A 56551-nucleotide genomic window follows, 5' to 3' on the forward strand; every position below is an offset into this window, starting at 1 on the left:
CTGAGCGGGAAAGCAGGTATTGAAGGCGCGATGTCGGGCGACTATAGCGCTATGATTCTGGATATCATGCTACCGGATATGAGCGGCATTGATGTCCTGCGTCAGGTACGACAAATCAGCCGTCTGCCGGTCATTATGCTGACGGCGAAAGGCGATAACATCGATCGCGTTATCGGTCTGGAAATGGGCGCCGATGACTATATGCCTAAACCATGCTACCCGCGCGAGCTGGTGGCCAGGCTGCGTGCCGTGCTGCGCCGCGTTGAGGAGCAGCCAGTGATTGTGGAAAGCAAAGAGGTGGTCAGCTGGGGCGAACTGACGCTCAATCCTGCCACGCGCATCAGCGAATGGCAGAGAAAGCCCTTCGATCTCACCGCTTCAGAATTTAACCTGTTGGATCTTCTGCTGCGCTCGCCCGATCGCGTCGTGTCTAAAGATGAGCTTTCGGAAAAGGGGCTCGGTCGCCCGCGCGAGGCTTACGATCGCAGCGTGGACGTGCATATCAGCAATATTCGCCAGAAGCTTTCAGCCTTAACTGACGATGCCGTTACCATCGAGACCGTGCGCAGCATAGGCTATCGTATCCGATGAAAGGGGGCTTTCGCGGTCTTCTTTTCTGGAAAATCCTGCTCGGCTTCTGGTTAACGTTTCTGATCATGAGCCAGCTACTGTGGCTAAGCTTTTCGCTCTACGGCAGCAAGCATCACGAACCTCCCGAGAACCAGGTGGCCCGCCGCATCGTTAACCTGCAAATGACCTCGGCCGTTTCGGTTTTGCAGCGCGGCGGCATGGAAGCGCTTGACGATATGATGGCGGACTGGTCCGCCAGCGATCGCCGCTTTTTTTCCGTGCAGCTAATGAAAAAACCACCCCAGGAGCTGCCGCGCGGCGATCTTAGTCGCGATCTACGGCCAGGCGAGTTCCCGAAAGAGGTTATTGAATGGGTAACCGGGGCCGACGGTCAACAGTATCAGCTGCGCTATGATGTGCAGGCACTGCGCGAAGATACCAACATGCAGGCCGGGCACCGTAGTTTCCTTAACGTACCGGAACCCATGCTGTTTATTGCCGGCGGCGGCGGTTTGCTGTTCAGCCTTTTCCTGGCATGGAACCTGACCAGACCGATGCGCCAGCTGCGGCAGGGCTTTGACCGCGTATCAAAAGGCGATCTGTCAGTGCGGTTATTCCCTCAAATGCGTCGCCGCCACGATGAACTATCGACCGTGGCACAGGATTTTGACTCGATGGTCGAGCGTCTTTCGGTGCTGGTTAAAGCGCGCGAAGAGCTGCTGCATGACGTTTCTCACGAACTGCGGTCACCGCTTGCCCGACTACAGCTGGCGACCGGTCTGGCACGCCAGACGCCGGAGTCGGTAGGGCAGTCGCTGGACCGAATCGATGAAGAGGCGCGGCGGCTGGATAAAATGATCGGCGAGCTGCTGACGCTTTCCCGCACCGAGTATCAGAGTATACCGGATGAGCAATATTTCGATCTGCTTGGCCTGCTGGAGGCGGTCGCGAACGATGCCCGCTACGAGGCGCAGGTGCCTGGCGTAGATATTTTGCTGGAGGCTGACGAAAGCAATGACTACACGGTTAAGGGCGATGCCAAGCTAATCCGTTCAGCGGTAGAAAACGTCGTACGTAACGCGCTGCGCTTTTCCGCGCATGGGCAGCAGGTAAAAATCGCGCTCTCTCAGGCGGATGGCTGGCTAACTATTAACGTTAGCGATCAGGGACCGGGCGTGGACGCCGACAAGCTTTCCAGTATCTTTGATCCTTTTGTACGGGTAAATTCACCGCTTTCCGGCAAGGGCTACGGGCTGGGACTCTCTATTGTGCGCAAGGTGCTGCTGGCGCATCAGGGTGAAGTCAGTGCAGTAAACGGCAAAAATGGCGGTCTGGAACTGACGCTGAAATTACCCCACTGGGTGTCCTGACGGCAAGGTATTTCGCCGCGTTGTTTAAGAAGCCATAAGGCAAATTTGAGCCAATAAAAAAGCCTCCTGACAGGCAGGAGGCTTTTATGGACGCTTAGCCGATTACTTTCTGATACGGATAACCGGCGTTTCACCTACGGTGACGCTACCGGTCAGCTTAACCAGCTCTTTGATCTCGTCCATGTTGGAGATAACGACCGGCGTCAGCGTTGACTTCGCTTTTTCTTCCAGCAAAGGCAAATCGAATTCGATGACGACGTCACCTTTCTTCACCTTCTGGCCTTCTTCAGCAATACGCTTAAAACCTTCGCCTTTTAACTCAACGGTATCAATTCCGAAGTGCACGAACAGTTCAATGCCGCTGTCCGACTCGATGGAAAATGCATGATTGGTTTCGAAGATTTTACCGATGGTGCCATCAACCGGCGCAACCATTTTATTGCCAGCAGGTTTGATGGCGATACCGTCGCCAACAATTTTCTCCGCAAACACCACATCCGGTACGTCTTCGATATTAACGATTTCCCCGGACAGCGGTGCTACGATCTCAATGGCGCCAGATGCGGTATCTGACTTATCGCCAAAAAGTTTTGAAAACAAACCCATGATCTTCTCCTAAGCAGTAATATTTGGCCAGCGTCTTTGGGTTTCAGCAGAGTGTTTTTTCTTCAATGAACTTGTTGACCAGGTTCATTAACTCTTCCGCTGTCGGTTGAGCCAGAGCCTGCTCTGCTAATGCCTTCGCATCTTCAAAATTCGTATTACGAATAATTTTTTTGATGCGCGGGATAGAAATGGCACTCATGCTGAATTCGTCCAGCCCCATTCCCAGTAACAGTAGTGTAGCACGTTCATCGCCTGCCAGCTCACCACACATCCCTGTCCATTTTCCTTCAGCGTGAGATGCGTCAATAACTTGCTTAATTAACGTCAGCACGGAAGGCGTCATTGGGTTGTACAAATGAGAAATCAGATCGTTACCGCGGTCGACCGCCAGCGTGTACTGAGTAAGATCGTTGGTGCCGATACTGAAGAAATCGACTTCTTTTGCCAGATGATGCGCGATTGCGGCCGAAGCTGGCGTTTCCACCATAATGCCCGCCTCAATCTTCTCGTCAAAGGCTTTACCTTCGGCGCGCAGCTGCGCTTTCAGCGTTTCCAGCTCGGCTTTCAGCGTGCGGACTTCCTCAACGGAAATCACCATTGGGAACATGATACGCAGCTTGCCAAAGGCGGAAGCGCGCAGGATGGCGCGCAGCTGGGCATGCAGGATCTCCGGACGATCCATAGCGATACGAATTGCACGCCAGCCCAGGAAAGGGTTGTCTTCTTTTGGCAGGTTCATGTATGGCAGGTCTTTATCGCCGCCAATGTCCATAGTACGCACGATAACGGCCTGCGAACCTACTGCTTCAGCCACGGCTTTATAAGCCTGGAACTGCTCTTCTTCTGTCGGCAGCGAGTCGCGGTCCATAAACAGGAATTCCGTGCGGTAAAGGCCAACGCCTTCCGCGCCGTTGCGCTCTGCACCCGCCACGTCACGTACCGTACCGATGTTGGCGCAAACCTCAACCTGGTGTCCATCCAGCGTGATAGCAGGCAGGTCTTTCAGCTTGGCCAGATCGTTTTTCTCGGTCACGTACTGGTTATGAATGGCTTTCAGCTCGTCGATCTGTTCCGGCGTTGGGTTAACGTAAATATGGTTATTTACGCCATCCAGAATCAGGTAATCGCCGTTTTTAACCTGTGAGGTCACGTCGCCCGTACCCACAATGGCAGGCAGCTCCAGCGAGCGCGCCATAATGGAAGTGTGAGAGGTACGGCCGCCCAGATCGGTAATAAAGCCCAGCACCTTGTTCAGGTTCAGCTGCGCCGTTTCTGAAGGCGTTAAATCTTTAGCAACCAGCAGCACTTCTTCCGCGATAGCGCTAAGATCGACAATGTGCAGGCCAAGGATGTTTTGCAGCAGTCGTTTGCCGATATCGCGCACGTCGGCCGCACGCTCTTTCAGGTATTCGTCATCCAGCTCTTCCAGCGCTTTCGCCTGGCCTTCGATAACCGAATACGCCGCCGCGTCCGCAGAGGCCAGCTCGTCTTTAATCAGGGCTATGATTTCCTGCTCAAGCTCTTCATCTTCGAGCAGCATGATATGGCCTTCAAAAATGGCCTCTTTCTCTTCACCAAACGTTTCTCCGGCTTTGGTTTTGATCGTCTCCAGCTGCGAGGCAGCCTGAGCACGACCGTCGAGAAAACGCTGAACTTCTTGCTCAACCTGATCGGCAGTAATTTTTTTCCGGTTGATGACTATTTCATCTTCTTTCAGCAGAAGCGCTTTGCCAAAAGCGATACCCGGTGATGCTAAAATGCCTGAAATCATAACCCTACCTTTTTAATAACTGATAATCGCGAGCGGAAAACTGCGGCGACTCTGACAGCGAGCGGGTGCAAAACCCGGCGGCTGGCTGCGTTTAACCAGCGCTCTACTTTACGAAAACAACAACGCGGACATGCTGTCCGCGATCAATGTTTATAACGAGAGGCTGGTCGCAAAAAAGCGAACGCTTATTCGAGTTCAGCCATCAGCTTAACCAGATGCTCAACGGCTTTCTGCTCGTCTTCGCCTTCTGCCGACAGCGTGACCACGGTGCCCTGAGTCAGGCCCAGCGTCTGCAGCTTAAACAGGCTTTTGGCGCTGGCGGATTTGCCGTTAGAGGTGACGGTGATTTCAGAGGCAAAAGCTTTCGCTTCTTTAACAAACTGAGCGGCTGGACGAGTATGCAGGCCGTTAGGTGCGGTAATGGTGACTTCTTGCTGGAACATTCTGTTTCCCCAACTTAATTTGATTTGGTGTTATCCCAAAGCTTAGCCTGGCGGCGGCGCTTTGGCCTGGATCTCTTGCGCAAATCAGCGCCTGGTCGCGCCAGCAAATGCGCCAAATAATGAAGTGAAAAGCGAACGGCTTTAGAACACAACTATTCGCTTCGCTTTTCCTGTTCCATTATGCCGCGCTTTCTGTCGTCACGCCAAACCGGTAAATCGATTCAGCTTCGGTCATTTCGCGCGGCGATTAATTTTGCGGTTCGAAATAATTGGTTGCTTAGATACCAGACCCGCGCAGGTAAAAGCAATCGGGTGGGTAGCAAAAGTTTGACGCACTCCACAAAAAAGCACCCAAATGGGTGCTTTTTCCGTCAGTTTTGTGCGCGTAAGACCATTACTGCAGCTCTTTCTCGGTAAAGAGATCGGCAAACAGCGCGGTACTGAGATAGCGCTCGCCGGAAGAGGGCAGGATCACCACGATAGTTTTATTCGCGAAAGCTTCATCTTCCTGTAGCTTCAGCGCGGCAGCGACCGCTGCGCCAGAAGAGATCCCGGCCAGAATGCCTTCTTCTTCCATCAGTCGGCGCGCCGTAGAGATAGACTCTTCGTTAGTGATAGCAACCACGCGGTCAACCAGATCTAAATCCAGGTTGCCGGGAATGAAGCCCGCGCCAATCCCCTGAATTTTATGTGGGCCTGGTTTGATCTCTTCACCAGCCAGGGCCTGAGCGATAACGGGTGAATCGGTTGGCTCAACGGCAACGGAAATCAGATCTTTCTTGCCTTTGGTATTTTTGATGTAACGACTGACGCCGGTCAGCGTACCGCCCGTACCTACACCAGCGATAAAGACATCGACTTCGCCATCCGTATCTTCCCAGATTTCCGGGCCGGTGGTTTTTTCATGAATTTCCGGGTTAGCCGGGTTGCTAAACTGCTGTAGCAGCACAAACTTGTCCGGATCGCTGGCAACAATCTCTTCTGCCTTAGCGATAGCGCCTTTCATGCCTTTTGCGCCTTCGGTCAATACCAGATTGGCACCAAGTGCTTTCAGCAGCTTACGACGCTCGACGCTCATGGTTTCCGGCATGGTCAGCGTCAGTTTATAGCCGCGTGCGGCCGCCACATAAGCCAGGGCAATACCCGTGTTACCACTGGTCGGTTCGACCAGCTCGATGCCAGGTTTCAGAATGCCTCTCTTCTCTGCATCCCAAATCATATTGGCGCCGATACGGCATTTAACGCTAAAGCTCGGGTTACGGGACTCGACTTTTGCCAGAATGCGTCCGTTACCAATACGGTTCAGGCGAACCAGTGGCGTGTGGCCGATTGTTAACGAATTGTCTTCATAAATCTTACTCATAACCCGTCCTTAACTGTATGAAAAATGGGAACAGCTAAAAGCATACCCGCTTCCTTTTTTCAAGGAAGTGAAGAAATAGTATATGTTATGTCCTGTCGAAATAAGGGTGACGGAAAAAGCATAAGCCTTATTTTACCGCCCCCAGCTTGCTGCGATAGCGATCGACCCACATCGCCGTCGCGCCGCAAACGGCCACCGGCATAATGGCCAGGTTCAGCACCGGGATCATCGTAAACAGGCTCACCAGCGCGCCAAACTGCATCACGTCCGTCTTGTTCTGCTTCAGCGCTGCCCGCATCTGCCGAAAACTCACTTTATGATTGTCGAAAGGGTAGTCGCAATACTGGATGGAGAGCATCCACGCGCTGAATAAAAACCACAGCACGGGCGCCACAGTCTGACCAAAGCCCGGCACAAAGTAGAGCAGCAGCAGAACCAGCGCGCGCGGCAGGTACCAGGCAAACTTCTGCCACTCGCGCTTCATGATGCGTGGAATATCTTTAACCAGCCCAGCCCAGCCGCTATCCGGCATGGGTTTGCCGGTCAGCTTCGCTTCCAGCTGTTCCGCCAGCAACCCGCAAAAAGGTGCCGCTATCCAGTTAGCAATGGTAGAAAAGAAATAGCTGAAAACCAGCACCACGAAAATGACCGTGAGCGGCCAGAGTAAATAGCTCAACCACTGTAGCCAGCCAGGGACGTGAGACATCAGGGCAGGCAGCCAGTGACCTAACTGAAAAAAGAGCCAGATGAAGGCGCCGCCCATTAACAGAAAATTGAGCACCAGCGGCACGATGACAAAACGTCGGATGCCGGGCAGGCGAATCAGCTGCCATCCCTGTGCAAAATAGTGAATTCCGGTGCCGGAAGCGCCGGTGTTAGTTAGAGCCATTGCGTACTTTCCTTAAGATAACGGGCTGAACGCGCCTATCATAACCCAGCCGTTTACGCTGGGGAGAAGAGTTTTGCGCGAAAAAACAGCAAATAAGCATGTCGTTTAGCGCTTATTTGTCAGAAAATACTGCACGGACTTGCACTTGTGCAGCGGGGCAAATACAGTTAGGGGATAAAGTTTGCCGCGGTGGCAAGGTATTGGAACAACAGAGAATACAATGATGCAGGATTTGCGTCTGATATTAATCGTTGTTGGCGCGATCGCTATAATAGCGCTTCTGCTTCACGGCTTCTGGACCAGCCGTAAAGAGCGCTCGTCCGTTTTTCGCGATCGTCCTCACAAACGTTTAAAACAGGATAGAGAAGAAGCTTTTGACGACGTCGACGATGGCGCTGCACCCGCACGCGGCAAAAGCGCCCGTCCCCGCCCTACGGAAGATGACGAACCGGCACCCGCCAGCTTTGAGGAGCAGGCACCGGCCCGTCCGCCACAGCCGCGCGCTCAGCCGGAACCTGTCCGCCATCAGCCGCCTGTTGATGAAGCGCCAGAGCTTGATCCCCTGTTTGGCGGTGAACTGCCGCATGAAGACGACTACGACGACGAGCCGGTAATCCGCAGGCAGCCGGAAGCGGCACGCGTATCGCCGCAGCCACAATCGCAGCCAGCGCAACAGCCGCAGCCACAAATTCAGCCGTCTCCAGCGCCGCAGCCACAGCGCTCACCCGTGCCGGAACGGCAGGAGCCTGCGGTGCCAGAGCCCGCTCCGCAGCCAGAAGCCGTCGCTGTTCCGCAGCCCGCTGCGCCCGCTGCGGCAAAAGAGAAGCCTAAGGAAACCGTGCTGGTGCTGCACGTCAGCGCCCATGCTGGCGGCGTCCTTAATGGTGAAGCGTTGCTGCAGGGCGTCCTGCAGGCCGGTTTCCAGTTTGGCGAGATGAATATTTTCCATCGCCATCTCAGCCCGGCCGGCAGCGGCCCGGTATTGTTTAGCCTGGCGAATATGGTAAAACCCGGCTCGTTCAACCCTGACGAAATGGGTGATTTCTCAACGCCGGGCGTCTCCATCTTTATGATGGTGCCTTCTTATGGCGATGCGAACCAGAACTTCAAACTGATGCTGCAGTCTGCTCAGCGTATCGCTGACGACGTGGGCGGTGTGGTGCTGGATGATGAACGCCGCATGATGACGCCGCAGAAGCTGGAAACGTATAAAAACCGTATCCGCGACGTGATTGAGGCGAACGCCTGATTCTGACGTCCGCATGACGAACCTTTCTAAAACCCCCGCCAGCCGGGGGTTTTTTATCGCTATGGTGCCGCTATGGAATCCGTACAAAATCAAATTATTGCTCTACAAACCACGCTTCGCCATTACGAATATCAGTATCACGTGCTGGACGAACCGGTGGTGCCGGACGCCGAATACGACCGCCTGATGGGCGAACTGCGCAAGCTGGAGCAGGCCCATCCGGATTTAGTTACCCCCGATTCGCCAACGCAACGCGTGGGCGCTGCGCCGCTCAGCGCTTTTGAGCAGGTGCGTCATGAAATACCCATGTTGTCGCTGGATAATGTCTTTGATGAAGAGAGCTATCTGGCCTTCAACAAGCGCGTACAGGATCGATTAAAAAGCCCGGACGACATTACCTTTTGCTGTGAGCTGAAGCTGGATGGCCTGGCGGTTAGCCTGCTGTATGAAAACGGATTGCTGGTGCGGGCAGCGACGCGAGGTGACGGCACAACGGGTGAAAATATCACGACTAACGTGCGAACTATCCGCGCCATCCCTCTGCGTTTGCATGGCGACAATATCCCGGCACGCGTAGAAATTCGTGGCGAAGTTTTTATGCCGCAAAATGGTTTTGAAGCACTGAACGAAGAAGCTCGCCGTACGGGCAGCAAAGTCTTCGCTAACCCGCGCAATGCAGCAGCAGGTTCGCTGCGCCAGTTGGATCCCCGCATTACCGCTAAGCGCCCGCTGACCTTTTTCTGCTACGGCTTAGGGCTGCTGGAAGGGGGCGAAATGCCGCGTAGCCATCTGGCTCGCCTGCAGCAGTTTAAAGCCTGGGGATTGCCCGTCAGCGACCGCGTTCGTCTTTGCCATACGCCCGAAGAGGTGCTGTCGTTTTACCGCAAGGTAGAAGAAGATCGCACCACGCTGGGTTTTGATATTGATGGCGTAGTGATCAAAGTAGACTCGCTGGATTTGCAGGAACAGCTGGGTTTTGTTGCTCGCGCGCCTCGCTGGGCGATCGCCTTCAAATTCCCGGCGCAGGAACAGATGACCCACGTGCGCGACGTCGAGTTTCAGGTTGGACGGACGGGCGCGATAACGCCGGTTGCCAGGCTGGAACCTGTGCAGGTGGCGGGCGTGATGGTCAGCAACGCCACGCTGCATAATGCGGATGAGATTGAACGTCTGGGACTGCGCATCGGCGACCGAGTGATTATTCGGCGCGCGGGAGATGTTATTCCTCAGGTCGTTGGCGTTATTGAGGCTGAACGGCCGGAAGATGCCAAAGCCGTGGTGTTTCCCGCCCACTGCCCGGTCTGCGGTTCAGATGTGGAGCGAGTCGAAGGCGAGGTGGTCGCTCGCTGCACCGGTGGCCTGATTTGCGGCGCGCAGCGCAAGGGCGCGCTCAAGCACTTCGTTTCGCGGCGTGCAATGGACGTTGACGGTATGGGCGATAAAATCATCGACCAGCTGGTAGAAAAAGAGTACGTAAAAACGCCTGCGGATCTTTATCGGCTGACGGCGGGCAAGCTAACTGGCCTGGATCGAATGGGGCCAAAATCGGCGCAAAACGTGGTGGACGCGCTGGAAAAATCAAAGCAGACCACGCTGGCTCGCTTTCTCTATTCTCTGGGTATCTCGGAAGTCGGCGAGGCGACAGCGGCAAACCTGGCCGCGCACTTTGGTTCGCTGGAGCGGATTATCGCCGCCGATCTGGATGCGTTAATTGCGGTACAGGATGTTGGTAAAGTGGTAGCGGCACACGTACGCAACTTTATGGACGAGGAGAGCAACCGCGAGGTTATTCGCCAGCTGGTAGAGGAAGCCGGAATTCACTGGCCGGCGGTTGCCGTAGTCAATGCGGAAGAGATCGACAGTCCTTTTGCAGGCAAAACCGTGGTGCTGACCGGCTCGCTAACGCAGCTGTCGCGTGATGAAGCCAAAGATCGGCTAACCGCGCTGGGTGCAAAAGTCAGCGGTAGCGTATCGAAAAAAACCGATTTGGTTATCGCCGGAGAAGCAGCAGGTTCGAAGCTGGCTAAAGCGCAGGAGCTGGGGATTGCGGTTATCGACGAAGCGGAGATGATTCGACTTCTGGGTGAATAAATGGAAAAAGAGCACCTGACAGAAATTGCCAATACCGAAATGCCCTTTGGTAAATACAAAGGGCGTTTGCTGATTGACCTGCCTGAGCCTTATCTGCTGTGGTTCGCCCGCAAGGACGAGTTTCCGGCAGGCCATCTGGGCGAATTGATGCGCCTGACGCTGACGATAAAAATTGAGGGTCTGGAAGGGCTGATCAAACCGCTACGAAAGGACTAGACGTACAGGGGGAACAGGTTCCCCCTGTGGATTACTTCTGCGATTCAACCATCGCTTTCCCCGTTTGCTGCTGCTTAGCCGCCAGCTTTTCCCCCGCTTTTTTATAGCGCTGCGCCAGCATGGAGCAGACCATCAGCTGTACCTGGTGAAAAATCATCAGCGGCAGCACGATGATCCCTACCGAGGCGGAAGGAAACAGAATGTTTGCCATCGGCACGCCGTTCGCCAGGCTTTTCTTGGAGCCGCAAAACAGAATGGTAATCTCATCCGGACGATTAAAGCCAAACAGGCGAGCGGCCAGTAAGTTAATAGCCAGGGCGACAAACAAAATGCCCAAACTGCCGATCAGAATATAAAGCAGCGTCATGGCGCCCACACGATGCCAGATACCGTTTACTACGGCTTCGCTAAAGGCGGAATAGACAACCAGCAGAATAGACGCCTGATCCGTTTTACCAATCAGCCCTCGATGTTTTTCAACCCATTCAGCAATCCAGCGCCGCGAAATATGTCCCAGCACGAAAGGCACCAGCAGCTGCAGCATGATTTTGCCAATTTGTTCCAGGTTGCCGCTGGCGGCGTCGTTATGCACGTTCATCACCAGGCCAACCAGCAGCGGCGAAATGAATACGCCCAGCAGGCTTGAGGCCGAAGCGCTACAAACCGCTGCAGCCACGTTACCGCCAGCGAGCGACGTTAGCGCGATAGCGGACTGAACGGTGGCAGGGAGGATACACAGATAAAGGAAGCCGGTATAAATTTCTGTGCTGACCGGCAGCGGATGCCACCAGACAAACAGCAGTCCGAGAAGGGGAAAGAGCACAAAAGTGCTGAACATCACCCATAAATGCAGCCGCCAGTGGCCGCCGCCGGCAATAATTTTTTCACGCGACAGCTTGGCACCGTGCATAAAAAACAGCAGGGCGATAGCGGCCGTCGTCAGCCATTCAAAAAAGGTGACAAAGTGGCCGCGAGCGGGCAGGAAGGTGGCCAGCAGAACGGTGATAATCAGCTTTACCATCAGCGGATCGAGTCGGAAAAAACGCATTGTTAACGCCTCGTTAATAAATCAATGGCCGCTATTGTGCGTCAGAAGGGTTTAGAAATAAAATTGATTTATTGAATTCATATATGAGCAAAATCGATGAATTGTACGCTCAGGCAGTTACGGGTATTTGTCGCGGTGGCACAGCAGGGCAGCTTTAGCCAGGCGGGCCAGACGATCGGCCTTAGCCAGTCGGCGGTGAGCCATAGCGTAAAAGAGCTGGAAAGCGAAATGGGTATCCGTTTGCTCGACAGAACTACGCGTGAAGTCATGTTGACCGAGGCGGGCGAGCAGTTAGCCAGCCGTCTGGAGAGGCTGCTGGAGGAGCTGAACACAACATTGCTGGATGTTCGCAGCTATGGCCAGCAGCGTAGCGGCACCGTTCGCGTAGCGGCCAGCCAGACCATTTCCGCGCATCTGATGCCGCAGTGTCTGGCCGCCAGCCAGGTCAACTTCCCCGAGATTAAAATTATGCTGCGCGACAGGCCACAGCAGTGGGTGTTGCAAAGCATTCGGAATGCGGAAGTGGATTTTGGCATCGTCATTGGCCCGCTTCAGGTTGACGATCTGGAATGCGAAGTGATTCTGGATGAGCCGTTTCTGCTGCTGTGCCGCCAGGACGATCCGCTGGCTTCGATGCAGGTCATACACTGGCAGATGCTGAATAATCGGCAGCTGGTATTGCAGGATTATGCCTCGGGAAGTCGTTTGCTGATTGATGAAGCGCTACGTTTGCAGAAGGTACAGGCGGAAATCGTGCAGGAGATAGGCCATCCGGCAACGCTTTATCCGATGGTGGAAGCAGGCATCGGCATCAGTGTATTACCTGCGCTGGCGCTGCCCTTACCGCAGGGGCGGCCGCTGTTGGTCAGGAGAATGACGCCGGAGATTAACCGTTCAATTATGTTAGTAAGGCGTAAGAACCGTTCGCTGACGCCCGCAGCGGAAGCCATCTGGCAGGAAGTGCGTCAGCAGGCACTCCTGCTGACGCAACAAAGGAAACTCATGCCGGCGTTTTAGATGTAAACGTTTACAGAGTTGCTGGCGGTCGGGCGGTTAACGCCGTCTGCCACTTTACTGTAGGCAGAGGTGGTGTCCTGCTGGCTATCCTTCTTATCCTGCGCTTTCTGCTGCTGGGCCTGCTGAAGCTGGGCAATCTGTGCTTCAATCATCTGGATCTGGCTTTTGATGACCTGTTCCTGCTCCGTTTTTTGCTCATCAGTCAGCGTCGTGTCCTTATCCAGCGTTTTCAGCTGGGTTTGTAACGTCGTTATCTGTTTATTTAACGCAGCAATTTTAGAAGTGGAACCGCCGCCTGAGCTGCCGGAACCGATAGAGGTATTGGTAGTGGTCGTAATAGTTGTCATCGCTGTCTCCTTGGTAATAGATCAATACGGTTATCGGTAAGTGAGGCCGGAGACTTGAAGCGAAAAAGCGTAAAATAAACGTTAAGAATTCGAAAGCGAAGCGGGTGTAGGGAGCGATAAGCTGCTGGAATGGTTATTAATGTTGCTAACGGGAAAGGGAGCGCTGTAAGTGTTGCTGCCAGGGGAGCACCAGAGTGCAGGTTCAACCCTGACGAATGACGCATAGCAAAAAGGCGCCTTTAGGGCGCCTTTCTACACTGGTGGGTCGTGCAGGATGACTCGGCTAAAGCCTCGCCCTTCGGGTCGTTGCTTTCAGCAACGCTGTCTCCCTTTGGTCGACTCGACCTGCTGCAGGTTCGAACCCTGACGAATAACGCATAGCAAAAAGGCGCCTTTAGGGCGCCTTTCTACATTGGTGGGTCGTGCAGGATGACTCGGCTAAAGCCTCGCCCTTCGGGTCGTTGCTTTCAGCAACGCTGTCTCCCTCTGGTCGACTCGACCTGCTGCAGGTTCGAACCCTGACGAATAACGCATAGCAAAAAGGCGCCTTTAGGGCGCCTTTCTACATTGGTGGGTCGTGCAGGATTCGAACCTGCGACCAATTGATTAAAAGTCAACTGCTCTACCAACTGAGCTAACGACCCGAAGTGGTGGGTGATGACGGGCTCGAACCGCCGACCCCCTCCGTGTAAAGGAGATGCTCTACCAACTGAGCTAATCACCCACTTCGGTACTTCTGACCAGACTTGTAAGAGATGGTGGGTGATGACGGGCTCGAACCGCCGACCCCCTCCGTGTAAAGGAGATGCTCTACCAACTGAGCTAATCACCCATTTCTTACACTCTGGGAACTGCTACACTGCGGAGCCACCGTTTAGAGTGGTGGGTGATGACGGGCTCGAACCGCCGACCCCCTCCGTGTAAAGGAGATGCTCTACCAACTGAGCTAATCACCCCCGCTGTGTGGAGTCGCATTATAGGGATCGCGCGAAATGAGTCAACGCTTTTTACAGCGAAAATGCGCGTTCGTCTTAAATTTAAACAAGATGTTGCGATTTCAGCCGAAAGCAGTAAAGCACCGCTGGCTTTTCCGGCGAAGACGGCGTTAAAGCCGGGGTTTGCCGTTGAGGATTCGTCTTCTGATGATAGAATGTTGCCCACTTTCTTCTGGTCTTTATCAGACCTCCCCGGCGATGGCCGAATCTGATAGCGTAAAAAGGCAGCTGTTAATGAAAATCAAAACCCGCTTTGCTCCAAGTCCGACAGGCTATCTGCACGTCGGTGGCGCTCGCACCGCACTCTATTCCTGGCTGTTTGCCCGCAATCAAGGCGGTGAATTCGTACTGCGTATTGAAGACACAGATTTGGAACGCTCTACCCAGCAGGCTATCGACGCGATTATGGATGGCATGAACTGGCTGAACCTGGACTGGGATGAAGGCCCGTATTATCAGACCAAACGTTTCGATCGCTACAACGCGGTTATCGACCAGATGCTGGAAGCGGGCACCGCTTATAAATGTTACTGCTCGAAAGAGCGTCTGGAAGCGCTGCGCGAAACGCAGATGGCTAACAATGAAAAGCCACGCTACGACGGTCGCTGCCGCGACAGCCATGAACATCACGCTGATGATGAACCTTGCGTGGTGCGTTTTCGCAATCCGCAGGAAGGCTCGGTCATTTTTGACGATCAAATTCGTGGCCCGATCGAGTTCAGCAATCAGGAGCTGGATGACCTGATCATTCGTCGTACCGATGGTGCACCAACCTATAACTTCTGCGTGGTGATTGACGACTGGGATATGGAAATTACCCATGTTATTCGCGGTGAAGACCATATCAACAACACGCCGCGCCAGATCAACATCCTGAAAGCGATTGGCGCGCAGGTTCCTGTTTACGCTCACGTCTCTATGATTTTGGGCGATGACGGGAAAAAACTTTCTAAACGCCACGGTGCAGTAGGCGTTATGCAGTACCGCGATGACGGCTATCTGCCGGAAGCACTGCTCAACTACCTGGTTCGCCTGGGCTGGTCACACGGCGATCAGGAGATTTTCAGCGTTGATGAAATGAAGCAGATGTTCAGCCTGGACGCGGTCAGCAAATCGGCCAGCGCCTTTAATACTGAAAAACTGCAGTGGCTGAACCATCATTACATCACCACGCTGCCGCCGGAATACGTTGCTACCCATCTGCAATGGCATATCGAGCAGGAAAATATCGATACCCGCACCGGACCGGAGCTGGCTCAGCTTGTGCGTTTGCTGGGCGAACGTTGCAAGACGCTGAAAGAAATCGCCGCATCCTGTCGCTATTTCTACGAAGATTTTGACGCTTTCGATGCGGACGCTGCGAAAAAACATCTTCGCCCCGTTGCCCGTCAGCCTCTGGAAGTCGTGCGCGATAAGCTGGCCGCTATTGGCGAGTGGAATGCGGAAAATGTTCATCATGCTATCCAGGCTGCTGCGGATGAGCTGGAAGTCGGAATGGGTAAAGTAGGGATGCCGCTGCGCGTGGCCGTTACCGGTGCCGGTCAATCGCCAGCGCTGGACGTTACCGTGCAGGCGATTGGTCAGTCTCGTAGCGTGGCGCGTATTGAGAAAGCGCTGGCTTATATTGCCGAGCGCGAAGCGCAAGCTTAAAACCGATAGTCAGACAGAAAAAACCGGCCCTGTGGCCGGTTTTTTTACTGTTCCGTATGGCTGATATCCAGTCGGAGCAGCATGCCCTGAATCCCTTCACGTAACAGCAACGCATAAAGCTTTTCCTGCTCTTCGCTGTTCATCTGTTGGATAGACGTCATCAAAAGCGCGGGAAGAGAGTTCTGCGTGACGCGATAGGTAGCGGTAGGCTCGGCAACATGTCGGGTAGACTTCAGGAAGTTTCTTACGTTCTCATCAATATGGATCATTCGAGCTTTGCCGCCCTGCACGCCGGGTTTCGGCACCGTCGTCCACTGCTCTTTTTTAACCCATTTATTGATGGTCTGACGACTAAAACCTGTTTCCTGCGCCAGTTCTTCCGGAGTTAACCATTCCTTTTTCATTATGCAATATCCTTTTTGCGTTGATAGGTAACGGACATATATTACAGGAATTTATTGTTCGAACAACTAACAGGCAAGACTAATCTGATTGAATAATTGATAAAACAAGAAAACGAAGTTCCCCTCGGCCGGGTGGCAGAGGGGAGGAAACTTAGCGCGAGGCGGTTGCAGACTGCTCTTGCGGACGATACGCCAGGTAGTAAGCCAGGCCGACAAATACCGCGCCGCCTACTGTATTACCCAAAAAGACCGCGGCAAAGTTAGGCAGGTAGTCTACCCAGCTCAGCTGGCCAGCAAAGATAGCGGCCGGGATGATGAACATGTTCGCCACGACGTGCTGGAAACCGATAGCCACAAACGCCATGACCGGGAACCACATGCCAAAAATCTTGCCAACCATATCTTTACTGGCGAAAGCCATCCAGGTTGCCAGGCAAACCAGCCAGTTACAGCCGATACCAGAGATAAAAGAGTGCATGAAGTCGGCGTGGACTTTAGCAGAGGCGATAGCCACGGTTTTCTTCAGGTAGTCGCCTTCTGTCATACCCAGCACGTGGCCAAAGAACCACGCTACGGCGATACTGCCGATAAAGTTAGCAATCGTTACCCAGAACCAGTTACGCAATACGCTAAAACCGCTGACCTGACGAGCAAACCAGGCAATTGGCATCGTCATCATATTACCGGTCAGAAGTTCACCGCCGGCCAGCACGGTCAGGATAATACCAACAGGGAATACCGCCGCGCCCAGCAGGCCGCCAAATGAACCCCAGTCGGCAGGAAGTTGGTTAATGACGTGCAAATCCAGCAGAAAGCCCGTGGCAATAAAGGCACCGGCAATAAAGCCAAGGATCAGCAGGGTAGGAACAGAAGAACGACTTTTGGCGATACCAGCCTGAACAGCGACTGCCGCGATTTCTTTAGGTGAGTACAAGGACATAGTGGCTCTGATTCTGGTGTAGTGAAAGAAATAAAGGCCGAAGCCGTTGCGTTGTATAAGCGCATATCCAGCGCTGGCAAGGGTTCAGCCTTCGAAACGAGAGGAGTTTTGCACGAGATTTTAACAAAAACAAGCATGATTAAGCGGGTGATTAACGCTCTGTTTACACGATTGAAGCCCTAAAGATTCTGAGAGTGACGCTAATCCCGTCTGATTGCGCCCAGGGCGTCATTTAATTGTTTCCTGAGGCGTAATAGCAGCAATTTATGCTGCACTCATTGCAGTCAATGTGAATTGTTTTCCAGCAGGCTGGGCGCTTTTTCAGCGATCGCACGCGGAATGGCATTTTGCCGTTGACACCCTCGGCCGTGTTTCATATTATGCCCGCCGTCAAGACGACAAAGGTTTTTCGGCTCGGGGGTATAGCTCAGCTGGGAGAGCGCTTGCATGGCATGCAAGAGGTCAGCGGTTCGATCCCGCTTATCTCCACCAAATCTTCACCAGACGATTTGGCGCGAAAAACCGGTTTTTTGTTGTGGGGGTATAGCTCAGCTGGGAGAGCGCTTGCATGGCATGCAAGAGGTCAGCGGTTCGATCCCGCTTATCTCCACCAAATTTTTATTTTTCTCCTGTTGTTCATCCTTCCTTTTAAATATCTTTGCTATTTTCTATAGCAGCACCAGTCATTGCACTTAACCCTTATTTGTTTTCATATCTTCCTGACTTCCTGACTTCCTGCATTTTATTATTTTGCATGGCGCTTTTTGGTTGTTCAAATTTTGCTCAGGTTAGCCGTTTTCAAGGCATGTCCAGTGCACAGACAACATAATTGTATCTTCAGATGATTAAACTCGTTAAAAAAGTACAGGAGTAGTAGAACATGCCAAGCTTTAATAGTTCTTTAGTTTTAAATCGCAATTGCATATTCATATAACGGATAAGCGCTATAAAAAGACAGAAATGTTTGGCCCTGATATTTATCCCATTCAATAATTTTTATGATATTTTTTGTTTAAAATTAAGTTGATAAGTAAAATTTATAACCCAGTAACGGCGCGGTTTGCCAGCCTGGTAGCGAATAAAAAAGCGCTAAATATGAAATTAATCTTATATTTCCTGTTGCTTAAAAAATGCGTTAATGTTAAAAAAAATTAACTTTTTTAACATTGTAGGGTGGCGGCATCATGGCAAGTGTTGAAAGCATAATCGACTCTTCTTCAAGTAATGTGGGTGATGGCATAGATTCTTTGAATGCGGCCTGGACGTTTGGAGGAAGTACCCCGCAATATTTTGACTCCCACGTTTCAAAGTCTGTCCCAAAGTATCAGGATGGTCATGATATTGTTCTGGCACTGAGCGATTTCTTTATTAATAAACAGTCGATAGTTTATGAGCTGGGAAGTTCAACCGGTGCACTAACGCGTAAATTAGCCGGGCGCCATAATAAAGGCGCAAAGTTTATTGGTATTGATATTGAAGATGCAATGACCCGTCAGGCAAATCTTCTCCTGGAGTCGCAAAAAAATCAGAATGTTACTTTTTTGACGGAAGATATTCTAACTTTCCCCTATGAGAAAAGCGACTTTATCGTAGCTTATTATACCGTGCAGTTTATTTCGCCACGTGTGCGTCAACAATTATTTAATCATATTTATCAAAGCTTGAATTGGGGCGGGGCTTTTGTTCTCTTTGAAAAGGTACGCGGGCCAGACGCGCGCTTTCAGGATATTATTAGTAGCTTGTATACCGATTATAAGGCTCAGCAAGGGTACGCCCCGCACGAAATATTAGCTAAGTCTCGTTCTTTAAAAGGCGTACTGGAGCCTTTCTCAACGTCAGGTAATCTGGACATGCTTAACAGAGCCGGTTTTGTTGATGTGATGTCGGTATTCAAACATATCTGTTTCGAAGGTTTTTTCTGCATTAAATAAAGAGGCGATTGTGAATATCAAATCTGTCAGACATTACCTTGAATTATTACAGATGCGGCAGGATTACTCTGCGGGTTGTACAGTATGCGAAATTTGCCAGTCTTCAGATGCGGAAATTTTATTACCCATTATTCATGGGCCGCAGAATAAGCTGGTGGCATTGCCGGTAATGGGGTGTCGTGAGTGTGGACATATTTATCAGCTCTATCGTTTTGAGTACAATTTTTATCAAGATTATTACGACAAATTCTATCGGCTAAATTTATTTGGCAATACGGAACCGGACGAGTATTTTTTTCGCGATCAAATCAAACGAGGCGATTATCTTTATAAAAACCTGCAACAGTATCTGCCGGAAAAAGGCGTTCTGATTGATGTAGGATGCTCAGCCGGAGGATTAATGATCCCATTCGCCAGGCGAGGCTGGCGGGTTACAGGTAACGATCCGGACAGCGCATATGCCAGCTATGGCAAAAAATTAGGGTTGATTATCGATACCGTCAGCGCCGAAGAGATGACTGTCAGCGAGCCAGCGAACCTGATTATTATTAACGGATCGTTGGAACATGTTTATGACGTCAACCAGGTTATGGCGAAATGCCGGACGGTGGCTGCACCAGAAGGTTTGCTGTTAATAGAAGGGCGTGCGTTGGGCTATGGTATGCAGCAGGGTTACCTCACGCACAATCATCGGCGTTTTCTTACGCCGCACAGTATTGAACTGTTAATGCTCAAGCATGGCTGGATGCCGATACTGACTACGGAGATGCCCTTATGTGGACCCACTCGCCCTGGTGCGGTATTCGTGCTTGCCCGAGCGGGGCAGGTTGACGTCCAGGATTTTGAACGCGTGCAGGCACTTGGTCAAACTGCGTTACGGGAACGTTATCAGCCGTGGTTTACCACTACGGGGGCAGCATGAACGATACTTTGTTGCAGGCGGTTTTAGCTTCAAAGAACTGTTACTACCGGAATGAACTGGAATGTGAACCTTTGCCGGAAAGCACTAAACCAAAATATCGCGTTTATGACCCTCATAATGATATTGCTTATGAAATAGGTGCTATTGAACTGAAATTAGCAAAGCTTTTTAACGGTGAGCGGTCGTTAGAAAAGATACAGCAGCTTGCCGCTGAACGTTTTCAGGCCGTTATCAGCTTGCAAAAGCTGGGTCAGTTCCAGACGCGTTTACTACATTTGGGCTTACTGAACTATGGCGATCGGCGTGGCGGCCTTCAGCGCGATCCGGCAACCGGCATTACCTATGGTCCTCTGAAACGTTTTCTTCTGTTTAATCTGGTGAAAATGAATCCGCAACCTGCATTAGATCGTCTCTATCGGGTTGCTTCATGGCTTTGCTCGCCGATTTTACACGCCTTGCTAATGGTATCCGTCTTGACAGCATTTACATGGCTATTTACCCGTTGGGTGCTTTTTAGTCAGGACGTTGCTGCTACCTACCTGCACTGGTCATGGTTGTTCTGGCATTACCCTGTGATCCTTAGCTCTATAGCTATTCATGAGCTGGGGCACGCTTTGTGCTGCCGCCATTATCGCGTACGCGTAACTGATTTCGGTATTGGGATTTATACGCTACTGGCGACGGGGTGGGTGCGGCCAGAACAACGGACCTGGTCGGCGCTGACGCCGGGACAACGGGCTATCACTATTTTAATGGGGCCTGCAGCGAGTCTTTATTATGCGGCGGTAGGCATTGTGGTATGGGGAATAACGGCAGCGGATTCGCCGTTTCACAGTATGGGCGTAGTGATGGTCGTTGCTTCCTGCCTGTCATTACTTCCTACTTTGCTACCCATTTATAATGGCGATACCTGGCTGGCATTAACTGAATATTTCAATCAACCCAGATTAAGGCAGCGAGCTTTACGCTACTGCCGTCAAAAATTAACGGGTAAAACGGTTGAGAATGAACAGCACCGACAGCTTTATTGGTTGGTAAGTATCCTGACCGTGCTGGGCTGGCTCGTTGCCTGGTGCGCAATAATTTTAATGATAACCCGTCTGTTGCCATAGGAGAGAAAAATGAAACCAGAAGTAGATCAAAGCCCGAACCCCGAGCAGTTGCCTGTAACGGAACAGGCTGAAAACCTGTTTGAAGAGTTTGATTTGGATGACATAGAAGTGATTGAAAGTAAGGTTTTTGCATAATGTAATTCTGCCCTGGAAACGGGGCAGTCCAACGGCAACGCGGATGAGTAGACGATATGACAGCAATGGCAAAGCCCGACAGGGTAGGCGTAGGTATTCAATATAATCCGGAAATACTGGACTGGTTTCCTTTTGAAACCTTGCAGGTCGACTTGCTGGAAATTTTGCTGGACAACATCATGGCACCGATAGACGGGCCTCATATTATCCGCCCTGAAGTTCGGGCAGTAATGGAAAAACTAGGTAAACAATTTACTCTGCTGGCGCATTCTAACTACGGTTGTGACTTTGGTTTTAACCCTCTTGAAAGCACGGCAGCGGTTCAGCGGCATATTCCATTAGCCAAAATGATCAACAGTCCCTGGGTAGCTAATCACTGTTTCTACGGTGATGATTCCTGGCTGGATATCTGGAGTAGTCCGTTGCAATTCTCTCAGCATGAAGTTATACGCTGCGCCGAGCGTGCCGCTGAGCTACAGCAGCGGTATGGTATGCCGTTGGCTCATGAAAATGCCGCTTACTATCTGCCTTGTCCCGGTGCGGAGATGCGAGAAGCGGAGTTTCTGGCGCGACTAGTACAGCGCTCGGGTACCTTTTTACATCTTGACCTGCACAATATTTATGCCAATTCAGTAAATTTGCCCGATTTCGATCTCAGAGATTATCTGGATACGCTACCGCTGGATCGAGTGATCTCAGTTCATTTGGCGGGAGGAAGCTGGGCAGAAGGGCTGTATCACGACTGGCATGATGATGCCGTACCAGAACCGGTCTGGGATCTTTACGAAGAGCTGTTATCGCGCGCTACACCTTCTGCGATTGTTCTTGAGTATCAAGGACAAGCACACCATACGCTTACCAGGGTTATGGATGCAGAAGATGAGTCAATGATTGTGAAAGATGTCCGTCGAGCACAGGCTGTCTGGCAGCGTGCCCTGAATGATAAAAAGGCGGTAAGCTAATGGACGCTAAAACTGTATGGCAAACCTGGCGAAAAATTTTGCGTGATGAGACACTCCAGCAGCATCTTCTGACCCAACAATGGCCACAGCCCTGCGATCATTTTACGTCGGCAGAGCAGGAAGTTATTACTGCCTATGCTCATAATATCGACCGGGCAAAATGGTTTATTGAAAATTATCAGTTCCGCCTTGTGAATTCTTTTATCAATGCCCTGGAAACCGGTGCACCGCTGACGCTACGTGCGTTAATGAACTGCGGGATGGATATTTCCGAGCTTTCTCGTGAATTCCTGCGCGCTTATGACTGGCATGATTATGGCCCGCGAGTATACAGCTATTGTAAAGATGCGCTGGGCTGGCTGATATCGTCACAAGAACGATTGGGATTATCAGACGCGCTGAAAGACCTCATGGGTCTTGAGTCTCAGGTGGTTGCCCTCTATCTATCTCTTGCCACAAACAGTAAACCTATATTAGCTAGAAAAGAAGGTTACGCGCAAAGCGGTATGGCACGTCTTTATTATAGTCGTTTCCGTCTGTCGCAATGGCTGCGCGATAAAAAATCGCTCGGTTTGACAATGCCGCTGACAGGAGAAGAATCATTGCTGGTTGTTATGCCGGATCGGCATAGTCGACATAAATATCTTCTTTTGCCGCCCCGCAGCGCCCAAATCTACCAGGATGCTGCTGGCGCTGGCTATCAGCCTGGCGCAGACGATCTACCCCACCTTGATCGGCTGATTACCGCAAATGCACTGGTATTTCGGGAGACGGTAAATGAGATGTGCTGATTTTTTTTGGCTGCGTTCAGCAGGATTTGCAGCAGATGCGCTATTACAGGATGCTCCGCTTTCTACAACGCCTGAGTTTGTTGCGTTAATGGCGCAACTTCAGCGACGTGAGTCATTACATCAGCTGTTTAGCGCGCACATTGCTTCCATCGGCGAAGAACAATGCCGCAAGGTTACACGTAAACTAAAAGCTAATCAGCCGATTAGCGTAAGCGATCTACCCCTGTCGCTTCGCGATACTTTGACTGATGCAGTGGCAGAATTGCAGTCAATAGCGGCGGACGTCACGGCCCGGGAAGAAGCACTACGGCCTGAATTCGCCATATCCGGTGAACAAATGCGCCAGCAGCTGATTGACTTCCTGGCTCAGCCGGATGTTGCAGAGGCAATATTTATTTCAAACCCGGAAGCTGCTCAGCGCATCGACGCACTGATTGCTGAGCGGTACGCGCCTTACGATAGCCGGAAAAAACAAAAAATCCGTCTTGGCTGGAGCTATGGGCAGCGTTTCTGTACCAAAAATGACACCTGTAGCTTTTTTGGTCCTATAGCATGGGGACGTTTCTCCGACTCTCAGGATAGCGTTAGCATTGTTCATCCACCTGGTTCGTGGCTATCGCAGCGGAAAACTTTTTTTGAAAGCTGGGTCATGCAGCGTATTGTCACACGTATCAACAGTGAATGCCCACTGCCTAAACGGCTTCCACTCATGCTGAATGCTGGCTGCTACCTACATCATGATGTTTTGTACTATCCCCTGGAGAAAACGCGCCGGTTGACTGGCAGAACGTTGGCAGTGCTGCAAAAGCTGAATGAATCTGGCGCGGTAATAAACGAAGAGCAGTTAAGCCAGAAGTTAAATTTTGACAGTCACCCGCTGATTCAGCATCTGATTGATGCAGGTATTGTACAGCGAGGATTTCAGCTCTCTCCTCGCGATCCCGAAGCGTTGGAACAGTTACGTCATAAGATGGTGGCTTTCCACCTGCCCGTTGATTTTGTGGCCCGCTGGTCTGACTGTTTTCACCGGCTTATGGCCTCTCGCGAAGCTTATAGCCGTGGCGATATTACACAACGGCAGCAGGCGCTACTTACTATCAATCAAACGCTAAATCAGGCCGGAATCTCACTGGCAAGAGAAAGCGGCAAAATGTACATTGGCCGCTATCCGCTGTATGAAGACTGCGCCCGAGCCAGCCGCGTTATTTTTAGCCGTGAGCTACAGCAACACATCAATAACGATTTCGCTCCGCTAATGTACCTTTATCGGTGGCTAACGCGAGCTACGGCTTTTCTGCTTCATCAGGAATGGTTGAGCGTTTTTCAGGGATGCTTGCAAAAAGTTTCGTCAGGCGATAGCGTCAGCCTGCTCCTTTTTCTACAGGCTTTACAGCCGCAGCAGTCCAGCATTCAGCAGCAGGTATATCAGCGGGTCCTTACTATGCTGGAGAAGGCGTGGCAGCCTTTATTTACTGCATCACAGCAGGAAGAGCTGGTGCTGGAGCCGCATCAAATTGAGCAGGTCATGACGACACTTGAGCAGCAGTGTCCGGCCGCAGTAGATTTTGAAGTATTGGGCGACAGCTTTCACTCGCCGGATTTTATGCTGGCTGCCGCCAGTCTGGATGCGCTAAATCAAGGGGAGTACCAGCTTGTTATTGGTGAAACGCATCCAGCGGTACATACGTTAAGTCAGCCGGTCGCGGCGCCTTTTAGCCCTTACCTCGCTGAAATTGAACAGGAGGTAGCCCGGCTTTTTGGGCGCGAGCGGGTGATGCTGGCTGATTCGCCTGAAAGCTATCAGCGATCACATATTGACTGGCCGCTGATCGACCATTATAGCCAGCTGATATTACCTTCTGGTGGTGGCTGCGTAACGCCGGATAAACGCTATGCTGTTGGACGAGCACGTGTACGATGCGAAAAAAACCGGCTAACCGTATTGGACATTGCTGGCGTTTTTCAGGAGGATTTACTCTGCGTTAACGGCACTCCTCTACATCAACTGTTGTTCCATCTGGCTGGTGATATTATCCCCCGAAGCGAGCCGCGACGTATTCGCTTTAACCGTACCATCTATAAACGTCGTAGCTGGACTTTTGGGTCAGAAAGCTGGCCGGTAGCGCTGCCAGATGAGTTCGACACTTTTATCCAATGGCAAAGCTGGCGGCAATTACACGATTTGCCACTCCGGGTATTTATTAAATGTGACAGCGAGCCTAAGCCGCTGTTTGTGGATTTTGATAACCCTTTGTCGTTAGATGCACTTATGACCGCCTTAAAAAAAGCAAAGGTCAGCCTGGTCTCAGAAATGTTACCGGCACCTGAGGCGCTTTGGTTCAACGATGCGCGCGGGCGAGTATGCTGTGAAGTGCGCTCTACTTTTTCCTCTCTTAAACAGGAAGTGCCTCAGAATGCAGAATGAACAGACGACAGGCGCGGCAGTTCGCGATGCGCAAAAAAGTTTCGCCATGCTGTTTCTTACTATTTTTATTCCTTTTGGTTTGGGGCATTTTGTTTCTTACCTGTTTCGTACGGTAAATGCGGTCATTTATGACGATCTGGCTGGCGAACTTCATTTACCCGCGGAAAGTCTTGGGCTGCTTACCGGCATTTATTTTTTGACCTTTGCCGCAGCGCAGCTCCCGCTGGGCGTGATGCTGGATCGTTACGGGCCTCGTTCCGTTCAAAGCCCTATGCTGCTGATTGCCGCTGCCGGTTCGGTCATTTTTTCGCTGTCGCATAGCGAGGCCGGATTACTGGTCGGGCGCGGATTGATTGGCCTGGGGGTCGCAGGTTCACTGATGAGCGCGATAAAAGCCTGCTCCATCTGGCTACCGGTAGAACGTTTGCCGCTCAGTACCGCCTGTCTGCTTTCTGTCGGAGGGCTGGGAGCGATGGCTTCCACCGCACCCCTGCACGCCATGCTGCAATGGGTTTCCTGGCGGCAAATGTTTTTACTGTTAGCCGTCATGACCGTGCTGGTTAGTGGCATTATCCACTTTTCAGTACGTGGTGCTTTTACGCCAAAAAATACCCGCTTCAGCGACATGTGCCGGGAAGTCGGACGACTTTACCGTTCATGGGTTTTCTGGCGGCTTGGTCTCTATTCTGTTTTTGCTAACGCCACTTATATGGCTATCCTGGCTTTATGGATGGGGCCATGGCTGCATGATGTAGCCGGACTGAGCAGCTCGCGAATGGCGGATGCTCTGATGTCAGGAACGGTAGCTATGGTGGCGGGTTCCCTTAGCTTTGGCTGGCTGACGGACTATTTACGCAAATATGGCGTACAGCCCATCATGATCTGCGGCAGCGGCGTGGCAATATTCGTCCTGTTCCAGCTACTGATGCTAAGTGGCCTGCCAATTTCGCCGTTTGTCATTACGGTCGGTTTTAGCTTTTTTGGCACTGCGGCCACTATGAATTACGCTATCGTCGCTCAATCGGTAGAGCCAGCGCTGGCGGGAAGGGTAAGCGCCTCATTTAACCTGGTCGTATTTTTACTGGCTTTTATCGTGCAATGGCTAGTGGGCATGGTTATTGGCCGCTGGCATACCGTAGCAGGAAGTTATCCTGTGGTGGCCTATCAGTGGTCTCTGGCCATGTTGATAGCGCTACAGGTCCCCGGACTTCTGCTGTGGTTAACCTTTAAACCCTGGCAGCGCAAAAGCATATAGAAGAAGCTGCCAGCGTTCAGGTTGTTATCGGAAATTAAGCATTAAACTCGCCGCTCTGTATCAAAAAGTCGATCAGGGCGGTCAGCTTTTTCAAATCCTCAAAAGCGATATTGTGGAACAGCGCAATCCGCAGCTGGTTACGTCCCAGCGCCCGATAGCCTTCAATACCGTGTACCAAACCTTGCTCGTCCAGATAGCGGGTCAGCTTATCGACATTGATCGTGTCTGCAACATCAATCGCGGCAACGGTGGTTGAACGCGCAGCCGGGTCGGTAACAAAGGCTGAAAGATAAGTTTTTTCCTGCGCCCACTGATACAGCCAGGCGGCTTTCTCGGCGGCCTGCCGTTCTACTTCTTCAAAACCGAGCGCGTTCATCCGTTCCGCCTGACGGGCAAACAGAAACAGCGTTACCACCGCTGGCGTATTGTAGGTCTGCTGCTGCTCGCTGTTGCTGAGCGCCAGCCGCCAGTCGGCGAATACCGGAATATAACGATCCAGCGCGGCAATCTCCTCAATACGCGCCTTCGCTTTTGGCGACAGGATCGCCACAAACAGGCCGCCTTCGCTGGCAAAAACCTTCTGCGGGGAGAAGAAGAACACGTCCACGCGTGAAAGATCGCAGGCAATCTGACCGGCGCCGCTGGTAGCATCCACGGCCAGCAAACAATCTTCGCCCACTTCCGGCAGGCGCGTGTTCATCACGCCAGTAGACGTTTCATTTAGCGTACAGGCGACAACGTCAAAACCTTCCGTTAAAAAAACGCTGTTGGGCTGGCCGTAATCGACCGTGGTTTTCTCTGCCGCAATCCACGGAATGCGGTCGGAAGCTTTAAACCACTTAGCGGAAAACTCGCCGCAAACGTGGTGAGCAATACGCTTTCTGACCAGCCCAAGCCCGATCATATCGAACAGAATGGTCGCGCCGCCGTTGCCCAAAACGATACTGTAATCGTCCGGCACCGATAAATAGTCTTTCAGGTTTTGCTGAATTTCCCGGCACAGCGCCCGCACCGGTTCTTTGCGATGGCTGGTACCCAGCAGATGCGGCCCTTTTTCCTGTAAGCGTGTTAAATCATCCAGCTGGATCAGCGAAGGGCCGCAGCCAAAACGAGGATCGGACGGGATCAGGTTTTCCGGAAGAGAGATTGCCACAGAGTTCTCCTGTGAGTGCTGCGCCAGATGCAGCAAACTGATTGATTTGGAAAATTAATATAAACCGGTTCCCTGAACGGGCGCTAATGATTTTCTGGAGCGGCGAGGCGCTAAAAGCGAGGCAATACCGGAAATAAGCGTCACCTTATTTCCGGCAGGGGAAGAAAAAAAGAGATCAGAGGTCAGCGGCAAACGCCGTCATTAGCTCAGCCAGCTGTTGTGGCGTCTGCATTGGCATCAGGTGCCCGGCACCTTCAATCACTTCCAGACGGCTGTCCGGCAAATGAGAAAGCGTGAGCTGCTGCTGTTCAGCGGGTGCAGGAACCTGATCGTCAGCCGAACCGGCTATCAGCAGCGCAGGGCAGTTAACCGTGCCGATGCGCTGCGACCAGTCTTCCCGGCTGCCTTTTTCAGGCCAGGCGCGCCAGGCATCAAGATTAGCGCGCTGCGCATCCCGGATAGCAACTTCTCGCACTACGTCGGGCAATCGCTCGCTTGCCGCAGTATCAACAAACTGTTCCGCTTCTTCGCGGCTGGCGCTGTAGTCGATTTGGCTACGGCGATCTTCATCACTCATCGGCTGTGGGCCAGGTGGAGAAGGCGCAACCAGAATTAATCCTCGCAGATAATCTGGCTGACGCGAAGCCAGCACCAGCGCGACCTTGCCGGTCATTGAATGGCCGACGACGATACAGTTATCCAGCTTCAGCTCGCGAATACTTTGATCAACCTGTTCGACCATCGCTGCAACATCGTAGCCGCTTACGCCAGCCGCCGCGCCAAAACCAGGCGTATCAAGCGTGATGCAGCGATGTTTTTCATCCAGCCAGCTGATGGCTGGATACCAGGTATGGCCCGAACCGCCCAGATAGTGCAGCAGAACAAAAACCGGCGCGTCGCTGGCCTGGCCATGTAGAGAATAAGGCAGCATAAAATCTCCTAACGCAGTTGGTCTGTTACGTCGCCAAGGCGCGCAATGGTGGCGTCATCGTAGCCGCGTTCGCGTAAAGGCCGATTAACTTCAGAGTCCAGATCGGGAACATAGCCGACGAGAATTTCACCCGGCCCGTTAAAGGTCACGCTACCTAAGGCAGCCGGAAGCAGCAGCGTTTCCGCTTTTTCCAGCGTCCAGCTTTCACCTGCCGCTGTAATCTGCAACGGTTCGCCCAGGTTAGAAATAATGCGTGCGCGATTGAAGCTGTAATCGTATCCGGCAGAAAAACGCCAGCGCTCCAGCGCAAAGTAAGGGCCTGCGCAGCACATCAAGCGGGTGAACTGTGAGCTTTCTTCCAGCGTCAGACCCTGTTGTGGCGTTAAGGTCAGCTCTGGCCGTAGTTCAGCCAGCAGCGCATCGATATTTTTTTCGCGTTCCTGCGGCGGCACTTCGCTACCGTCCTCCATACGCCACGGCATGGCGTGCTGCTGAATATTGGAGGTTTGCTCAATTTCGTATATCAGCGTATCCGGTCCGAAAGAGTGCAGCATGCCGCCCGGCACGTAAAAAGTATCGCCGGTTTTAACCGGAAAACGCTGCATCACTTCGTCGTATCGCTGGGCCAGTAGTGCGGCGCGTAGCTGCTGCTGACCGATGCCTGGCTTGATGCCTGCCAGACAGGTCGCGCCCGGTGCAGCCCATAAGATATGCCAGGCTTCGCTTTTGCCGTTGGGCTGCTGTTCCAGACGCTGCGCGGCTTCATCATTGGCGTGCAGATGCACGGGCAGCATGCCGCTGCCGTCGATAAACTTGGTTAACAGTGGAAAATGCGGCCCGCGCCAGCCCTTTGCCACCAGCTCATCGGGGTAGCGCTCCGTTAATTCATGCAGGCTAAGCCCGGCGTACTCACCGTTTTTAATCGTGGCGCGCATGCCTTCCACGTCGCTGACTTCCCAGGTTTCCGCAATACGCCCGTCCGGTAAACCCGCTTTTCCAAGGCGTGTTTTAATCAACTCGCCGCCAAAAATATGCGTGGCTATCGGCAACGTTAGTCGTAAAGGATAAGCTTTCATCTTTTTTTCCTTAACAAAAGCCTGCCCACAGGCCGCATGAAGCGGCCTGTTGTTACTTTCATTGGGCAGATGTGAAGGGGGAACGGGGCGGATTTACCGCCCCGGACATCAGATGACGGCGACGCCACCGGTGACGGCGATAGTCGCGCCAGAAATGTAGCTGGCTTCATCGCTGGCCAACATGACATAAGCCGGAGCCAGTTCGGCAGGCTGGCCTGCACGCTGCAACGGCACTTCGCTACCGAAATTCTTCACCTGCTCGGTTGGCATGGTGGTCGGGATCAGCGGCGTCCAGATTGGACCAGGCGCAACGGCGTTAGCGCGGATCCCTTTATCTGCCAGCAGCGCTGCCAGGCTACCGGAAAAATTAATGATGGCCGCTTTGGTTGCCGAGTAGGCAATCAGCTTCGGCTTAGGCTGATCGGCATTAACCGAGGCGGTGTTGATAATAGAGCCGCCCGGTGGCATATGCGGAACCGCGGCTTTACAGATGCGGAACATGGCGTAAATGTTGGTTTTCATCGTGCGGTCAAATTCATCATCGCTAATTTCATCCAGAGAATCACGGGTCATCTGGAAAGCGGCATTGTTGACCACGATATTGATTTCGCCAAAGGCTTCTACCGCTTTGCTGACGATGGCCTGGCAATGCTCCGCCTCGCGGACGTCTCCAGGTACCAGCACCGCTTTGCGTCCGGCTTCTTCAACCAGGCGTGCGGTCTCTTTTGCGTCTTCGTGTTCATCCAGATAAGAGATCAGCACGTCTGCGCCTTCGCGAGCGTAGGCAATAGCAACGGCGCGGCCGATGCCGGAATCGCCACCGGTAATAATCGCTTTCTTACCTTTTAGTCGGCCGGAACCCTGATAGCTGGCTTCGCCATGATCGGGTACGGGCTGCATTTCATTGGTGCTGCCTGGCCATGTTTGCTGTTGTTCTGGCAGTGGAGGCTGGGGACGATTAGTTGTCGACATGATTTCTCCTCTTGAACCAGCAAGAATGCCGGTAGTTAATTGATATCGCGCGCTGAAAAGCTTTCAGAAGCGCACGGCATAAAGATGATTTTGATTACGAACTCGGTTATTTCCGCTCGTTAAGGAATAAGCATAGTTAAAAAAAATCAAAGTGCTAAACCGATTCGGCTGAGGTTTACGCAACGGCAGGGGCAGAGCAGGCGCGATAAAAAAGGAGAGAAACAAAAAACGGGCAGGGTAATCAGTAAGATTTATTGCAAGATGGGCAGGTAGATTTATCAGAGATCGGGCCGACTTACGTCGTAAAACGGCCCGATAAAGTTAAGGCGCAATCACGTTAAAGCCGTGGGTGCCGTCGCGATCCAGCTGGGCGACAAGGCCATACTCCCAGTCCAGATAAGCCTGCATCGCTTCTGCCGAATTATCGGTGCCTTCATAGGGACGTCGGTAGCGGTCGTCTCTTTGCTGCAGTAACCGTGTTTCACCCTGTTCAACCGGCAGGCCGAGCGCTTTCCAGGCCGTATTGCCGCCTTTTAAAACGAACACCGGTTTTCCGGTCAGCGCGGAAAGCTCCTCAACGGCGTAGCTGGCCAGCAGGCTGCTGCCGCAGGTCACCACATAGCGTTGCGCTTCCGGCAGCGCCGTTTTACCTGTTAAGGTGAGCAGGGCGATCTGAAGCCATGCCGCGCCGGGAATGTGAGCCGCCACGTAGTTCGCGCTGGTAGTAAAATCCAGCACCTGCGTATCGCCAGCCTTCAGCCACTCCGCCAGCTGCGCGGGCGTGACTTCCTGTTGAGCAGGCAACGGCGGTACAACGCGTGCCCAGTCGCCGCTGGCGGTAAAATCGTCTGCGCTGGCGTCCAATACCGCTACGTCCCAGCCCATCTGCGCCAGCCACGAGGCGCTCATATCGGCACGCACTTTTTTATCGTCAATCAGCACTATTTTCGCGCCGCGCACGCTTGCGTAGTGATCGGTCTCCTGAACCAGTTGCCCACCGGGAACGTGACGGGAGCCGGGCAAGTGGCCCTGAGCGTATTCTTCCGCATCGCGGACATCAAAAAGATAAACCGTGCGCGGTTGCTGTTGCAGCGCGTGCAGTTCAGCAAGGGTAATCTGCTTGACGCCAGCGCGGTCGGCAACCTCTCTGGCGCTGCGGGCGGCCTGCACCAGCGCGGTTTCGCTGACTTCCTTGTAACGGCGGCTTTGCTGATGTTCCAGATCAAGGCCTGCCAGCGTCCAGCCGATAGTACCGTTTCTGAGCGCATAAACCGGATTGTGGATGCCCGCATTAACCAGCGACTGCGTGCCGATAATGCTGCGAGTACGTCCGGCGCAGTTCACAATGATTTTGGTTTCGGGAGAAGGCGCAAGATCCCTGACGCGCAGCACCAGTTCGGCTCCGGGAACGCTGATACTGCCCGGAATGCTCATGGTCTGGTATTCATCAAAGCGGCGACTGTCCAGCACCACAACCGGCTCGCCGCTTTGCAGCAGCGCGTTGGCTTCCTGCGCGGGCAGCGATGGCGTATGCGCACGTGCTTCTACCAGCTCACCAAAGGCTTTACTCGGCGAATTCACATCGATAAAGATTTCGCCGCCCGCTTCACGCCAGCCTGCCAAACCACCGGCCAGCAGTGCGACATTGCTATAGCCAATGGCCTGCAGACGAGCCGCCGCAACCTGCGCCAGCCCTTCGCCGTTGTCATAAACCGTTACCGGCGTAGCCAGGCGCGGAATGCGGTTCAATACTTCGAATTCCAGCTTCGACAGCGGAATATTGACGGCAAACAGCGGATGGCCTTCAGCGTAGTAAGCCTCTTCACGCACATCCACCAGCGCAATTTCCTGACGCTGTAACAGGGCATAGCGAATATCGCTATAGTGACGCAAAGAAAATGAGTGTTCAGCCATGTGAGAGATCCCAGATATTTGGTAAGTAAGCGTTGTTATAGCCGGAGATAAAGGGTTTTTCGCTACCATCTTCTGCAAATACGGCGCGCTTTACCGCCCCAATATTGCCGCCGTAAACGTGAATACTGACAGAGGTCCGATCGGCGAAAGCATTGCTGACGCGATGAATATCACCGACGTCAGGCGAGACGGCTTCCACATCGCCGGGGTTGAGCGTGACGGGCTCGCCTGCGGCATAAAGTCGCCCTTGCGTATCACGCTCATAATTCTGTGAAACTTCCGCGCCGCGCAGCATGCCAATCAGGCCCCAGACGCGATGATCGTGGATCGGCGTAGACTGTCCTGCTCCCCAGACAAAGCTTACCACCGAAAAGCGCTGGAGCGCGTCGGCGTGCAGTAAATATTGCTGATAGCGCTGCGGGCTGGGCTGGGTAAAAGGCTCTGGAAGCCAGTCATCATGGCGAATAAGCTGCTTAAGAAGCAGGCTACCCTGCTGCAGGAGATCGCGCTCCGCTGGTTTTGTTTCCAGCAGCTCTGCCAGACTACCCACAAAGTCACGCAGGCGATGATGTTGCGGTTCACTCATGGGGGCTCTCCTGACCAGATAACGGTTGTTGCTTACCCGTTGTGGCTAAAGTTTGACCTGTGGCAACCTGATTAGCCTGCTGCGACAAACGATAATCAAACGCCTGATGTACGTTTACCGCTTTGGGCAACACTTTGTACCTGTAGAAAAAATCAGCGGACTGCTGGAGCGTTGTCGCCAGCACGGGCGTAAAGTTTACCGGACGAATTTCTGCGCTGGCGATCCAGCGCTGCGTAATGCTTTGCGGCATGCCCAGCGACTTGCTGAGCGCGCTGGCAAACTCTGCCGGATGTTGTGCCGCCCACACCTGTGCCTTAGCCAGCCGCGCCTGTAAATCGGCAATAGCCTGACGTTTGGCCGGATCCTTTAATGCTTCTTCACGCGCCAGCGCATAGGAGTAGCCAGACAAAATGCCTTTCCCGCCGCCTTGCGGCACCAGGATATCTTTATCGACGATGACGGCCGAAGAAACATAAGGCTCCCAGGTAGCCCAGGCATCAACCGCATGGCTGGCCAGCGCCGCACGACCGTCGACCGGACCAAGAAAACGCAGCGTGACGTCGGAAGGTTTTAATCCGGCGCGCTCAAGCAGGCCGAGCACCAGATAATGCCCCCAGCCGCCGCGATTAACGGCAATCTGCTTACCCTTTAAATCCTTCAGGCTATGGATACCGCTGTCCGGGCGCGTCAGCAGCGCAATACTGTCAGGATTATTTTGCCACGCACCGATGGCCTTCACCGGCGCACCTGCCGCATAGACAAATAAAAACGGCAGGTCGCCGGTAAAACCGACGTCCAGCGCGCCAGCGTTTAGTGCTTCCTGCACCGGTGCGCCGGAATCAAAAGAGGTAAGTTTCAAATCATAGGGCAAGTTTTTCAGCTCGCCGGACTCGCGTAAAGAGATAAAACGATCCCCTTTAACATCGCCCAGCCGCAGCGTGACTTTTTCCGCCGCCGAGGTGGCACCCGCTATTACCGAAAGCAGCACGGCAGCGATCAAACGCAAACGCATCAGGCACTCCTTGCGATACGGCGGGCCGCAACTTTTTCGCGCGTTAGCGGAATAAGCTCTTTGCCATATTCCAGCGCGTCGTTCAGCGGATCGAAACCGCGGATCAGCACGCTTTCAATGCCCAGATTGTAATAGTCCAGCAGCGCATCAGAGACCTGATCCGGCGTGCCGACCAGCGAGGTAGAGTTATAGCCGCCGCCAACCAGTTTGGCGATGCCGGTCCAGAGGTTCTTATCCAGCCTGTCGCCTTCATTAGCGGCGGCGAACAGCCGTTCTGCCCCCACGCTCTGCGGTTTTGGCAGGCCAAAGTCGTGGCCGTTGGCCAACAGTTTCTGGCGCGCCGTTTCACGAATATATTCCGCTTTTTCCCATGCCTCTTTTTCAGTGGCGGCGATAATCGGGCGGAAGGAGATATTAAAACCAATCTGGCGGCCATGGCGCGCGGCGGCGGCACGCACGGTACGCACCGTTTCGGCGGCACCGGCCAGCGGTTCTCCCCATAGGGCAAAAACGTCGGCATGTTTAGCCGCCACGGCGATGGCTTCCGGTGATGAACCGCCAAAATAAATTGGCAGCTGAGCCTGTAGCGGTTTAACCGCAGAAAAAGCCTGCTCGGCCTGGTAAAGATTGCCCTGATGATCGAAAGGCTGGTCGGACGTCAGGCTGGTTCTTAATACTTCCAGAAATTCATCGGTACGCGCATAGCGTTCCTCTTTATTCAGAAAATCGCCATCGCGACGCTGCTCGGCATCATTGCCGCCGCTGATGATATGTACCGCCAGTCGACCATCGGTTAGCTGATCCAGCGTTGCCAGCTTGCGAGCGGCCAGCGTCGGTGAAACAAATCCCGGACGGTGCGCCAGCAAAAACTTTACCTTAGAGGTATGCGCGGCCGCGTGTGCGGTAACCAGAAAACCATCGGGCTGATCCGACCAATAGCCAACCAGAATGCGGTCGAAGCCGGCATCTTCATGCGCGCGGGCAAAGTCAGCAATATACTGCTTGTTAAAAAGGGGACCGCTGGGCGCAATGATCTCTGAGGCCAGACGATGACCAATCATGCCAAGAAACTGAATGCTCATGGGGAGTTCTCCGAAGTGAGGGCTGCCAAACCGGCGTGCTGAAGAAAACCCTACGTTCAGAGACGTTAGCTGTGAAATTCATAAATCTGCTGAGCAAAGCTGAAAATCAGCTATGGCGGGAATAGTCTTTTTCTGCATAAACATTGTACAAAATGGACATTTGGATCGGAAAAAAGCAATGCTAGTCTCATTTTTTATCATTCGGGACTCTGTGATGCTGCGCCTTACTTCTCTTACCTTATTAAGCTTGCTCTCTTTTTCGGTCTTTGCGGCTAACACGCTGTCCGTTGGCGACCAGCGCGGGAACGCCAGGGCAATTCTGCAAGCCGCTGGTGAACTGAATAATTTACCTTATACGCTGGACTGGCATGAGTTCGCCAATGCCGCACCGCTGCTGGAAGCGATGCGCGCCGGATCGATTGACGCTGGATCGGTAGGTGATGCGCCGCTAACCTTTGCGGTGGCCGCCGGACTGGATGCCAAAGGCATTCTGGCCACAAAGTATGCCGGTAACGCCATTATCGTTAAAAAAGGCAGCCCGATTCATTCTGTTCGCGACCTGGCTGGAAAACGTATCGCCACGGTGAAAGGCTCCTCCGGCCATAACCTGGCGTTACAGGCTTTATTGAAGGCGGGCGTTGCTGTCGATAAGGTCAATTTTGTTTTTACCACGCCTGCTGAGGCGACGTTGGTACTCGATCAGGGCGGCGTAGATGCGGTTTCCACCTGGGAACCCTACGTTTCGTTCGCTACCCATCAGTCCGGGGCGGAGATTATTGCCGATGGCAAAGACTATCCGGCGCTGAACTATTTGATAGCCAGCAATCAGGCTATCGCAGCGAAAAGCGCCGAGCTGCGCGACTTTAGCCAGCGTTTGACGCGCGCCCGAGCATGGGGAGAACAGCACCCACAAGCTTATGCAACCATGATCGGTAAACTGCTGCGCATCCCGCAGGAGGTGGCGCTGTCGAAAGTGCAACGGGAGGTGAATACCGTGGTCAGCAATCAGCAGCAGGTCTTAGCCGTACAGCAAAACACTGCCGATCTGTATGTTAAAAACGGCCTGATCCCGCAGCCGCTCCGGGCCACGACGTTTATCGACCTTGGCCTGGCGCAGGAGAAGTAGTATGCATCTGGCGCTTTATCTTAGCGATACCGGGCTGCACGCGGGCGGATGGCGTCATCCCGCTGCGCAAAATCACGATCCTATGGCGCTTGATACCTGGCTCAGGCTGGTAAAAAAAGCGGAAGAGGCAAAGTTTGATTTTGCTTTCATCGCCGACAAGCTGTCTATCGATGATATTTACGGCAGCGATATCGCCACAACGGTACAGTACCGTCCCGGCTATGCGCGGCCGGAGCCGATGGCGCTGCTGACGGCGCTCAGCCTGTTTACCCACAGTATTGGCCTTGGCGGCACGCTTTCCACCACCTACGGCGAACCTTTTCATGCCGCACGTACCATCGCCACCCTGGATCATTTCAGCGCCGGACGCATGGCCTGGAATGCGGTGACGTCCACTAACGACGGCGAGGCAAAAAACTTCAGCCGCACCCGGCACCTGGCACACCAGGAGCGTTACAAGCGGGCTGGCGAATTTATCGATGCGGTTCACCAGCTGCTGGCCAGCTGGCAGCCGGATGCGCTGGTGGCCGACAAAGAGAGTGGCATCTATGCCCGGCCGGATAAGGTCAGCTATACCCGTTTTGCGGGTGAACATTTTCAAATTAAAGGCCCGCTGACGGTGGCCGCTTCGCCGCAGGGCAGGCCGGTACAAATTCTGGCTGGCGTATCCCAGGATTTCAAAGAGGTTGCCACGCGCGTGGCCGAAGTTATTTTTACCGTGCAGCCGGAACGGGAAAGGGCGCAGCAGTTTTACCAACAGTTCAAAACGGCGATGGCGGCGCAAGGCCGTTTGCCGCAGGCCTGTAAAATTCTGCCGGGCATCATGCCGATTGTCGGCGCTACGCAGCAGGAAGCGGAAGAGAAGCGCCGCCAGCTGGATGAGCTGGTCAATCCGCTGGCTGGGCTGAGCTTTATGTCTGCCAGCATGAATTACGATCTTTCCCAACACGATCCCGACGCGCTGTTTCCCGACATATTTGCTGCCATCAGCGGCAGTAAAGGTCGTTTTGAGTACGTGATTAACGAAGCCCGCAGGCAAGGGAAAACGCTGGCGGAGGTGGCAAAAAGCTATGCGGCCAGCGCTTCCTTTCCGGTGCTGGTGGGGACGCCGGAAAGCATCGCCAGCGAAATGATTGAGTGGGTGGAAAGCAAAGCCTGCGACGGCTTTGTGCTGATGCCGGCGGATATGCCCGCGTCGCTGCATGATTTTGCCGATTACGTGGTGCCGGAACTGCAAAAGCGCGGTGCGTTCAGAAAAGATTATCAGGGCAAGACGCTGCGCGACCATCTGCAGGTGCCGCTGGAGTAACGGGCGGTTAACTAAAGCGACCGCTGCAAAAAAGGCGAACCCGGAGGTTCGCCTTTCGCTGAACAGTAAACGAAAACAGCTATTAGCCGCCCAGCACTAAACCGGCAATAGAAGCGGACAGCACGCTGACCAGAGTAGAGCCGTAAAGCAGCTTGAGGCCAAAACGCGACACCACATTACCTTGCTCTTCGTTCAGGCCTTTAATGGCACCGGCCACAATACCGATTGAGGAGAAGTTAGCGAAGGAGACCAGGAAGACCGACAGAATACCTTCAGCGCGTGGCGACAGCGTGGCGGCAATTTTCTGCAGATCCATCATCGCCACAAACTCGTTAGACACCAGCTTAGTAGCCATGATGCTGCCAACCTGTAGCGCTTCAGCAGACGGTACGCCCATGACCCATGCAAACGGATAAAACACGTAGCCCAGCACGCCCTGGAAACTGATACCAAAAATGGTGTCAAACAGCGCATTAATGGCGGAGATTAGCGCGATAAAACCAATCAGCATTGCCGCCACGATCACGGCCACTTTGAAACCGGCAAGGATATATTCACCCAGCATTTCAAAGAAGCTCTGGCCCTGATGCAGATCGTTCAGCTTTAAATCTTCTTCGCTTTCGATGCGGTAAGGGTTGATCAGCGACAGGACAATAAAGGTGCTGAACATATTCAGGATCAGGGCCGCCACCACGTATTTAGGCTGCAACATGGTCATGTAGGCACCGACGATGGACATCGAAACGGTCGACATCGCCGTGGCCGCCATCGTGTACATGCGGCGCTGCGACATTTTGCCCAGGATATCTTTATAGGCGATAAAGTTTTCTGATTGTCCCAAAATCAGCGAGCTTACCGCGTTAAAAGATTCCAGTTTACCCATGCCGTTGACCTTAGAGAGCACTGTCCCGATCGCCCTAATGACAACGGGTAAAATACGGAAGTGCTGCAAAATACCGATCAGGGCAGAGATAAAGACAATAGGACAAAGCACGTTAAGCCAGAAGAACGCCAGGCCTTTGTCGTTCATATTGCCAAAGACGAAGCTGGTTCCCTGCGCGGCAAAGCCCAGCAGCTTGTCGAAAAAGCCGGCAAATCCCTTTACGAAGCCCAGACCCACTTCTGAATTCAGGAAGAACCAGGCCAGTAAAACTTCAATAACCAGAAGCTGTATAATAAAACGCACGCGGATGCTTTTACGATCGCTACTGACCAGTAAGGCCAGCAGCGTCACCACCACCAATGCCAGTGCAAAATGCAGAATGTGGGACATGGATGCTCCAAATTTGAAGGCTGTTATATTTCGCTGCACATTCTATGTAACAAGTTGCAGAAAAACGAGACTAAAGCCTCAATATAATAAATTCCTATCGTCTTAAATGGACAATTTGCTTTCCGATCACGTTCCTGTACTGTTTAAAAAAACACCCGTCAGCTTGTAGGGGAATCTTTTTTAACCTAAAGTACATTTATTGCTTACATTTTAGTCACGGAAAGCTTTGCCTGAAAGTATAGCAATGGCTATACTTTTTAGCGTAGGCTATCACAGCGATAAGTTTAACCAGATTAAATGATATTGAAAATCATTATCATTTGAATAACAATGCTCTTCTCAGGTGTATTAAGGGGTATGACTATGTTTGAAGGCCGCGCGGCGGAGCAAACGGTCCGAAGTTCCCGTAAAATTAAATTTGCGTTGATGGGGCCAGCCTTTATTGCAGCGATCGGCTATATCGATCCCGGCAACTTTGCGACCAATATTCAGGCGGGCGCTTCCTACGGCTACAAGCTGCTGTGGGTGGTGGTCTGGGCCAACATTATGGCGATGGTGATCCAGCTGATGTCAGCCAAGCTGGGCATTGCGACAGGCAAAAACCTGGCGGAGCATATTCGCGACCGCTTTCCTCGTCCTGCCGTCTGGTTTTACTGGGTACAGGCAGAAATCATTGCGATGGCAACCGATCTGGCGGAATTTATCGGCGCGGCCATCGGTTTTAAGCTTATTTTTGGCGTAAGTTTGCTACAGGGTGCGGTGCTGACCGGCGTCGTCACCTTTCTGATTTTAATGCTGCAAAGCCGGGGTCAGAAGCCGCTGGAGATGGTCATTGGTGGCCTGCTGCTGTTTGTGGCGGCGGCCTACGTGATCGAGCTGTTTTTCTCGCAGCCAAAGGTCATGGACTTATTGCAGGGCGTCGCGGTGCCTTCACTGCCCACTGCGGATGCGGTGCTGCTGGCCGCTGGCGTACTGGGCGCGACCATCATGCCGCACGTTATCTATCTGCACTCATCTTTGACGCAAAACCCTGACGGCGGTAGCCGCGCTGAACGCTATTCTTCCACCAAGCTGGACGTGGCGATTGCGATGACTATCGCGGGCTTTGTTAACCTGGCGATGATGGCGACGGCAGCGGCAGCTTTTCACTTTAGCGGCCATACCGGCATTGCCGAGCTGGACCAGGCTTATTTGACGCTCGATCCCTTGCTGGGTCGTGCGGCAGCGCTGGTCTTTGGACTGAGCCTGCTGGCCGCGGGGCTGTCTTCCACCGTGGTGGGGACAATGGCGGGTCAGGTAGTGATGCAGGGCTTTATCCATATCCGCATTCCACTGCTGGTTCGCCGCGTGGTAACCATGCTGCCTTCCTTTATCGTGATTCTGGCAGGCTGGGAACCAACAAAGATTCTGGTCATGAGCCAGGTATTGCTTAGCTTTGGTATCGCGCTGGCGCTGATCCCGCTGCTTTCCTTTACCGGCAATCGCGAAATGATGGGGGATATGGTGAATTCCCGCCTGATGCAGTGGATGGGGAAAGTCATCGTAGTCATTGTCGTCGCGCTAAATTTTTACCTGCTGATCGAAATGGCCAAAGGGCTCTAATCGCGGCACAAAAGAGAAGGGCGCTCAACGAGCGCCCTTTTTGTTTCTACCAGCGTGGCGGCGGTGGCGGACGGCGGTCATGCTCGTGACGCCATTCCCGATGACGTTCACGATCGTGCCGCCACTGCTGACGATGCCGCATTTCTTCATGGCGACGCCACTGTTCGTGACGCCACCAGCGACCTTCGTTGTAGCGATAGTTATTACGCCACCAGCGACCGTCGCGCCAGCGGCCGCCGTCCCAGTAGCGTCCATGACGATCGCGATCGCCTAAATGCAGCGAAACGCCAGGTGCCAGCATAATGCGGGCGCTGTCGGCATAGGCTGTGTGCATCGCCAACGGCGATAAACTTGCCAGCAAGGTGGCAACAAGCAGTAAACGTTTCATTTTCTCTCCTTATCGGCGGCAGAACTGCGCCGCCCTGGTGCCAGTATTATAAAGAGAACGTTACGATTTCGCCTGGGAAACTCTTAAAAGCGTCAGAAAAGTGTTAGCAGCTATGTCGGCCAGCAAAATCGCCGCATTGCGCGGCGGATAAGGGCTAGCCCAGAATCGCGTCAATACGCTCCAGCTCGGCCTGGCTAAAATCGCGCTGCGCCAGCATGCCGATAGCGTCATCAATCTGACTGGTTTTGCTGGCCCCAATCAACACTGACGTCACGCGACCGCCGCGCAACACCCATGCCAGCGCCATCTGCGAAAGCTTCTGTCCGCGCTGCTGCGCCAGTTCATTCAGCTGGCGAACCTTTTCCATTTTTTCTGGCGTGAGCTGATCGCTACTCAGAAATTTGCTGCCGCTGGCCGCGCGCGAATCTTCCGGCACGCCTTGCAAATAGCGATCGGTTAACACGCCGCCCGCCAGCGGGGAAAAAGCGATACAGCCAACGCCCTGCTGCTGCAAAACATCCAGCAGCCCACTTTCCGGCGCGCGTTCGAACAGGGAATATTTGGGCTGGTGGATCAGGCAGGGCGTTCCCAGCTGCTGCAGGATAGCGATAGCTTTTGCCGCCAGCTCGGCCGGGTAGTTGGAAAGCGCGATGTAGAGAGCCTTGCCCTGACGCACAAGATGATCCAGTGCGGTCATGGTCTCTTCCAGCGGCGTCTCCGGATCCGGACGGTGATGATAAAAAATATCGACATAGTCCAGCCCCATTCTTTTCAGGCTTTGGTTAAGGCTGGCGATCAGATACTTACGCGAGCCCCAGTCGCCATAAGGGCCATCCCACATGGTATAGCCCGCTTTAGAAGAGATGATCAGCTCGTCGCGCAGCGAGTGGAAATCCTGACGCAGGATACGGCCAAAGTTCTCTTCTGCCGAACCCGGCGGTGGCCCGTAGTTATTGGCAAGATCGAAATGCGTGATGCCCTGGTCAAAGGCGTGTCGTAACAGCGTGCGGCTGTTTTCCACCAGGGTGCTGTCGCCAAAGTTGTGCCACAGGCCGAGCGAAACGGCCGGCAGCTTTAGTCCGCTATGGCCGCAACGATGATAACTCATTGTCTGGTAACGTTTTGCGTCAGGCTGGTAAACCATGAAAACTCCCGGGTTCAGGGTTAAAAGCAAAATAAGCATAGTAGTGTATACGTTTACACCGAAACGGAGCGCGTGACAGATCGCAACTTAAGGAAAAGCACCGGGCGGCACGTTTCCTTGCCACTTTTTCTGGCGACACATTACCAATGGCGCTGAAAAAATCAGCAATACTCAAGGGAATGCCCACCTTAAGGGAACCGTTATGCAAAACATCACCGTTGGCGATTATCTGTTAACCCGGCTGCAGCAGGTCGGTATTGCTCATCTGTTTGGCGTGCCTGGCGACTACAACCTGCAATTTCTGGATCATGTTATTGCCAGTGAAGGCATACGATGGATGGGCAGCAGCAACGAGCTGAACGCGGCCTATGCTGCCGACGGCTACGCGCGCTGTCGCGGCGCGGCGGCGTTGCTGACCACTTTTGGCGTAGGTGAGTTAAGCGCGCTGAATGGCGTGGCCGGTAGCTATGCGGAATATCTGCCGGTTATCCATATTGTTGGCGCGCCATCCAGCGCGGCGCAGGCGGAAAAACTGCTGCTGCACCATACGCTGGGCGACGGCGATTTTACCCATTTTGTGCGCGTTGCGCGCGAAGTTACCGTAGCGCAGGCCATCCTGAGCAGAGAGAACGCCGCGGCAGAAATCGACAGGCTGCTGATTACCGCTCTGCGTGAACACCGTCCCGTTTACCTCTTTTTGCCGACTGACGTGGCAGAAGCAGAGATAGCGCCGCCTGAAGGTTCGCTTTCATACCGGCCGGAATCGCTGCAAAGCAGCCTGGACGCTTTTACCGCAGCGGCGGAGGCCTTGCTGGCGAAGGCGAAAAGCGTTTCGCTACTTGCTGATTTTCTGGCAGATCGTGCCGGATTGCGCGATGCGCTAAAACAGTGGGTCACGGACGTACCGCTGCCTTTTACCACCATGCTGATGGGTAAAAGCGTGTTGCCGGAACAGCAGAAAGGCTTTGTTGGCACCTATGCCGGAGCGGCCAGCGCGGGGGATACGCAACCGATAATTGAACAGTGCGATGTCATTATCACCGTTGGCGCAGTCTGGACGGATACCATCACAGCGGGCTTTACCCAGCAAATTGATTCCTTGCGTAATATTGATGTTGGTCTTTACGTTAGCCGCATAGGCAGCCAACAGTTTACGCAGCTGGCGATGAAGGATGCCGTCGCGGCACTGCATCGGTTAGCAAAACGCTACGGTCGCGACTGGCATAATGCTGGCGCGCAACCTCCGGCGCTTGTCGATTGTGCAGACGGCGCGCTGACGCAAAACGGCTTCTGGCACGCTATGCAGGATTTTTTGCGGCCTGGCGACATTGTACTGGCCGATCAGGGAACCACGGCGTTTGGCGCGGCGGCGCTACGCCTGCCCGATAACGTCACTTTCCTCTGCCAGCCGCTGTGGGGATCGATAGGCTTTACGCTGCCCGCCGCATGGGGCGCGCAGATTGCCTGCCCTGAGCGCCGCGTGATCCTGCTGAGCGGCGATGGGTCTGCGCAGCTGACGATTCAGGAGCTGGGCTCCATGCTGCGCGATGGCCTGAAGCCTGTCATCTTTGTGCTCAATAATGATGGTTATACTGTAGAGCGGGCCATCCACGGCGAGCGGCAGCGCTACAATGATATAGCTGCATGGAACTGGACGCAGCTACCGCAGGCGTTCAGCGCACAGTGTCAGGCGCAAAGCTGGCGAGTAACAGAGACTGCCCAATTGCAGGAAGTGATGAAAGTGATTGAACAGACCTCGCGTCTCTCGCTGGTGGAGGTTATGCTGCCGCAGCTTGACGTGCCGCCTCTGTTAAAAGCGGTGACGACGGCGCTTCACGAGCGCAACGCATCCTGAAATGTTGGCTTTACTAACAGATTCAGATTGATGCCCGTGGGAAACTGCCGCCAGTGCAGGTAAGGTAGTCGGTTGCGGCGTCACCTTTTGCCGGGTGGGCGTTGTTGTTTGAGTGGGGGAAATTTATAGTGTGTACATATGACGTAAGCGGAGCAAAACAATAATGACTAAGTATGCTTTGGTAGGTGATGTAGGCGGCACCAACGCGCGCCTGGCACTGTGTGAAGTTGAGAACGGTGCTATCTCACAAGCCAAAACGTTCTCCACAGCAGACTACGATAGCCTTGAGGCCGTCATCCGTTTTTATCTTGCCGAGCAGCAGCAGGATGTCACGGATGGCTGCATCGCCATCGCCTGCCCAATAACCGATGACTGGGTTGAAATGACCAATCACGACTGGGCTTTTTCCACCAGCAAAATGAAAGCGAACCTGGGTTTTGAGCATCTGGAGATCATCAACGACTTTACCGCCGTGTCGATGGCCATTCCTATGCTGAGCGAGCAGGACGTCATGCAGTTCGGCGGCACTTCGCCGGTCAAGGATAAGCCGGTTGCCGTTTACGGTGCCGGAACCGGTCTGGGCGTGGCGCATCTGGTGCATGTGGATAAGCGCTGGGTCAGCCTGCCGGGCGAGGGCGGTCACGTCGATTTCGCCGCTAACAGCGACGAAGAAGATATGATCCTGGAAGTGTTACGCGCCGAGCTGGGCCATGTTTCAGCCGAGCGTATCCTTTCCGGTGCGGGTCTGGTTAACCTTTACCGCGCTATTGTCAAAGCCGACCAGCGCGTGCCGGAAAACTTAAAGCCAAAAGACGTTTCGCAGCGCGCGCTGGATGACAGCTGCACCGATTGCCGTCGTGCACTGGCCATGTTCTGCGTGATTATGGGACGTTTTGGCGGCAACCTGGCGCTGACGATGGGCACTTTCGGCGGCGTTTATATCGCTGGCGGTATCGTGCCGCGCTTCCTGGAATTCTTTAAAGCTTCCGGTTTCCGTGCCGCGTTCGAAGACAAAGGCCGCTTCAAAGACTACGTGCAGAATATCCCGGTTTATCTGATCACTCACGATAAGCCAGGCCTGCTGGGCGCCGGTGCGCATCTGCGCCAGACGCTGGGCAGCATTCTGTAAAGTAAAGGCCGGATTTTCCGGCCTTTGTTTTATCTGGCGAGGCAATACCGGACGGCTAACCTGCCGTGCCGCGATCTATAACCGCATCAGCTGGCGGAAATCTTTCACCTTGCTGCGGCTGACCGGCACCTGAAAGTCCAGGTCGCGCAGCTTAAGCATATAGGTGTTGTTAAACCAGGGCTCTATCTCGCGGATCTTGCTCAGATTGACGCAGTAGGAACGGTGGCAGCGAAAAAAAGCCTCATCAGGCAACCGGCTACAAAACTCCGTTATATTCATCGGCATCACGTACTCTTCCCGCCGCGTATACACAAACGTCATTTTCTCGTGGGCTTCGGCATAATAAATATCGTTGATGTCCGTCACGATGATGCGTTCGTCTTTCACCAGGTTAATGGTATGCACCTGACTACGCGGGCCGTCGACGCTGCCTTGCGTCGCCTGCTGCAACGTGTTTTCCACCTTGCGCAGCATAGTGATAATGCGCATCTCGTGGTAAGGCTTAAGGATATAGTCAAACGCCTCCAGCTCAAACGCTTCTACGGCGTGCTCCTTGTAGGCGGTGATAAAAATAATCAGCGGCCGATGGGCAAACTTGCTGATGTTTTGCGCCAGCAGCACGCCGTCCAGCGAGGGAATATTAATATCCAGAAAAATCACGTCCGGCTGGTGGTTTTGCAGGTATTTCAGCACGTCCAGACCGTCGTCAAAGGTTGCTTCAATCTGGATCTGGCTATGCTGGCGGATCAGCCAGCTCAGCTCCTGCTGCGCCAGAAATTCATCTTCCACTATGATGGCTTTCACATCGTTTTCCTGGTCAAAACGGCGTCAGGCCGTAGGCTGTTGACACCGTACTCTTAAGCCTGCAACGGCATTAAGCCGTTAGCGAGACGCGCTCGGGCAAAATCGCCCCGTTTTTACTGATATAGAAGGCGATTTCCGTACCCGGATTGCAGCGGTGGATATGCAGCCCTTCACCGTACAGCAGCTTTACGCGGTGGTGGACGTTAAGCAAACCAATCTTGTTGCCCGGCATCTCGTTACGCTCCACGCGCTGCACCACTTCTTCACTGATGCCGTTGCCAGTATCCCGCACGGCAATGCGAATGCGGTCGCCGGAATCTTTTACGCTAATCGTCACCACGCCTTTGCCGCGGCAGGGATGAACGCCGTGCACAATGGCATTTTCGACCAGCGGCTGGATCAGCAGGCTGGGCAGTGAAAAGTTAATGTCTTCATCAATTTCATAAATAACCGTCAGCTTGTCGCCAAAACGCGCCTGTTCAATAGCGATATAATCTTTGATCTGATAAAGCTCTTTTTTAATATCGATAATTTCGTCGTCGTTCAGCTCCAGGTTATAGCGCAGATAGCGTGCAAGGTTGCCGATCAGCTGGCGAGCGGTATCCGGATTAATACGAATAGAAGAGGAAATAGCGTTCAGCGCGTTAAACAGAAAATGGGGATTAATTTTACTTTGCAGCGCGCGGAGTTCCGCTTTATTGGCCATTTCCCGCAGCTGTTCGGCGCGAGAAACTTCCAGCTGCGTAGAAATAATCTGTGACAGGCCGACGGCCATTTCCCGCAGTGACCATGTAATACGGTGCGCGTGGCGGTAGTAAATTTTCAGCGTGCCGGTGACTTCGCCCTTCTCCCGTAGCGGAATGACGATCATCGAATGAATTTCCGGCGTGCGGTGCGCCTCATCGTTGTTTCTGATAATAATTTCGCCGTTGGCAATCGCTCTGGCCGTCGTTGGGCTAATGCCGTCATCGCCTTCACGGTAGTTCTGCTCACCGACGCCAATGTAGGCCAGAATCTGGTTTTTATTGGTAATAGCCACGGCATCGGCGTTGATGTCATCACGGATAATTTCACAAACCTTGCGCAGAGAGTGGCTGTTAACCTGACGAAACAGCGGCAGCGTTTTATTGGCGATATCCAGCGCCAGCTTAGCCTGCCTGGCAGCGATGGCCTCTTTTTCGCCTTCGACGCTCTGGATCAGCAGTACGATAAGCCCAATGCTGACCGCGCCCAGGATCATCGGCACGGCAATCTCTTCCACAATGGCCAGGCCCAGCGCCTGCGGCCGCGCCCACAGTAGAATCAATATCATGGTCAGCGACTCGCACAGCATGCCGCCAATAATACCCGTGCTCCAGCGCTTTTCTTTACGCACCCGCAGATTGATCCAGCCCGCGGCAAAACCGGCGATAATGCTGGTTATCAGGCAGGGAACGGAGGTAACGCCGTGAATATCGATTAAAAAACGGTGCAGCCCGGCAATCACGCCGGTGGCAATGCCAACCCACGGCCCAAACAGAATGCCGCCGGACATAATGGCGATGGTACGTACGTTAACCAGCGAACCGTCAACGTTAATGCCGCTCCACGTACCGAACAGCGCGAATAAAGAGAAAATCGCCGTTACCGCCATCAGCTCCTGACGCGAATGCTCATCCTTTTGCAATAGCTGACGAAAATGGCGGATACGCGTCATAAAAAACAGGCAGATAAGCATTAACGCGGCGCGATCTAATACCGCCAGCAGCATTTCAAATACGGGATGCACGGCACGCCTCGGCTGTTAAAGAAAAGTGGGCTTCATCATAAGGAAAGCGAGCGGAATGTGCCAGGCAAGTGCGCGCGCCGTGCCCATCTGGATCAATTTTGTCGTGATTAATGATTAAAAGTGAAAGGGAATAACGACATAGCGTTTTTTTATCACAAATGAGGAAATCCTGGTAACAAAAAGGGGATGGTTTTTTTGCGCCCGCCGTCGCTTTACTTTATCGCCGTGCTACAGGATATTTTCCAGATGCAAAAGGCCCTGTTTACGCCGGAAAGCAGGACTGATAAGAAAACGGAACCGGCTTTTGAGGCGAAGATGCAACTCACCACCGAAAGATTGCGGCTGACGTTACTTCAGCCAGATGACTGGTCATTGTTTCATCAGGTACACAGCGATGCGGTCAGCATGCAGTTTATCAGCGCCATTCCGCAGCTGGCTGACATTCGCCAGCGCTTTCAAACGCGGCTACAGCCCTGGCAGGTGACCAGCCTGCATATGCTTTGCCTGACTATACGGCTGAAAGAGAGTAATGAGTCGATTGGCCTGATTGGCGCCAATGCGGAATGGTCACCGTGGCGACAGGCAGAAGTCGGCTATTCGCTCCTGAGCCAGCATATCGGCAAAGGCTACGGGACAGAGGCGGTGGGCGCGCTGAGCGACTGGCTGCTTGCAGAAAGCCGCTTTCACAAGCTGAAAGCGCAGGTTGTGGAGGGCAACTGGGCTTCGCGACGCGTGCTGGAAAAAAACGGCTTCCGGCTGGAGGGCACGCTGCGAGAAAATTATCTGCTGCGCGGTCAGTGGGTTAATGACTGGCTGTTCGGCAAACTGGCTTCGGATTAAAACGGCTCGACAGCCTTACCGCTTGTGCGCTATGTTCATTGTTCGACCAGTTTCTGGTCAGCGTCGCTCGGACGGTTCCGGGCGCAAACGTTAAGAGGTCTCTATGGCTGACATCAGCTCCGCACGCCGTTTTTCCCGTATCGAACGTCTTCCTCCCTATGTTTTTAATATCACGGCCGAACTGAAAATGGCCGCGCGTCGTCGTGGCGAAGATATTATCGATTTCAGCATGGGTAACCCGGATGGACCTACGCCGCCTCATATTGTCGAAAAGCTTTGCGCGGTCGCCCAGCGCGAAGATACGCATGGCTATTCTACCTCGCGCGGTATACCTCGTTTACGTCGCGCCATTTCGCGCTGGTATGCCGACCGCTACCAGGTCGACATCGATCCGGAGTCAGAAGCCATCGTCACCATCGGCTCGAAAGAAGGGCTGGCGCACCTGATGCTGGCCACGCTCGATCATGGCGATACCGTGCTGGTACCCAATCCAAGCTACCCCATTCATATTTATGGCGCTGTGATTGCGGGCGCTCAGGTGCGCTCCGTGCCGCTGGTGGAAGGCGTAGATTTCTTTAACGAACTGGAACGCGCCATTCGGGAAAGCTATCCAAAACCGAAAATGATGATCCTGGGTTTCCCTTCAAACCCGACGGCGCAGTGCGTGGAGCTGGACTTTTTTGAACGCGTTATCGCGCTGGCCAAACAGTATAACGTGCTGGTTATCCACGATCTCGCCTATGCCGATATCGTCTACGACGGCTGGAAAGCGCCCTCGATCATGCAGGTTCCGGGCGCTCGCGACGTGGCCGTAGAGTTCTTTACCCTCTCCAAAAGCTACAATATGGCGGGCTGGCGTATTGGCTTTATGGTGGGCAACAAAGAGCTGGTGGCCGCGCTGGCCAGAATTAAAAGCTATCACGATTACGGCACCTTTACGCCATTGCAGGTGGCGGCCATCGCCGCGCTTGAGGGCGATCAGCAGTGCGTACGCGATATCGCTCAGCAGTACAAACAGCGCCGTGACGTGCTGGTAAAAGGGCTGCATGAGGCAGGCTGGATGGTGGAATTGCCGAAGGCGTCCATGTACGTCTGGGCGAAAATCCCCGCTCACTATGCACACATGGGATCGCTGGAGTTTGCCAAACACATGTTACAGGAAGCAAAAGTCTGCGTTTCGCCAGGCGTGGGCTTTGGCGACTACGGCGACACGCACGTGCGGTTTGCGCTGATTGAAAACAGCGACCGTATTCGTCAGGCGGTCAGAGGGATTAAAGCGATGTTCCGCGCCGACGGCATTTTGCCGGGCACGCTGAAAAATGAAGAGGCGGCGGGATAAGCGGTTTAGCCTGAAGGATAATAAAAGGGCAGGCGCTTTGCCTGCCCGCTCTTGCTCTGGCCGCTTTACAGCATCAGATAGAAGGTGCCAACCCAGGCCAGAAACAGAAAAGAGATGCCCATTAACGCATATTTCACCGAAAAACTCCTCTGAGCGGTTAACGACTGCGGCGATCCTTGTGCAGCACGCCTTATCGTGTGGCAAAGGCCCTGAAAGCCCACGGGATCGTCCGCTAATTTACCCGCTCTTTACGGCAAAATAAAGCCGTCTCTGCCAGGAATCATCTCTGTTTTCAGTCACTAATTTCGGGTACGACCGACATGCCCACCTTCAGACGCGTCAGCGCAGCCTGGCCCGGCTCCAGCAAAATTTTCACCGGCAGACGCTGCGCAACCTTGGTGTAATTGCCCGTTGCGTTATCGGCGGTGATGGCGGCGAAGGTAGAGCCGGTGGCGGGCGCTATGCTGTCAACGTGGCCGTGCAGCGTTACGTCAGGCAGCGCGTCGACGCTGAGAGTCACGGGCTGGCCAGGGTGCACGTTGGTCAACTGGGTCTCCAGAAAATTCGCTACTACGTAAGTTTGCTGCAAAGGCACCACGGCCATCAGGCGCGTACCGGCAGAAACCCAGGCACCACGGCGAGCAGAGCGCTGGCCGACAGCACCGTCAACGGGGGCGGTAACGACGGTATAGGAGAGGTTCAGCCGGGCCTGATCGACGTTGGCTTTTGAAGCGGCGATATCCGCCTGGGCCTGGCGCAGGCTGGCCTGCATTACGCCCACTTCTTTACGGGCGGCCAGCGCCGCGGCCTGGCTCTGGCGCAGCTGCGCGGCCGCTTCCTGCATTGAAGCGCTGGTTTTCTGCTGCTCATCGGCGGTGGCAGTGCCGCTTTTCAACAGGCGGCGATAGCGTTCGGCATTCTGTCCGGCATAGTTTAATGTCGCCTGGCTGGCAGCAACGGCGGCATCATTTTGCGCAATCGTCGCCTGCTGCTGTTCAAGCTGTGCCTGCACGCTGGTTAATTTCGCCTGGCTGACCTGTAGGTTAGCCTCGGCCGTTTCCAGCGCAACCCGGTAATCTCTGTCATCAATCGTTGCCAGCGTATCGCCCGCTTTAACCTGCTGGTTATCACCGACGTTTACGGTACGAATATAGCCGGACACTTTTGGCGCAATTGAGGTGTAATCCGCGGTTACCACGGCATCGTCGGTGCGGGCCTGATGACGGCTCATGGCCGACCAGACGAAAAAGGCAATCCCCAGCAGGACCGCCAGCAGCACGGCTAGCGTTAAGGTTCTTTTGGCAGGTGTGAAGCTCATCATTATTATCTCGTGGCTTTAGATTGAATAAGGGTTTGCGGCGGCCAGACGCGTTTAGGCAGCCAGGCGGTCAGCAGCACCAGCAGCAGAGCGAAAGCGATAATCAGCAGGTAGGCGTCGCTAATGCTAAGGATCACCGCCTGGTGCTTCAGCAGCGTGGCGAAGCGGCTCAGGTTTTCTACCGAGCTGACCGAACCGTCCGGCAGCAGCGGCTGCATCACCGAAGCGCCGGCGGAATTATCCGCCGTCATCAGCCACGGACGATTGCCCAGCTGGTCCACCAGGTTATGCGAGTGAAATTTTTCCCGATGGGTTAAAAAATTCTCCACCAGGCTGCCTGCCGCCACGCTGGAGAAGCCGCGCACGGTATTAAACATGGCCGAAGCATAAGGGCCTTCCGGCGGCAGGACCACGCTGGTGGCGCTCATCAACACCGGCAGGATCAGCATCGGCTGGCCAAACGCCTGCAGAATCTGGATCAGCCAGAAATTTTGCCTGGCCCACTCATCGGTTAGCTGCATACCCATCAGGCAGGAGACGCTAAGCAACGCCGCGCCGCAGGTCAGCATCCAGCGGCAGTCAATCCAGCGCAGGTTAAGCAGGAAAGCCATAAAAGGCGCGATCAGCAGCTGCGGCAGACCGATAGTCAGCGCCAGCGGGGCAAACTGCACGGTACGAAAACCTTCCACCTGACCAAAATAGGCCGAAGGCAACGCCGAGCCGGAAAGCGCTACCAGCAGCACGCCGGCCAGCACCAGCAGCCCGTGGGTCAGATTTTTGCGCTCCAGCAGCTGCAATTTAAACAGCGGCAGCGGATGCGACCATTCGTTAATAAAGAAAACCACCAAAAGCGCGACGGAAGAGAGCAGCATGGCAATAATCAGCGGGGAATTCAGCCAGTCCAGGCGTTCGCCCTGCGACAGCGCTAATATCATCAGCGCAATACCGCTACAGCCGGTCAGCATGCCGAACCAGTCCATCTGCTTAAAACGTTCCAGCCGCGTCGGATCCTGCGGCAGCCCCCAGCCGATCAGCACGCTGGCGATAAGCATCAGCGGAATAACCTGCCAGAAAACAAACTGCCAGCCGACGGCATCGGTCCAGAAAGCGGCCAGCGAAGCGGCAACGTTTGGGCCAAAAGTGGCGGTCAGGGCATAGGCCGACAGGCCATACAGCTTGATAGTCGGCGGCAAAAAGCGCAGGGCGACGGTCATCAACAGCGGCGGCAACGCGCCGCCAAACAGTCCCTGAATAACGCGCAGGCCGATAAACAGCGCGGGCGTGGCGGCATAGGGCTGTAGCGCGCCGGTAAGCGCGAAACCAAAGGCAACCACCAGCGCAAAGCGGCGCAGCGAAAAGGTGACGGCAAACCAGGGCGCAATCATCATCGCCGCCACTTCAGCAGCCTGATAGACCGAGGTTATCCAGCTGGCCTGGTCGTAGCTAAACCCGATGGCGGCGCGCACGTCGGCCAGCGCCAGATCGGTAACGCGATCGTTTAATCCGGAAGTCAACGCAGCAATCAACACGCCCACCAGGCCCAGCGCAAGACGCAAGGTAAAAGGATGGGGTTGGGGTGCTGCGGGTTGAGCAGTCATAGCAGGTGCTCCGCAAAGAAAAGATAGAGTGATGCACTGTATTGCATTGTGGTACATTCGCCGCTGATATTACATGCTGATGCACTGTATTGCAATGTGATACGGCGCGTGAAAAAAGAGTGCTACAGTATCGCCATCAACAAGGAAGGAGATCTTATGTCTGACCCTGCAGCTTTACGTGACGAAGAGCGTACCGGCGGTATCCAGGTTATCTCGCGCGCGGCTAAAATTCTGGATGCCCTGGGCGACAGCCCCAACGGCATGAGCCTGGGAGAAATAGCGCAGGCCGTCGATTTGCCGCGCTCGACCGTGCAGCGCATCGTAAGCGCGCTGGATTCCGTGCAGCTGGTGCGTACTCAGGGCGCAGGAGGCGTGCGGCTTGGCCCGGCGCTGCTAAGGCTGATTGCCAGCGTGCATACTGACGTCGTGGCGATTGCGCAACCCTGGCTACAGGCGCTAAGCGATGCGACGGGCGAAACGGTTTCCCTGGCGCGCGCCAGTGGCTTACAGCTGGCCATCGTGCATTACGTGGTTGCCGATCGTGAATTGCGCGTGGTGCCGCGCATCGGGCTGAATCTGCCGCTTTACAGCACCTCTGGCGGCAGGGCGCTGCTGGCGCTGGACAGCGATGAAGAGGCAAGGGCGCTGGTCGGCGACGCTTATGAAGCGATGACCGAGCTCACCGTTAAGGCGTTTCCTGATTTACTGGAGCGGCTGCGGGAGATTCGTCGCACCGGCGTGTCTTACGATCGTGGCGAAACGCTGGAAGGAATTTCTACTATGGCAGTGGCTATCGATACCATACTGGGACGCTTTTCTGTCAGCTTACTGGTGCCTTCTACCCGTTTTCAAAAGCACGAGGCGCTCTATCGCGCAGAGATCTTAAAGTGCAAAGAAGCCCTGGTGGACGAGATTGGCAAAGCGGCCTTACGTGACTAACAGGAGTGGCAAATGAAAAAGCTATTAGTGGCGGTTGATAACTCGGCGCTGGCGCGCAAAGTGGTTTCTCTGGCAACGGAGCAGGCGCACGCGCTTGATGCGGACGTGGTGGTTTTATGTTGTGTCGATGCCAGCTATGCCAGCACCATCGGCGATTACGTTATTGAGGCAGGCGAAGATCCCGGCGATTTTGGCAGCGCACAGGATGAGCAAAATACGGCAGAAGCGGCGGTTCGTCAGGCCCTGGCAGCGTTGCAAAAGGCGGGCGTTCGCGCTACGGGACGCGTACTGGCAGGAGAGTCTGCCGAAACTATCGTCGCGCATGCCAGCGAAATGGGTGCCGCTATGATCATCATGGGACGACGCCATCTCTCTTCCTTTAACCGCCTGCTTAAAGGCTCGGTTAGCGCGGCCGTGATCGAACGGGCCAGCTGTCCGGTGCTGGTAGATGTGCGGGCTGATTAGCAGTGCCGTCTCATAATAACGGCACTTCAGGTTAATTTCCGTACCGCGGCTTTACGTATAATTCCCTTCGCAGCCTGAATATAGCGCAAAAAAAAGCCCGCTCGCCGCGGGCTGTAAATCTTTGTAATTATAAATAAAAAACCTGGTGTCGTGCAGACATGTCGCTGTGTCTGGAGCTATATTCGCATTCATTTTCGCCTGGCGCTACATGGCATCCTGAATCGATTCAATCGGTAAAATATTGCAAAGCATTTTAAAAAAATCGCAAATGTGGCTTTTTCCGATGGCGTCGTGATGTCGCTCAAGTATGATGCGGCGGCGAAGTAAGGAGTTAAGATGAAAAAAATAATGACTGGCGCTTTAGCGCTTGCTGTTCTGCTGTCGGTAGGCTGTACATCCGGCAAACCAGGTGCCTTTGAAAAAGTCGGCGAAGACCCGGCGGTAAATAGCGTTCTGTATCGTTTCGATCCTGACAAGGTAAACAAAACCGCGATGGAACAAGATGTAGAACATTATTGCGAAGAGCGTGGTTTTGATAAGGTGGAACCCATTAAGCCGCAGGAAAGCCGCCTGCCTGGATTAATGAAAGCCTGGTATCAATGTAATTACAGCGTTAAAAGCTAATAAAAAAAGGCGGGTAATTACCCGCCTGAAATCTTGCATTTTATTTTTATATTGCCGTGTGCAGGCTTTGCCCGCTTAAGAATGAAGAAACTCCACCCTTGATACTTCTTTACCAGCCCCGGTGCGGTCCAGAGCCGTTATGATAGCCAGGGCCGCCGTGGCCGTGGTGTCCGCCACCGCGATAGCCATCGTGGATAATACAGCCGCTCAGCATACTAACGACGCCCAGAATCGCCAGAGATTTTATTAATTTCATGATCGTTACTCCATCACTTTCCAATAGCTGATAATTTACAAGACAAAAGTGGAGGAATAATGCCGCTTTTGTAGAGTTGTTAGAATAAATATTTCCAAATAATTCAGTAGTGCTATTCTTCTGGTTATTGCTTTATTAATAAATAAGAGAAGGCTTAAAAAACCGCCTTTCCCTCCAGAATGTTCTTAAATAAACAGCACTCCGCCGCGCGGTATTTTCCTTAAAATTTGCCTTAATTTTATCAGAGAGGAATTTCTGCGATAGACTTAAGGCAGCTCTTCATTACAAGGAAATGCTATGCGTTATCAGGTTAAAAATGTGCTGGCGGCTCAGGCAGAGCTGGGCGAATGCCCGGTCTGGTCCGTGCGTGAGCAGGTGCTCTACTTTGTCGATATTCTGGCTCCCGAGCTGCATCGCTTCGATCCCCGCAGCGGAGAACATAAAGTCATGCCGGTTCCGGAACACATTGGCTGTTTCGGCCTGAACGAGCAGGGCGGCTTTGTGGCAGCGCTGCGCAGCGGCGTCTGCATGCTGGATGAAGATGGGGTAGTCACGCAAAAAGTGGCCGACAATCCCGGAGAAGCAGCCTTCAGCCGTTTCAATGATGGCCGCGTGGACAGGCACGGGCGCTTCTGGTGCGGCAGCCTGTGGGAGCCGCAGGATCGCAACGGCGGCAAGCTTTGTCGGCTGGACGAGTATCTGAACCTGACCGTTGAAGCGGAAGATATCAAAATTTCCAACGGCCTGGCGTTCTCACCGGATAATAAATGGATGTACCACACCGACACGCCTAACGGCGTACTTTATCGCTATCCGGTAGATGAAAAAGGCGATATCGGCCCGCGTGAAGTGCTGCAACGCTTTGTGCAGGAAGAAGGCGGCTTGCCGGACGGCGCGGCGGTAGACAGCGAAGGATTTTACTGGGCAGCGATGTTTGACGGCTCGCGCGTTATCCGCCTGAACCCTGCCAACGGTGAAATTGTGGATGAGATCCCGCTGCCGGTACGCTGGCCAACCATGGTCGCGTTTGGCGGACCGGATCTGAAAACGCTTTATATCACCAGCTCACGCGAAGACCGCACGGCAGAGGAACTGGCCGCTTACCCACAGTCCGGCGACGTTTTCGCCGTGGAGGTAGCGGTTGCAGGCTTGCCGGAGCCGCTGTTTTGCAGAAAATAGCCCGTTGGTGAGCGGTTGTGCCGGGAGCTTTTTTTCGCACAAGGTAGCCGGTTAGCAAGCGGTCGTGGCGGGATTTTTTTTCGCACAAGGTAGCCGGTTAGCGAACGGTTGTGCCGGGAACTCTTTCTTGCACAAGGTAGCCGGTTAGCAAACAGGGCCTGGCTTGCATTGCGCCAGCCAGGCCCTGAATAATTTCGCGTCCGGTTATTTAATAAGCGTCCTGCAGAGTGCAGGTAATTATCCGCTTAAAGCGTCTGCACCGAACGTAGCGCCTCGCTCTCTTTTGCCGGGCGATGCGGCAGGCGAATCGTTAATGACATAATCAAAGAGAGCGCCAGCAGCGCCATAATCAAGCCAAACGTTGCAA

Annotated in this window: 53 protein-coding genes, 6 tRNA genes and 2 other RNA genes (2 of these 61 cut by a window edge); 28 read left to right on the forward strand and 33 right to left on the reverse strand. The window is 53.6% G+C overall.

Annotated elements, in window-relative coordinates:
* Positions 1–591, forward strand: the 3' portion of a protein-coding gene (locus ACMGGR_RS05055) for a response regulator transcription factor (RefSeq protein WP_246760776.1). Its footprint begins 90 nt before the window's first position; only the last 591 of its 681 coding nucleotides appear in the window; its start codon lies beyond the left edge, outside the window; the stop codon is at positions 589–591.
* Positions 588–1940, forward strand: coding sequence for an ATP-binding protein (locus ACMGGR_RS05060; RefSeq protein WP_414148309.1), 1353 nt, complete (start codon positions 588–590; stop codon positions 1938–1940). The genes ACMGGR_RS05055 and ACMGGR_RS05060 overlap by 4 nt, the downstream gene beginning before the upstream one ends.
* A 102-nt stretch (positions 1941–2042) precedes the next feature.
* Here ACMGGR_RS05060 and crr read toward each other — a convergent pair whose 3' ends face one another.
* The 5 genes from crr to cysZ form a co-directional block, all read right to left on the reverse strand.
* The gene (crr, locus tag ACMGGR_RS05065) at positions 2043–2546 is read right to left on the reverse strand and encodes a PTS glucose transporter subunit IIA (protein ID WP_246760778.1); all 504 of its coding nucleotides are present in this window, start codon (positions 2544–2546) and stop codon (positions 2043–2045) included.
* A 43-nt stretch (positions 2547–2589) separates the two neighbouring features.
* Entirely contained in the window at positions 2590–4317 is a 1728-nt protein-coding gene (ptsI, locus tag ACMGGR_RS05070) for a phosphoenolpyruvate-protein phosphotransferase PtsI (RefSeq protein ID WP_246760779.1), read from the reverse strand.
* A 185-nt stretch (positions 4318–4502) separates the two neighbouring features.
* Positions 4503–4760 (reverse strand): phosphocarrier protein Hpr, encoded by a 258-nt coding sequence (ptsH, locus tag ACMGGR_RS05075; RefSeq protein ID WP_034916267.1) that lies wholly within the window; start codon positions 4758–4760, stop codon positions 4503–4505.
* A gap of 394 nt (positions 4761–5154) precedes the next feature.
* Positions 5155–6123, reverse strand: a complete 969-nt coding sequence (gene cysK, locus ACMGGR_RS05080; protein WP_246760780.1) for a cysteine synthase A — start codon at positions 6121–6123, stop codon at positions 5155–5157.
* Between the two features lie 127 nt (positions 6124–6250).
* Positions 6251–7012 (reverse strand): sulfate transporter CysZ, encoded by a 762-nt coding sequence (gene cysZ / locus ACMGGR_RS05085; protein ID WP_246760781.1) that lies wholly within the window; start codon positions 7010–7012, stop codon positions 6251–6253.
* A 220-nt stretch (positions 7013–7232) separates the two neighbouring features.
* Here cysZ and zipA point away from each other — a divergent pair, with 220 nt between their 5' ends.
* The 3 genes from zipA (at position 7233) to ACMGGR_RS05100 (ending at position 10568) form a co-directional block, all read left to right on the forward strand.
* Positions 7233–8261 (forward strand): cell division protein ZipA, encoded by a 1029-nt coding sequence (zipA, locus tag ACMGGR_RS05090; protein WP_246760782.1) that lies wholly within the window; start codon positions 7233–7235, stop codon positions 8259–8261.
* Positions 8262–8333: 72 nt separating this feature from the next.
* Complete coding sequence (gene ligA / locus ACMGGR_RS05095; protein WP_414148310.1) at positions 8334–10352, forward strand: NAD-dependent DNA ligase LigA; 2019 nt, start codon at positions 8334–8336, stop codon at positions 10350–10352.
* Positions 10353–10568 carry a DUF3820 family protein gene (locus ACMGGR_RS05100; protein ID WP_246760784.1) on the forward strand — a complete coding sequence of 72 codons (216 nt, stop codon included), beginning with the start codon at positions 10353–10355 and terminating at the stop codon, positions 10566–10568. It abuts the gene before it with no gap.
* Positions 10569–10599: 31 nt separating this feature from the next.
* Here the strand turns inward: ACMGGR_RS05100 and ACMGGR_RS05105 are convergent, their stop codons facing one another.
* A complete protein-coding gene (locus ACMGGR_RS05105) occupies positions 10600–11616 on the reverse strand; it encodes a bile acid:sodium symporter family protein (protein WP_246760785.1) in 1017 nt (338 codons plus the stop codon).
* Between the two features lie 96 nt (positions 11617–11712).
* Here ACMGGR_RS05105 and ACMGGR_RS05110 point away from each other — a divergent pair, with 96 nt between their 5' ends.
* Positions 11713–12633: a LysR family transcriptional regulator gene (locus tag ACMGGR_RS05110; RefSeq protein WP_246760786.1), complete on the forward strand. Its 921-nt coding sequence runs from the start codon at positions 11713–11715 to the stop codon at positions 12631–12633.
* On the opposite strand, the gene ACMGGR_RS05115 is transcribed toward ACMGGR_RS05110, so the two are convergent.
* The 7 genes from ACMGGR_RS05115 to ACMGGR_RS05145 all read right to left on the reverse strand — a co-directional run bounded on the left by ACMGGR_RS05115 (position 12630) and on the right by ACMGGR_RS05145 (position 13936).
* Positions 12630–12980 (reverse strand): FlxA-like family protein, encoded by a 351-nt coding sequence (locus ACMGGR_RS05115; protein WP_246760787.1) that lies wholly within the window; start codon positions 12978–12980, stop codon positions 12630–12632. The genes ACMGGR_RS05110 and ACMGGR_RS05115 overlap by 4 nt on opposite strands.
* Positions 12981–13238: 258 nt before the next feature.
* Positions 13239–13362: non-coding RNA, RtT sRNA (locus ACMGGR_RS05120), on the reverse strand.
* Between the two features lie 31 nt (positions 13363–13393).
* A non-coding RNA gene (locus ACMGGR_RS05125) (RtT sRNA) lies at positions 13394–13517 on the reverse strand.
* A 31-nt stretch (positions 13518–13548) separates the two neighbouring features.
* A tRNA-Lys gene (locus ACMGGR_RS05130) sits at positions 13549–13624 on the reverse strand.
* A 4-nt stretch (positions 13625–13628) separates the two neighbouring features.
* A tRNA-Val gene (locus ACMGGR_RS05135) sits at positions 13629–13704 on the reverse strand.
* A gap of 32 nt (positions 13705–13736) precedes the next feature.
* Positions 13737–13812: transfer RNA gene (locus tag ACMGGR_RS05140), tRNA-Val, on the reverse strand.
* A 48-nt stretch (positions 13813–13860) separates the two neighbouring features.
* Positions 13861–13936, reverse strand: a tRNA-Val gene (locus ACMGGR_RS05145).
* Positions 13937–14209: 273 nt separating this feature from the next.
* Between ACMGGR_RS05145 and gltX the strand changes: the two genes are divergently transcribed.
* Positions 14210–15625, forward strand: coding sequence for a glutamate--tRNA ligase (gene gltX / locus ACMGGR_RS05150; protein WP_246762649.1), 1416 nt, complete (start codon positions 14210–14212; stop codon positions 15623–15625).
* 44 nt (positions 15626–15669) lie between these two features.
* On the opposite strand, the gene ACMGGR_RS05155 is transcribed toward gltX, so the two are convergent.
* Both ACMGGR_RS05155 and ACMGGR_RS05160 read right to left on the reverse strand, forming a co-directional pair.
* Positions 15670–16029 (reverse strand): YfeC-like transcriptional regulator, encoded by a 360-nt coding sequence (locus ACMGGR_RS05155; RefSeq protein ID WP_246762648.1) that lies wholly within the window; start codon positions 16027–16029, stop codon positions 15670–15672.
* A 151-nt stretch (positions 16030–16180) separates the two neighbouring features.
* Positions 16181–16969, reverse strand: a complete 789-nt coding sequence (locus tag ACMGGR_RS05160; RefSeq protein ID WP_246762647.1) for a formate/nitrite transporter family protein — start codon at positions 16967–16969, stop codon at positions 16181–16183.
* Positions 16970–17385: 416 nt separating this feature from the next.
* On the opposite strand from ACMGGR_RS05160, the gene ACMGGR_RS05165 reads away from it, so the two are divergent.
* The 10 genes from ACMGGR_RS05165 to ACMGGR_RS05210 all read left to right on the forward strand — a co-directional run bounded on the left by ACMGGR_RS05165 (position 17386) and on the right by ACMGGR_RS05210 (position 26502).
* Positions 17386–17461: transfer RNA gene (locus tag ACMGGR_RS05165), tRNA-Ala, on the forward strand.
* A 45-nt stretch (positions 17462–17506) separates the two neighbouring features.
* Positions 17507–17582, forward strand: a tRNA-Ala gene (locus ACMGGR_RS05170).
* A gap of 571 nt (positions 17583–18153) precedes the next feature.
* Positions 18154–18900: a methyltransferase domain-containing protein gene (locus ACMGGR_RS05175; protein WP_414148311.1), complete on the forward strand. Its 747-nt coding sequence runs from the start codon at positions 18154–18156 to the stop codon at positions 18898–18900.
* A 10-nt stretch (positions 18901–18910) separates the two neighbouring features.
* Positions 18911–19822, forward strand: coding sequence for a class I SAM-dependent methyltransferase (locus tag ACMGGR_RS05180; RefSeq protein ID WP_414148312.1), 912 nt, complete (start codon positions 18911–18913; stop codon positions 19820–19822).
* The gene (locus tag ACMGGR_RS05185) at positions 19819–20934 is read left to right on the forward strand and encodes a M50 family metallopeptidase (protein WP_414148313.1); all 1116 of its coding nucleotides are present in this window, start codon (positions 19819–19821) and stop codon (positions 20932–20934) included. The genes ACMGGR_RS05180 and ACMGGR_RS05185 overlap by 4 nt, the downstream gene beginning before the upstream one ends.
* 9 nt (positions 20935–20943) lie before the next feature.
* Positions 20944–21069 (forward strand): TglA family RiPP precursor, encoded by a 126-nt coding sequence (locus ACMGGR_RS05190; RefSeq protein WP_414148314.1) that lies wholly within the window; start codon positions 20944–20946, stop codon positions 21067–21069.
* 56 nt (positions 21070–21125) lie between these two features.
* Positions 21126–22031 carry a DUF692 domain-containing protein gene (locus ACMGGR_RS05195; RefSeq protein WP_414148315.1) on the forward strand — a complete coding sequence of 302 codons (906 nt, stop codon included), beginning with the start codon at positions 21126–21128 and terminating at the stop codon, positions 22029–22031.
* Positions 22031–22822: a hypothetical protein gene (locus ACMGGR_RS05200; protein WP_414148316.1), complete on the forward strand. Its 792-nt coding sequence runs from the start codon at positions 22031–22033 to the stop codon at positions 22820–22822. The genes ACMGGR_RS05195 and ACMGGR_RS05200 overlap by 1 nt, the downstream gene beginning before the upstream one ends.
* Positions 22809–25247, forward strand: a complete 2439-nt coding sequence (locus ACMGGR_RS05205; RefSeq protein WP_414148317.1) for a lantibiotic dehydratase — start codon at positions 22809–22811, stop codon at positions 25245–25247. Before ACMGGR_RS05200 ends, ACMGGR_RS05205 begins: the two co-directional genes overlap by 14 nt.
* Entirely contained in the window at positions 25237–26502 is a 1266-nt protein-coding gene (locus ACMGGR_RS05210; protein WP_414148318.1) for an MFS transporter, read from the forward strand. The genes ACMGGR_RS05205 and ACMGGR_RS05210 overlap by 11 nt, the downstream gene beginning before the upstream one ends.
* A gap of 34 nt (positions 26503–26536) precedes the next feature.
* Here ACMGGR_RS05210 and ACMGGR_RS05215 read toward each other — a convergent pair whose 3' ends face one another.
* The 8 genes from ACMGGR_RS05215 to ACMGGR_RS05250 all read right to left on the reverse strand — a co-directional run bounded on the left by ACMGGR_RS05215 (position 26537) and on the right by ACMGGR_RS05250 (position 35228).
* A complete protein-coding gene (locus ACMGGR_RS05215; protein WP_414148319.1) occupies positions 26537–27655 on the reverse strand; it encodes an aminotransferase class V-fold PLP-dependent enzyme in 1119 nt (372 codons plus the stop codon).
* A 175-nt stretch (positions 27656–27830) separates the two neighbouring features.
* On the reverse strand, positions 27831–28586 hold the full coding sequence (locus ACMGGR_RS05220; protein WP_246762143.1) for an alpha/beta fold hydrolase: 756 nt from the start codon (positions 28584–28586) through the stop codon (positions 27831–27833).
* 8 nt (positions 28587–28594) lie between these two features.
* Positions 28595–29662: a class I mannose-6-phosphate isomerase gene (locus ACMGGR_RS05225; RefSeq protein WP_414148320.1), complete on the reverse strand. Its 1068-nt coding sequence runs from the start codon at positions 29660–29662 to the stop codon at positions 28595–28597.
* Positions 29663–29770: 108 nt separating this feature from the next.
* Positions 29771–30634 (reverse strand): glucose 1-dehydrogenase, encoded by an 864-nt coding sequence (locus tag ACMGGR_RS05230; protein ID WP_414148321.1) that lies wholly within the window; start codon positions 30632–30634, stop codon positions 29771–29773.
* A gap of 321 nt (positions 30635–30955) precedes the next feature.
* Positions 30956–32548 (reverse strand): rhodanese homology domain-containing protein, encoded by a 1593-nt coding sequence (locus ACMGGR_RS05235; protein WP_414148322.1) that lies wholly within the window; start codon positions 32546–32548, stop codon positions 30956–30958.
* Complete coding sequence (locus ACMGGR_RS05240; protein WP_414148323.1) at positions 32541–33134, reverse strand: cysteine dioxygenase; 594 nt, start codon at positions 33132–33134, stop codon at positions 32541–32543. Before ACMGGR_RS05240 ends, ACMGGR_RS05235 begins: the two co-directional genes overlap by 8 nt.
* Complete coding sequence (locus ACMGGR_RS05245) at positions 33127–34146, reverse strand: ABC transporter substrate-binding protein (RefSeq protein ID WP_414148324.1); 1020 nt, start codon at positions 34144–34146, stop codon at positions 33127–33129. The genes ACMGGR_RS05240 and ACMGGR_RS05245 overlap by 8 nt, the downstream gene beginning before the upstream one ends.
* A complete protein-coding gene (locus ACMGGR_RS05250; protein ID WP_246762133.1) occupies positions 34146–35228 on the reverse strand; it encodes an LLM class flavin-dependent oxidoreductase in 1083 nt (360 codons plus the stop codon). Before ACMGGR_RS05250 ends, ACMGGR_RS05245 begins: the two co-directional genes overlap by 1 nt.
* A gap of 214 nt (positions 35229–35442) precedes the next feature.
* Here ACMGGR_RS05250 and ACMGGR_RS05255 point away from each other — a divergent pair, with 214 nt between their 5' ends.
* The gene (locus ACMGGR_RS05255; RefSeq protein ID WP_414148325.1) at positions 35443–36354 is read left to right on the forward strand and encodes an aliphatic sulfonate ABC transporter substrate-binding protein; all 912 of its coding nucleotides are present in this window, start codon (positions 35443–35445) and stop codon (positions 36352–36354) included.
* Between the two features lies 1 nt (position 36355).
* Entirely contained in the window at positions 36356–37663 is a 1308-nt protein-coding gene (locus ACMGGR_RS05260) for an LLM class flavin-dependent oxidoreductase (RefSeq protein WP_414148326.1), read from the forward strand.
* Positions 37664–37745: 82 nt separating this feature from the next.
* On the opposite strand, the gene ACMGGR_RS05265 is transcribed toward ACMGGR_RS05260, so the two are convergent.
* A complete protein-coding gene (locus tag ACMGGR_RS05265) occupies positions 37746–38936 on the reverse strand; it encodes a NupC/NupG family nucleoside CNT transporter (RefSeq protein WP_246762127.1) in 1191 nt (396 codons plus the stop codon).
* Between the two features lie 363 nt (positions 38937–39299).
* On the opposite strand from ACMGGR_RS05265, the gene ACMGGR_RS05270 reads away from it, so the two are divergent.
* Positions 39300–40538: an Nramp family divalent metal transporter gene (locus ACMGGR_RS05270; RefSeq protein WP_414148911.1), complete on the forward strand. Its 1239-nt coding sequence runs from the start codon at positions 39300–39302 to the stop codon at positions 40536–40538.
* Positions 40539–40584: 46 nt separating this feature from the next.
* Here the strand turns inward: ACMGGR_RS05270 and ACMGGR_RS05275 are convergent, their stop codons facing one another.
* The gene (locus ACMGGR_RS05275; RefSeq protein WP_414148327.1) at positions 40585–40926 is read right to left on the reverse strand and encodes a DUF2502 domain-containing protein; all 342 of its coding nucleotides are present in this window, start codon (positions 40924–40926) and stop codon (positions 40585–40587) included.
* Positions 40927–41080: 154 nt separating this feature from the next.
* Positions 41081–42070 (reverse strand): L-glyceraldehyde 3-phosphate reductase, encoded by a 990-nt coding sequence (gene mgrA / locus ACMGGR_RS05280; protein WP_414148328.1) that lies wholly within the window; start codon positions 42068–42070, stop codon positions 41081–41083.
* A gap of 202 nt (positions 42071–42272) precedes the next feature.
* Here mgrA and ACMGGR_RS05285 point away from each other — a divergent pair, with 202 nt between their 5' ends.
* Together ACMGGR_RS05285 and glk are read left to right on the forward strand one after the other, a co-directional pair.
* Positions 42273–43925, forward strand: a complete 1653-nt coding sequence (locus ACMGGR_RS05285; protein WP_414148329.1) for an alpha-keto acid decarboxylase family protein — start codon at positions 42273–42275, stop codon at positions 43923–43925.
* Positions 43926–44088: 163 nt separating this feature from the next.
* The gene (glk, locus tag ACMGGR_RS05290) at positions 44089–45054 is read left to right on the forward strand and encodes a glucokinase (RefSeq protein WP_246762118.1); all 966 of its coding nucleotides are present in this window, start codon (positions 44089–44091) and stop codon (positions 45052–45054) included.
* Between the two features lie 75 nt (positions 45055–45129).
* Here glk and ACMGGR_RS05295 read toward each other — a convergent pair whose 3' ends face one another.
* Together ACMGGR_RS05295 and ACMGGR_RS05300 are read right to left on the reverse strand one after the other, a co-directional pair.
* The gene (locus ACMGGR_RS05295) at positions 45130–45858 is read right to left on the reverse strand and encodes a LytR/AlgR family response regulator transcription factor (RefSeq protein ID WP_414148330.1); all 729 of its coding nucleotides are present in this window, start codon (positions 45856–45858) and stop codon (positions 45130–45132) included.
* A gap of 70 nt (positions 45859–45928) precedes the next feature.
* The gene (locus ACMGGR_RS05300; RefSeq protein WP_281434711.1) at positions 45929–47608 is read right to left on the reverse strand and encodes a LytS/YhcK type 5TM receptor domain-containing protein; all 1680 of its coding nucleotides are present in this window, start codon (positions 47606–47608) and stop codon (positions 45929–45931) included.
* 333 nt (positions 47609–47941) lie between these two features.
* Here ACMGGR_RS05300 and ACMGGR_RS05305 point away from each other — a divergent pair, with 333 nt between their 5' ends.
* Both ACMGGR_RS05305 and alaC read left to right on the forward strand, forming a co-directional pair.
* Entirely contained in the window at positions 47942–48466 is a 525-nt protein-coding gene (locus ACMGGR_RS05305; RefSeq protein ID WP_414148912.1) for a GNAT family N-acetyltransferase, read from the forward strand.
* Between the two features lie 103 nt (positions 48467–48569).
* On the forward strand, positions 48570–49805 hold the full coding sequence (alaC, locus tag ACMGGR_RS05310; RefSeq protein ID WP_246762113.1) for an alanine transaminase: 1236 nt from the start codon (positions 48570–48572) through the stop codon (positions 49803–49805).
* Between the two features lie 65 nt (positions 49806–49870).
* On the opposite strand, the gene ypdK is transcribed toward alaC, so the two are convergent.
* The 3 genes from ypdK to ACMGGR_RS05325 all read right to left on the reverse strand — a co-directional run bounded on the left by ypdK (position 49871) and on the right by ACMGGR_RS05325 (position 52721).
* Positions 49871–49942 carry a membrane protein YpdK gene (gene ypdK, locus ACMGGR_RS05315; protein WP_246762156.1) on the reverse strand — a complete coding sequence of 24 codons (72 nt, stop codon included), beginning with the start codon at positions 49940–49942 and terminating at the stop codon, positions 49871–49873.
* A 155-nt stretch (positions 49943–50097) separates the two neighbouring features.
* Entirely contained in the window at positions 50098–51123 is a 1026-nt protein-coding gene (locus ACMGGR_RS05320) for an HlyD family secretion protein (protein WP_414148913.1), read from the reverse strand.
* Between the two features lie 5 nt (positions 51124–51128).
* Positions 51129–52721: an MFS transporter gene (locus ACMGGR_RS05325; RefSeq protein WP_414148331.1), complete on the reverse strand. Its 1593-nt coding sequence runs from the start codon at positions 52719–52721 to the stop codon at positions 51129–51131.
* Positions 52722–52877: 156 nt separating this feature from the next.
* On the opposite strand from ACMGGR_RS05325, the gene ACMGGR_RS05330 reads away from it, so the two are divergent.
* The 3 genes from ACMGGR_RS05330 to ACMGGR_RS05340 all read left to right on the forward strand — a co-directional run bounded on the left by ACMGGR_RS05330 (position 52878) and on the right by ACMGGR_RS05340 (position 54749).
* Positions 52878–53660 (forward strand): IclR family transcriptional regulator, encoded by a 783-nt coding sequence (locus ACMGGR_RS05330; RefSeq protein ID WP_414148332.1) that lies wholly within the window; start codon positions 52878–52880, stop codon positions 53658–53660.
* A 12-nt stretch (positions 53661–53672) separates the two neighbouring features.
* Complete coding sequence (locus tag ACMGGR_RS05335; RefSeq protein ID WP_246762108.1) at positions 53673–54125, forward strand: universal stress protein; 453 nt, start codon at positions 53673–53675, stop codon at positions 54123–54125.
* Positions 54126–54461: 336 nt separating this feature from the next.
* The gene (locus ACMGGR_RS05340) at positions 54462–54749 is read left to right on the forward strand and encodes a hypothetical protein (RefSeq protein WP_246762106.1); all 288 of its coding nucleotides are present in this window, start codon (positions 54462–54464) and stop codon (positions 54747–54749) included.
* A 109-nt stretch (positions 54750–54858) separates the two neighbouring features.
* Here the strand turns inward: ACMGGR_RS05340 and ACMGGR_RS05345 are convergent, their stop codons facing one another.
* Positions 54859–55005: a hypothetical protein gene (locus ACMGGR_RS05345; protein ID WP_414148333.1), complete on the reverse strand. Its 147-nt coding sequence runs from the start codon at positions 55003–55005 to the stop codon at positions 54859–54861.
* 297 nt (positions 55006–55302) lie between these two features.
* Between ACMGGR_RS05345 and ACMGGR_RS05350 the strand changes: the two genes are divergently transcribed.
* The gene (locus tag ACMGGR_RS05350) at positions 55303–56184 is read left to right on the forward strand and encodes an SMP-30/gluconolactonase/LRE family protein (protein WP_246762103.1); all 882 of its coding nucleotides are present in this window, start codon (positions 55303–55305) and stop codon (positions 56182–56184) included.
* 245 nt (positions 56185–56429) lie between these two features.
* Here the strand turns inward: ACMGGR_RS05350 and ACMGGR_RS05355 are convergent, their stop codons facing one another.
* Positions 56430–56551, reverse strand: partial view of an MFS transporter gene (locus ACMGGR_RS05355; protein ID WP_246762101.1) — the final stretch only. Its footprint extends 1099 nt past the window's final position; only the last 122 of its 1221 coding nucleotides appear in the window; the start codon falls outside the window, past its right edge; it ends in the stop codon at positions 56430–56432.

Source organism: Erwinia sp. BNK-24-b (genome assembly GCF_047456155.1).
Classification (GTDB): domain Bacteria; phylum Pseudomonadota; class Gammaproteobacteria; order Enterobacterales; family Enterobacteriaceae; genus Erwinia; species Erwinia phyllosphaerae.

Coding starts and splice junctions, on each gene's coding strand:
- ACMGGR_RS05260 (WP_414148326.1), top strand. CDS start 36,356: ATGCATCTGGCGCTTTATCTTAGCGATACCGGGCTGCACGCGGGCGGA.
- ACMGGR_RS05190 (WP_414148314.1), top strand. CDS start 20,944: ATGAAACCAGAAGTAGATCAAAGCCCGAACCCCGAGCAGTTGCCTGTA.
- ACMGGR_RS05160 (WP_246762647.1), bottom strand. CDS start 16,969: ATGTCCTTGTACTCACCTAAAGAAATCGCGGCAGTCGCTGTTCAGGCT.
- ACMGGR_RS05320 (WP_414148913.1), bottom strand. CDS start 51,123: ATGAGCTTCACACCTGCCAAAAGAACCTTAACGCTAGCCGTGCTGCTG.
- ACMGGR_RS05060 (WP_414148309.1), top strand. CDS start 588: ATGAAAGGGGGCTTTCGCGGTCTTCTTTTCTGGAAAATCCTGCTCGGC.
- ACMGGR_RS05110 (WP_246760786.1), top strand. CDS start 11,713: ATGAATTGTACGCTCAGGCAGTTACGGGTATTTGTCGCGGTGGCACAG.
- ACMGGR_RS05115 (WP_246760787.1), bottom strand. CDS start 12,980: ATGACAACTATTACGACCACTACCAATACCTCTATCGGTTCCGGCAGC.
- ACMGGR_RS05335 (WP_246762108.1), top strand. CDS start 53,673: ATGAAAAAGCTATTAGTGGCGGTTGATAACTCGGCGCTGGCGCGCAAA.
- ACMGGR_RS05330 (WP_414148332.1), top strand. CDS start 52,878: ATGTCTGACCCTGCAGCTTTACGTGACGAAGAGCGTACCGGCGGTATC.
- ACMGGR_RS05265 (WP_246762127.1), bottom strand. CDS start 38,936: ATGTCCCACATTCTGCATTTTGCACTGGCATTGGTGGTGGTGACGCTG.
- ACMGGR_RS05350 (WP_246762103.1), top strand. CDS start 55,303: ATGCGTTATCAGGTTAAAAATGTGCTGGCGGCTCAGGCAGAGCTGGGC.
- ACMGGR_RS05245 (WP_414148324.1), bottom strand. CDS start 34,146: ATGCGTTTGCGTTTGATCGCTGCCGTGCTGCTTTCGGTAATAGCGGGT.
- ACMGGR_RS05285 (WP_414148329.1), top strand. CDS start 42,273: ATGCAAAACATCACCGTTGGCGATTATCTGTTAACCCGGCTGCAGCAG.
- ACMGGR_RS05235 (WP_414148322.1), bottom strand. CDS start 32,548: ATGGCTGAACACTCATTTTCTTTGCGTCACTATAGCGATATTCGCTAT.
- ACMGGR_RS05325 (WP_414148331.1), bottom strand. CDS start 52,721: ATGACTGCTCAACCCGCAGCACCCCAACCCCATCCTTTTACCTTGCGT.
- cysZ (WP_246760781.1), bottom strand. CDS start 7,012: ATGGCTCTAACTAACACCGGCGCTTCCGGCACCGGAATTCACTATTTT.
- ACMGGR_RS05250 (WP_246762133.1), bottom strand. CDS start 35,228: ATGAGCATTCAGTTTCTTGGCATGATTGGTCATCGTCTGGCCTCAGAG.
- ligA (WP_414148310.1), top strand. CDS start 8,334: ATGGAATCCGTACAAAATCAAATTATTGCTCTACAAACCACGCTTCGC.
- ACMGGR_RS05340 (WP_246762106.1), top strand. CDS start 54,462: ATGAAAAAAATAATGACTGGCGCTTTAGCGCTTGCTGTTCTGCTGTCG.
- ACMGGR_RS05105 (WP_246760785.1), bottom strand. CDS start 11,616: ATGCGTTTTTTCCGACTCGATCCGCTGATGGTAAAGCTGATTATCACC.
- ACMGGR_RS05220 (WP_246762143.1), bottom strand. CDS start 28,586: ATGCTGCCTTATTCTCTACATGGCCAGGCCAGCGACGCGCCGGTTTTT.
- crr (WP_246760778.1), bottom strand. CDS start 2,546: ATGGGTTTGTTTTCAAAACTTTTTGGCGATAAGTCAGATACCGCATCT.
- gltX (WP_246762649.1), top strand. CDS start 14,210: ATGAAAATCAAAACCCGCTTTGCTCCAAGTCCGACAGGCTATCTGCAC.
- ACMGGR_RS05305 (WP_414148912.1), top strand. CDS start 47,942: ATGCAACTCACCACCGAAAGATTGCGGCTGACGTTACTTCAGCCAGAT.
- ACMGGR_RS05300 (WP_281434711.1), bottom strand. CDS start 47,608: ATGCTGCTGGCGGTATTAGATCGCGCCGCGTTAATGCTTATCTGCCTG.
- ACMGGR_RS05100 (WP_246760784.1), top strand. CDS start 10,353: ATGGAAAAAGAGCACCTGACAGAAATTGCCAATACCGAAATGCCCTTT.
- ACMGGR_RS05230 (WP_414148321.1), bottom strand. CDS start 30,634: ATGTCGACAACTAATCGTCCCCAGCCTCCACTGCCAGAACAACAGCAA.
- ACMGGR_RS05225 (WP_414148320.1), bottom strand. CDS start 29,662: ATGAAAGCTTATCCTTTACGACTAACGTTGCCGATAGCCACGCATATT.
- alaC (WP_246762113.1), top strand. CDS start 48,570: ATGGCTGACATCAGCTCCGCACGCCGTTTTTCCCGTATCGAACGTCTT.
- ACMGGR_RS05270 (WP_414148911.1), top strand. CDS start 39,300: ATGTTTGAAGGCCGCGCGGCGGAGCAAACGGTCCGAAGTTCCCGTAAA.
- ACMGGR_RS05205 (WP_414148317.1), top strand. CDS start 22,809: ATGAGATGTGCTGATTTTTTTTGGCTGCGTTCAGCAGGATTTGCAGCA.
- ACMGGR_RS05155 (WP_246762648.1), bottom strand. CDS start 16,029: ATGAAAAAGGAATGGTTAACTCCGGAAGAACTGGCGCAGGAAACAGGT.
- ptsI (WP_246760779.1), bottom strand. CDS start 4,317: ATGATTTCAGGCATTTTAGCATCACCGGGTATCGCTTTTGGCAAAGCG.
- ptsH (WP_034916267.1), bottom strand. CDS start 4,760: ATGTTCCAGCAAGAAGTCACCATTACCGCACCTAACGGCCTGCATACT.
- ACMGGR_RS05200 (WP_414148316.1), top strand. CDS start 22,031: ATGGACGCTAAAACTGTATGGCAAACCTGGCGAAAAATTTTGCGTGAT.
- ACMGGR_RS05210 (WP_414148318.1), top strand. CDS start 25,237: ATGCAGAATGAACAGACGACAGGCGCGGCAGTTCGCGATGCGCAAAAA.
- glk (WP_246762118.1), top strand. CDS start 44,089: ATGACTAAGTATGCTTTGGTAGGTGATGTAGGCGGCACCAACGCGCGC.
- zipA (WP_246760782.1), top strand. CDS start 7,233: ATGATGCAGGATTTGCGTCTGATATTAATCGTTGTTGGCGCGATCGCT.
- ACMGGR_RS05195 (WP_414148315.1), top strand. CDS start 21,126: ATGACAGCAATGGCAAAGCCCGACAGGGTAGGCGTAGGTATTCAATAT.
- mgrA (WP_414148328.1), bottom strand. CDS start 42,070: ATGGTTTACCAGCCTGACGCAAAACGTTACCAGACAATGAGTTATCAT.
- ACMGGR_RS05175 (WP_414148311.1), top strand. CDS start 18,154: ATGGCAAGTGTTGAAAGCATAATCGACTCTTCTTCAAGTAATGTGGGT.
- ACMGGR_RS05240 (WP_414148323.1), bottom strand. CDS start 33,134: ATGAGTGAACCGCAACATCATCGCCTGCGTGACTTTGTGGGTAGTCTG.
- ACMGGR_RS05275 (WP_414148327.1), bottom strand. CDS start 40,926: ATGAAACGTTTACTGCTTGTTGCCACCTTGCTGGCAAGTTTATCGCCG.
- ACMGGR_RS05345 (WP_414148333.1), bottom strand. CDS start 55,005: ATGAAATTAATAAAATCTCTGGCGATTCTGGGCGTCGTTAGTATGCTG.
- ACMGGR_RS05255 (WP_414148325.1), top strand. CDS start 35,443: ATGCTGCGCCTTACTTCTCTTACCTTATTAAGCTTGCTCTCTTTTTCG.
- cysK (WP_246760780.1), bottom strand. CDS start 6,123: ATGAGTAAGATTTATGAAGACAATTCGTTAACAATCGGCCACACGCCA.
- ACMGGR_RS05185 (WP_414148313.1), top strand. CDS start 19,819: ATGAACGATACTTTGTTGCAGGCGGTTTTAGCTTCAAAGAACTGTTAC.